We start from the raw sequence: 57671 nt of genomic DNA on the forward strand, positions 1-57671 counted from the left end.
CCCAATCAAAAACCTCAGATGCCCCCAGTCTCTCCCGAGCGTCTCCGCAGCTTCCACCGCGTCCCAGCACCTCAGCAGCGCCGGTGAAGGGGTATTTACGGATTAGGTCTGGGACCTGCAACCCCCAATTTGAAAAAACTTCACATTTCCGACCACCTTCCTCTTCATCTTAATAGAAACAACAGGTTAGCTTAACAAATCCTCCCGAAAACTCACAAAAAAGAGGTTTATAGAAAGAGAAAGAACAGTCTCTCGGCGGAATCGTACCCAATGCTTGGTACGCGCCCTGAGCCAGGCGCATGAAAACGCCGCCCGACTCTCCTCGGGCGGCGCAATTTACTGCGATGGTTATAGGGTTACTTCAGATCAAAACGATCCGCGTTCATCACCTTGTTCCAGGCCGAGACGAAATCGCAGACAAATTTGCCGCCTGCGTCGTCCTGACCATAGACCTCGGCCAGTGCCCGCAGCTGCGAGTTCGACCCAAAGACCAAATCCACGCGGGTACCTGTCCACTTCACGTCACCACTTGCGCGGTCGCGGCCTTCATAGACGCCGTCACCGGATGGTTTCCATTCGGTGCCCATATCCAGCAGGTTCACGAAGAAATCGGTGCTGAGCGTGCCGACCCGTTCGGTCAGCACACCATGAGAAGTTCCGTCAAAGTTTGTGCCCAGCACACGCATCCCACCTACAAGCGCGGTCATCTCCGGTGCCGACAGCGTCAGCAGTTGCGCTTTGTCCACCAGCAGGGCCTCGGCCGGAACCGAGTATTCCTTGTGCAGGTAGTTGCGGAAACCGTCCGCCATCGGTTCCATCACCGTGAAAGACTCGACATCCGTCTGCTCTTGCGAAGCATCGGTGCGGCCGGGGCTAAAGGGAACATCAACGTCATGACCTGCAGCCTTGGCTGCCTGTTCGATGGCAGCACCACCACCCAAGACAATGACATCTGCCAATGAGACCTTCTTGCCACCAGACTGTGCGTCATTGAACGCTTTCTGAACGCCTTCCAGCGCATCCAGCGACTTGGACAGTTTCAGCGGTTCGTTGACCTCCCAATCCTTCTGCGGGGCCAGACGAACGCGCGCACCGTTGGCACCGCCACGCATATCCGATCCCCGGAAGGTCGAGGCCGAAGCCCATGCGGTCGACACCAGATCTGAGATAGACAATCCCGTCGCGAGTATCTTGGCTTTCAGATCGGCTACATCAGCGTCGTCAATAAGCGCGTGATCGACGGCCGGGACGTTGTCTTGCCAAATAAGCTCTTCGCTGGGAGCCTCGGCTCCAAGATAACGCGCACGCGGACCCATGTCGCGGTGGGTTAGTTTGAACCACGCGCGAGCAAAGGCATCGGCAAATTCGTCCGGGTTTTCGTGAAAGCGCTTCGAGATCGGGCCATAGATCGGATCCATGCGCATCGCCATGTCGGCGGTGGTCATCATAGTCTTGACCTTTTTCGATGGATCACCCGCTGCCGGGGCCATGTCCTCTTCCTTGACCCCAACAGGTTCCCAGATCCACGCGCCCGCTGGGCTCTTGGTCAGGTTCCAGTCGTAGCCAAACAGCAGGTCGAAGTAACCGTTGTCCCACTTGGTCGGGTTTGCGGTCCAGGCACCCTCGATGCCGCTGGTGGTGGTATCATCACCCTTGCCGCTGCCAAAGTCGTTGATCCAGCCAAAGCCCATCGCCTCCATCGGGGCGGCCTCGGGTTCGGGACCGACAAGACCGGGATCACCGGCGCCGTGGGCCTTACCAAAGGTGTGGCCACCCGCAACCAAAGCAACGGTTTCTTCGTCATTCATCGCCATTCGGCCAAAGGTGTCGCGAATATCGCGACCTGAAGCCAAGGCATCTGGCTGACCATCTGGACCTTCGGGATTCACATAGATCAGACCCATTTGCACAGCGGCCAACGGGTTTTCCAGATCACGTTCGCCCGAATAGCGGCTGTGCGGGTTCTCGGTTGGAGCCAGCCATTCGGTCTCGGCACCCCAATAAATGTCTTCCTCAGGTGCCCAGATGTCTTCACGACCACCGGAGAATCCAAATGTTGTGCCGCCCATGGATTCGATCGCGCAGTTGCCCGCCAATATGTAAAGGTCAGCCCACGAGATCTGGTTGCCGTACTTCTGCTTGATCGGCCAAAGCAGACGGCGCGCTTTGTCCAGGTTGCCATTGTCCGGCCAGCTGTTCAGAGGCGCGAACCGCTGATTGCCGGTCGATGCGCCGCCGCGGCCATCTGCCGTGCGGTAGGTGCCCGCTGCGTGCCAGGCCATACGAATGAACAAACCGCCATAGTGACCATAATCTGCGGGCCACCAATCTTGCGAATCTGTCATCAGCGCATACAGGTCTTCCTTCAGTGCGTTCAGGTCGAGCTTCTTGAACTCTTCGGCATAGTCGAATGTCTCGCCCATCGGGTTCGATGCAGGGCTATGCTGATGCAGAATCGACAGGTTCAGTTGGTTCGGCCACCAATCCCGGTTGGACCGGGCCTCGGCGCCATGCATTACCGGGCATTTGCCCATGTTGGGGGTATCACTTCCGTCCATATCGATCTCCAGTCCTGGCTAGATGTGTGCGTCGCGCGGTTAACTTTGAAACGAGAAACAGGGGTCTTGAGTGTTTTTGCGCTCGTCCTTGGCATGGGCGTTACGCGGGATCGCGCAGATCGGCCCTGCCTTCATTGTAGGAAATAGCATTAACGACTCGTTCTTTCTGTTTGGATGTAGATTTAGCAAATCCAAGCCATTCATATAAGTTTTGTTTTTTGATGATATTGATAATCCAGAGCTATCACTTGAACATCTGCGCGCAGCCTGACCCTGAAGCGCGTGATTGCGATTGCACCACCAAGCTTCACCGTGCCTCGCAAGTCGGGCACAAGAGAGAGTGGACGCAAATAAACTTCCGATGATGGCCGCGCATGAAACGACTGAACTGAGTCTAGCGCAAAACGGATTGACCGGCCCAGACTCAGTGGCCACTGACCTTCTTATAAAGGGCCGATTTATAGCCGAAGGGAATTCCCAATACCCCGACAAGCCACCCAACCGTTCGGGCGATCTGGATCAATCGCCGATCTGGTTGGAACGGAAACAGAAGGATTGCCCCTAACAGCGCCAACAAGCGAAAGGGGGTGCTCAAAAACCCCAAGATCGCCTTTGTTGGCTTCTGATCAAGCTTACGGCGCATATGGGTGTTGGACTGGTCCCTTCCCCGGGCGGTCTGATACCAGAATGACAACCTTTCGGGAGGAATGGTCTCGTACACAAAAGCGTCGGGCACCCAGCCGACCGGTAAGCCTGCAGCAACGGTCTCGGCATAAAACTTTGCATCCGTCCCGCCGGTCATCCGCATGGTTTCATCGAACCAAAGGCCGGTTTCGCTGAACAGACGTGTCTCGCCCAGCCAGTTATTTGTCACGATGGTCACGCCACCGGTACCGTTCAAGTTGGCTTTCTTTGCAGCCGCGTTTTCCTTGTCGAGGTAACGATTGCTGATATTGCGCAACATCAGCCGCTGAATCGCGGTCTCCTGCCCCGATGGCCCCGCCGCACGAAGCGGAGCGCCCATTAGCACGGCAGAGCTGTTGCGATACCCGGCGACCAACCGTTCAAGCCAATCGACCGCCACCACTTCGTCATCATCGACAAAACAGAGCAGATCCGAGCCATTCTCCAACGCTTCGCGCGCGGCTCGGTTGCGTCCGAACGGGATGCCGAGTTCGGTCTCAAGGACATAGTTCAGACTTGCTCCATTAGGCAGCATCTCCCCTACTGCCTGCACGGTACCTTCGCTGAGCGCTGAGCTGTCGTTTTCCACCACCAAACATCGCACCGAGCAGTCGGGCGGCAGCTTCATCTCTCCCCAGCTTCGAATCAAAGCGGCCAGCATCTCGGGCCGCTGCCGGGTCAGGGTCGAAACGGTAATGTTCAGCGGGACAGAGCGGTCTTTCATCGAAATCCCATACAATCCGTGCCGGTTTCTTGGCAAGGCGCGGTGATCAAGTGGCATCCTTCTGATGCTGCATCAGTGCTTCCAACCCTACACGGTAGTTCGGATAGAGCAATGAGACGCCCAGTTCATCCTTGATCCTGTCATTCCGAACGCGCTTGTTCTCATTATAGAAACTGCGCGCCATCGGGGTCAGATCAGCCTCATCAAACGGTACAGCAGGTGGCATCGGCAGACCTTGCAATTCGGCGGCATAGCCGATCACATCCTGCGGCGGCACCGGTTCATCATCACAGACATTGTAGATCGCACCCGGATTGGGTTTGGCCATCGACGCGATCAAAACCTGTGCAATGTCGTCAACATGAATGCGCGAAAACACCTGGCCCGGCTTGATGATCCGCCGCAACCCACCGCGTTTCAGCTTTGAAAACGGCCCGCGACCCGGCCCGTAAATCCCTGCCAGTCGGAAGATATGCAAGGGCAGGCCCGGAATGCCGCCCCATTGCTCCTCGGCACGCACGCGCCAACGGCCACGTTCAGCCGTCGGTGTGGCGGGCGTCGTCTCATCCACCCAGCCTCCCTGGTGATCCCCGTAAACGGCTGTGGTCGACAGGTAGCCGACCCATTTGAACTGTCCGATCCGCGCGGCGATCTCATCCTTCAATTCCGCCAGCACCGGATCACCATCGGCTGTGGGTGCTGTAGAGACAAGCAGATGCGTCACCCCATCCAGATCAGGCCGATCCCCCGGCCAGACCCAAGGCTCGGCGCCCGAGTCGCGGATTGTCTCAAGTTGCTGGGAATCACGCGTGGTTCCGATGACCCGCCATGTGGTTGGATCCAGTTGCCTCGATATCGCTCGGGCAGAATAGCCGTGGCCGAAGGAGAATAGTGTCTGTGTCATGGTCCCTTTGATGATCTGCCCGGCACGTGGATGCAAGCGCCGGATGGACGCACTTGATTCGAATCCTCTGATGCGCATTCATTGAGAAATGACCAAAAAGACACCTGACTTGCACGCAGCCTACTCCCTGAAATCGCCCGAGGAGAACAAGCGCCTTTATGCGGAATGGGCAGGGGAATATGACGACAGTTTCGCAGCGCTTGAGGACTATCAACTCCACACCCACACGGCGCGCGCTTTTGTGGGTGCAGGCGGACAAGGCCCGGTATTGGATGTAGGCGCGGGCACGGGGTTATGCGGAGCTATTCTGGCCGGGTTGGGCGTGGGTCCGATCGACGCCACCGATATCAGCGCCGAAATGCTGGACGAGGCGATGCGCAAGGATATCTATCGCGACGCGATCGAAGCCGATCTCAATCAGGGCCTGCCGGTTCCGCGCGGCAGCTATGCCGGTGTCGTCTCGTCCGGAACGTTCACCCATGGCCATCTTGGGCCAGAAGTTTTGCCAGCGCTCTTGCGCGTCGCACGCCACGGTGCGCAGTTCGCCCTGTCGATCAACGCAAAACACTTTGAGGCGCTCGGGTTCGCCGATACCTTCCGCCGCCTCGAAGCGGATCAGATCAGAGACTTATCGTTAACGCAGGTCCGGATTTATGGCGATCTTGCTGCCGGCCCTAACAAAGATGACGTCGCTTTGATCGCGTTGTTTGAGAAAACCTGACCAAAGCTCTGCGTAGGTCATATACGGACCTATGCAGAACTCGGCGGGGCAGAACGCCCTCGTGATCTAAGTATACATCTGCTTCTTGAAAGCCCGTGTCCGCGTTGTCGCCTCGGCTGAACCATCGTGATAAGTGCCGAACCACTTGTCGAACGGAATCTCGGATGTGCCGTAGTTACACTCGAAATACCGGTGATGAAGCTGGTGGAAGAAGTCCCCTGCCCGCGCGGCATCCGTTTCACCAGCCTTCAGCTTTTCGAAACCCGAGTGAGACAGTACCGGGCTGATCTGCTGGAAGTAGGCGTGAAACAGCAGATGCAGCGGATGCGAGGGTACAATCAGATGGATGAAGTAGGTGGTGAAATAGAGAAGGTTTTCATACCAGTGGTTCGATATTCCCGACCATGGTCCGATATTGACGTTACGATGGTGCACAGCATGAACGTGCTTGTAGAGTTTCGGGTGATGTTCCAATCGGTGCACCCAGTAGAAATGAAGCCCTGACCACATCGGGATGAAAAGCATCCAGATCACGAACCAAACGGGGGCCGCGGCCCAGGTTATCACTGGCGCATAGCCATTCGCCATCGCCCAGTAGATCAGCCACTGATAGACCGTCGCCACAGTCATCGCACTTCCCAGCGTCCACCAGATGTTATCCAAAACCTGATTTCGAAAGGTAAACGACCCATTGTCACGTGTCAGATCACGCCGGTCGAATTTCTTGTACATGCCCTGCCCTTTGCGCATGTAAAGCCACCAATGCAGACCTCCTGCTATCATGATCTGAGGCACCATGTTCAGCAGCCAGATACGGAACATCCAGCCGGGCGCGAAACTCTGCATGGTCTCTAATGGAGGTAAAAACACGAAATAGGCGGCAAAAGCCATCACCATGCAAAGCGTCAGCGACGTAAGGGGAAGCCAAGCCCCTTTGTACCAGTTCAGGATAGCCGCAGGACGCGGCGGCCAGTTGAACAAAGGGTTCAAACCGACGGGCCCTTCGGGGCGGTAATTCCATCGGGCGGCTTCTGCATCATGTATATCGGTCATGGCTGAAACTCCTAACAGTGCGCTTCAGGTTGCGTAATCCGAGCCTTCGGCATCCAGAACAGATTTGATTTCGCGTAAATGTGCTTCGGCCTGACCGGGATATTCATCAAGCTCTTGCGCGGTTTTCTCAGCAATCTCATCGGACAGAACGCGCAAAGGTTGCCCGGTTTGAAGAGCACGAATGTACGTTTCTGCGGCGCGTTCAAAATAATAGAGTCTGTTAAAGGCATCTGCCGGACTGTCGCCGATCACCAAAACCCCGTGGTTGCCCATGATCATGACTTTCTTTTTCGGGTCCGACAGCATCGCGGCACAGCGCTCACCTTCGCTTTCAAAAGCCAGACCTCCGAATTCTTCATCGATTACGTAGCGATTGAAGAAAGTTGCGGTGTTCTGATCGATCGGCGGTAAGCTGCTGTCTGCCAGCGAGGCAAGAACCGTCGCAAAAATCGAATGCACGTGCATCACGCAGCGCGCATGCGGGCAATGGCGGTGGATCGATCCGTGGAGCCCCCAAGCCGTCGGATCCGGTGCGCCGGGCTGGTCCATGACATCTTTGTCATTGGCATCAAGCAGCAGCAGATTTGACGCCTTGATACGCGCGAAATGCATCTGATTGGCATTCATCAGGAACTGCGTGCCGTCTTCGTTCACCGCAAGGCTGAAATGGTTCGCCACCCCTTCATGCATGTTCAACCGTTCGGTCCAGCGGAATGCGGCGGCCATGTCCACGCGTTCGGACCAATGATCGATGTTGGGACGCAGGTTTGTAACGCTCATGCCGGGCTCCTTCGCGGGGTATTCGATTTCTGGAAATCGTGCCTTCGCCGCAAACGTTTGACCAACGAAAAAAACAAGCCTAGTTCATTAGTAAAACTACTGGCAGAGTTATAAGCATGCAGAAATCACTTCCTCCGCTCGGCTGGCTACGCACATTTGAAGCGGCGGCCCGTCATTTGTCATTCACGGGGGCGGCGCGGGATTTGAACATGACGCAAAGCGCAGTCAGCCAGCAAATCAAATCACTAGAGGGCTATTTGGGTCAGCCCTTATTCCTACGTCGTCCGCGTGCATTGGAGCTGACCGAAGCTGGTATCACCTATCTGCCGGTCGTGCGTGAAGCCTTTCGAACTCTGGTAAGGGGGACACAAGCCGTCACGGGCGCACAACAAAACGCAGTTCAGGTCCAGAGCAATATCACATTTGCCGTCAACTGGCTGGCTCCGCGCCTACCCAGGTTTCGGGAACTGCATCCGGATGTACATCTGAACATCTTCACCGAACTATGGGAGCCGCGCGAAATGGCCGAGGGCGCGGCGGTGGAAATCCGCTATTCGCTGCGCCCAGCCGATACGGTGCGAACGGAATTGCTACGGACAGATCACTATTATCCTGTCTGTGCCCCCGATTTCCCGGTGACGCTGGAAACCCTGCAGGAACAACCCCTATTCGACTGTTCAAATTTGTTGTCGAATTGGGAGAGTTGGATCACAGATCAGAGTCTAACTTGGCAAAAACCCAAGGTAACCTATTCGACGACCTATCTGGTCAGCCTGTCGGTTGCGATGGCCGGAGGAGGCCTATGTTTAGCCCACGACATGATCGCAAAACGGTTGATTGACGAGGGTCGTTTGATCGCGCCGTGCAACCATCGCGCTGCTATGCCCGAGGCCTATTATCTATTGCTATCGCCCCAAGCCGAGGAAACGCCGGGCGCGTTGGCATTTGTCGACTGGCTGCGCGCAGAGATCGAAGCCGATCGCCACAACTAATCGCGGGTCGCTCCCGCCCATCGTTGATGCCCTTTGGGCATCTCCTCTGGTTGGGCGTGGCAGCGCTGACGTGCTGCGGATGGCAGGTTTTGTGATGATTCCATGATACCTTAATAGTGGGGGTTGCACCTTGCGCCGCATTCGGGAAAGTTGGGCCATGGAATACACTCCCTTCCCAAGTTGGCCCGATACCGCCCCTCGTCTCATCGCTGTTGCTTCTGGCCGCGAGGCTGCCGATTTGGTGATCCGTGGCGGCGTCTGGGTCAATGTGCATAGCCGCGAAACCCTGCCTGACCATGACGTGGCGATCGCTGCGGGGCGCGTTGCTTTTGTGGGGCCGGACACCGCGCATTGTATCGGTCCTGAGACTCAGATCATCGAGGCGCACGGTCGCTATTTGGTGCCGGGGTTTTGCGACGCACATATGCATATCGAATCAGGTATGTTGACCCCGGCAGAATTTGCCCGCGCAGTCACTCCGCATGGGACGACTTCGATGTTCACCGACCCGCATGAGATCGCCAATGTGATGGGGTTGGAAGGCGTACGCCTGATGCATGACGAAGCGCTGATGCAGCCGGTGAACATCTTCACCCAGATGCCGTCCTGTGCACCCTCAGCACCGGGGCTTGAGACCACAGGGTATGAGATCACCGCCGAGGATGTGGTTGAGGCGATGTCTTGGCCCGGTATCATCGGACTGGGCGAGATGATGAACTTTCCCGGAGTCATTCATGGCGATCCGAAGATGTTGGCAGAGATCGCGGCCACACAGCGCGCCGGTAAAACAGTTGGCGGGCACTATGCTTCGCCAGATTTAGGGCCTGAATTTGCCGCTTACGTCGCTGGTGGCCCTGCGGATGATCATGAAGGCACCTGCGAGGCCGACGCCATCGCACGTGTCCGTCAGGGAATGCGGTCAATGATGCGGTTGGGGTCGGCTTGGTATGATGTCGAAAGCCAGATTACTGCGGTGACTGAAAAAGGGCTGGACCCGCGCAACTTCATCTTGTGCACCGACGACTGCCATTCGGGAACGCTGGTAAATGACGGACACATGAACCGCGTAGTGCGACATGCGATTGCCTGTGGTTGCGATCCTCTGGTTGCGCTGCAAATGGCGACGATCAACACGGCGACCCATTTTGGGTTGGAACGCGAGATCGGCTCGATCACACCCGGGCGGCGCGCCGACATTATCCTGAGTTCTGATCTGGTAGAGCTTCCGATTGAAACCGTGATCGCGCGAGGTCAGATTGTGGCTGAAAACGGGACGGTAACAGTTGATTGCCCGCATCTGAACTGGCCCGCTAAGGCGCGAAATACCGTACACCTAGGGCATGCGTTGACCTCGACAGACTTTGAAATCGCAGCCCCTGCCGGAGCGAACCGTGTCATGGCCAACGTGATCGGGGTGGTTGAAAATCAGGCCCCAACGCAAGCGTTGAAATCCGAGCTGCCGATTATCGAAGGGCGTGTTGAAGGCGAAGGCGATGTGTGCCAAATCGCATTGGTCGAACGGCATCGCGCCACGGGGGGTGTGACCAACGCCTTTGTCTCGGGCTTTGGATATCAGGGCAAAATGGCCATGGCCTCGACCGTTGCGCATGACAGCCACCATATGATTGTTGTCGGCACCGACCGTGAACAGATGGCACTGGCTGCGAACCGGCTGGCCGAAGTGAGTGGAGGCATCACAATCTTCCGCGATGGTGAAGAACTGGCCCTGGTGGAACTGCCTATCGCAGGTCTGATGTCTGACAGCCCAGCGACTGACGTTGCCGCCAAAGCTGAACGAATGGTCGAGGCGATGAAGACCTGCGGCTGTCAGCTTAACAACGCCTATATGCAGCACTCTCTGCTGGCCTTGGTTGTGATCCCTGAGCTGCGGATCTCGGATCTTGGGCTGGTGGACGTGCGCACATTTGAAAAGATCGATCTTCTGGAACCCCTTGCATGACTACTATCCGAACACCCGACGTTCCTAACCCTGAGAAATTTACCGACCCGCTGGCAGCCGTCGCACGTTTAGAAGAGCTTTATGAACAGGCGACAAAATTCCTGTGCGATAGGTTTGCAAATGCACTTAAGAACGGCGCTCCTACCGAGAGATTTCGAGCGTTCTACCCCGAAATCCGGATCAGGACCTCGTCTTACGCGCAGGTCGACAGTCGGTTGAGCTTCGGTCACGTGTCCGAGCCGGGCACGCACGCCACGACAGTGACGCGCCCCGATCTGTTCCGGTCCTACCTTACCCAGCAAATCGCGCTATTGATCAAGAACCACGATCAGCCGGTCACAATCGGAGCTTCGGAAACGCCGATCCCGGTCCATTTCGCTGTCGCCAATAACCCGGATCTGGTTGTCCCGCATCAGGGTGCAGCTGGGTTCACTCTGCGCGATGCGTTCGATGTACCGGACCTGAATACAACAAACGACGATATCGTGAATGGCGTGCACGAGCTGGAAAACGAAGCGGGACCCCTTGCGCTCTTCACAGCCCAGCGGGTGGACTATTCGCTTGCACGACTGTCGCATTATACGGCGACTGACCCCGGCCATTTCCAAAACCACGTGCTGTTCACCAACTATCAGTTCTATGTCTCGGAATTTGAGAGCTACGCACGGGCTCAACTGGCCGATCCCAACAGCGGCTATACCAGCTTCGTCTCGACCGGGAATGTCGAGATCACGGATGCCGAAGCCGTACTGGAACAGCCCCTTAAACTGCCGCAAATGCCAACCTACCACCTGAAACGCGCGGATGGGTCTGGGATCACGCTGGTCAATATCGGCGTCGGGCCATCGAATGCCAAAACAGCCACCGACCACATTGCGGTTCTGCGCCCGCACGCCTGGTTGATGGTCGGCCACTGCGCCGGTCTGCGCAACACGCAGGCGCTTGGGGATTTCGTTTTGGCACATGCCTACCTGCGCGAGGACAAAGTGCTGGACGACGACCTGCCCGTCTGGGTGCCGATCCCACCGCTGGCCGAAGTCCAGGTCGCGCTGGAACAGGCTGTGGCCGAGGTAACCGAGTTGGAAGGCTACGAGCTGAAACGTATCATGCGAACAGGTACAGTCGCCTCAGTCGATAACCGCAATTGGGAGCTTCGCGATCAGTCCGGCCCGGTGCAACGGCTCAGCCAGTCCCGTGCGATTGCGCTGGATATGGAAAGTGCGACAATCGCAGCCAACGGTTATCGGTTCCGGGTTCCTTACGGCACCTTGCTGTGCGTCTCGGATAAGCCCTTGCATGGTGAATTAAAGCTTCCCGGCATGGCTTCGGCGTTCTATACCACTCAGGTCAGTCGTCATCTGGCGATCGGAATCCGGGCGATGGAGCACTTGCGCGGCATGCCGTTGGAACGGTTACACAGCCGGAAATTGCGTTCGTTCGACGAAACGGCCTTTCTCTGAAGCAAAAAAGCAACGAATTTCCCCTATTTTTGGGGTTTTTAGTGCTACTATTCGTTGTGTTCAGCCACAATATCCCGTTACAGTTACGCGGTGAGGCCCTATAGATCGGGCACGTTAAGGAGACCAAGAAATGGCAAAGCCTATGACAAAGACTCAGCTGGTGGCTGCTCTCGCTGAGGAAATGGGAACTGACAAGAAATCCGCAAATGCCGCGCTGGAGGCCATGACCGGCCTGATCACTCGCGAAGTTTCGGCCGGTGGTGCCGTCACCCTGCCCGGCGTTGGCAAAATCTACTGCCGCGAGCGCCCCGAGCGCATGGTGCGCAACCCCGCCACCGGCGAGCAGTTCAAGAAAGAAGCCGACAAAGTGGTCAAAATGACCATCGCGAAAGCTCTGAAAGACAGCGTCAACGGCTAATTCGCCGAAGACAGATCACAAGATCGAAGGGGTCGCCACCTGGCGGCCCTTTTACTTTGCTTGAACAAGCCATTCAAACATCTGATTGATATTGAGTTTTCACTACTATCTCCATAGTTGTGTCATATTCCTCATCCACTCGCTCAATGGGAAGTATTATTGAGGAATCTCGACTTATGGCACGATATCAAACCACTGAATTTGATACAGAAAATCAATTCGACTGGGCGAGCATTCAATACACGATTGAAGACGATGTTGTCGTTGCAACGCGGACGACTTTTGATGCCGGATACGAGGTCTTCGGGACTTACGAAGACGGCGTTTTGCGTCAGGAATTTTATGTCGGAACAGAAGAGGCATTGGGCTTTGATAATCGGTTCATTGACTATGACGCCAATGGCATAATGACCGAACGCGGAACGGTTTATCCAGACAGTATCCGCGTGACCGAGACCTTTCAAAATGGTGTTCCGAATGAGATTGTCATCCAAGATGGGTTTTTCGGAGACGGTGCAAAACCCTGGGACCAGATCGTTCTACGCTATGATGCGTCGGGCAATATCATAGGCCGCACGATAACAAACGATAATGGTGCCCAGACGGTTGAAGCCTTCGCGCCCGGTCATTTCAGTACTGTTCAGGACTTTCTACAAACCAAATCCTGGGATCGGATCGACACGTTCTTCGATGTCAACGGAGAGACAACCGGACGGACGACCACCTATGACAATGGAATTGTCAAACAGGAAACGTGGACAGACGGACAGCGTAGCAACGTAACGCAGACAGACGGAAGCGACATAAAGTCGTGGGAAACCATCAGCACCTCATTTGATGGCAGTGGAAAGATATCTGAAAAGACAACGACATATGACAACGGTGTCGCGAAGCACGAGGTCTGGTCAAATGGCCAGCGCGTCAGCATCAGCCAGACTGATGAGCTGGATGCGAAATCCTGGGATTCGATCACGACCGCCTATCAGGACGGACAAATCTCGGAACGTCGGCTGGAGAAAGATAATGGGGACGTAACCGTTACACTTTATGCGGATGGAAAACGTTCTGACGTGCTGCAACTGGACGGGGACGACAGTGCTTCTTGGGCATTGAAAGTCACCAGCTATCCAGACGCAGCCGGGAAAGAGATTTCTTTGTATGAAAAGGTCGAGGACATCCCTGAATCCTTGTTCCAATACTTCCCGGAACTGACCCCGCCTGACCCGCTTGAAGAGTTCGTGCTGGATTTCAATGACGGAACCCGCATCAAAGACAATGATCAGGTGCTGAATGGTGTATTTATTGCAAGTGTTAGCAAAGGGCAGAGCAACACTGATGGCATTCTAACCCCATACGAATACGGTGGCTCAAACCCCGACCCCGACCTGGAGGCATTCAATTCCTGGGGGGCAACGGTTGGCTTCTCCAAAAGCGATGGCGAAGAATTCAACTTCAACAGCGTTTCCTTGGCCAATGCTTCCAGATCGGACACCACGTGTATTCCTGAATCGAACTGGGCAAACCAAGTCACAATCAATGCCTATAATGGCGATGAGCTGGTGCACTCCGCAGAGGTCGATCTGACATTCGATCACGTCACACACGAGTTTGACTGGCGCGATATTGATCACGTCGAGTTCGTTGCATCGGGAGGTGAAATTACCAATGACCATGTCGAGAACGCGGGTTGGTTCTCGATGGACGATCTTAGCTTTTTCGCCTGAATCAAGCGACAAGCTGAATCATAATGATGAGCAGCGCTTTTCTACAAAAAGCTCTGCTCATTCTCATTGCGCGCAAGCTCATTGATGCCAACTATCGGGCGACCCCGCTATTCGACGCAATGGGTCCTTGCAGCTCATGTTAAAATCAGGAACAGTCGCCCGAATTTCATCAGGAGGCCGTAATGGACCTGCGCGCCATCGCCATGGGGCTTGTTTTCGCCCTCATCTGGTCTTCGGCCTTCAGCTCGGCGCGAATCATCGTTGCCGATGCCTCGCCTTTGTTCTCGTTGGCGCTGCGATTTCTGATTTCGGGACTAATGGGCGTGGCGATCGCACGCGCCATGGGGCAAAGCTGGCGCCTGACTCGCAACCAATGGCGCGCCACTATTCTGTTCGGAATCTGCCAAAATGCCCTTTATTTGGGTCTAAACTTCTATGCGATGCAGACAGTCGAGGCTTCGGTCGCGGCGATTATCGCCTCGACTATGCCCCTGCTGGTAGCCCTAGCCGGCTGGCTGCTATTGGGTGAGCGGATGCGCCCGCTGGGCATCGTCGGCTTGCTGGCAGGTTTTGTCGGTGTCGCGCTAATCATGGGTAGCCGGATTAACGCTGGTGTCGATCTGTTCGGGGTTCTGCTCTGCGGAATCGGGGCGCTGGCGCTGACCTTTGCCACCTTGGCTGTTCGGGGGGCGACTTCGGGCGGTAACTTCATGATGGTGGTTGGGCTGCAGATGCTTATCGGATCGGCGGTGCTGTTTCTCGCCGCCCCGGTGTTCGAGTCTATTCATATCCACGCCACACTGCCTTTTATGCTGGCTTTTACCTACACCACGCTATTCCCGGGCCTTCTGGCTACTTTCATCTGGTTCCTGCTACTGGATCGCATCGGCCCGATCCGTGCAGCAACGTTCCATTTCCTCAACCCGGTATTCGGTGTGACCATCGCCGCCATTTTACTGGGTGAGAAGCTGGGCCCATTGGATGCGGTGGGAGTTCTGATCACAACGCTGGGAATTCTTGCTGTACAGCTGTCGCGCGAACCCGGTCAGCGCAGTAACGCCTCGACCTGATCTATCAATTTAGGCGCATTTGGCTTGGTGCTTGACCCATAGGTGGCAACGACCTCACCCTCGGGGCCAATAAGCACTTTGTTAAAGTTCCATTTCGGGACAAAGCCAGTCTGCGCAGCAACAGCTTGGTAAAACGGATGGGCATCCGAACCTTTCACTGGAGTGATATCCGTCATCGGAAGCGTAAGGTCATAATTTAGTTCGCAAAAATTCTTGACCTCTTTCGACGACGCCAGCTCTTGTTTGAACGAATTCGACGGGACCACCAGTACCACCAGCCCGCGTTCTTCATATGTTTCGTGCAGCTCCTGCAACGCTGCGTATTGTCCGGTAAAGCCGCAAAGCGACGCCGTGTTGACCACAAGCACGGGCTGTCCGCGCCAGTCTTCCAGTGATATTATCCCGCCATCGATTGATGAAAATTCGCCCGTCAGTGGTGCCGCCTGAAGGGCTTTGCCCAACAAGATCAGAGCAGTCAACAGAGCCATACGGAACATCACTTCACCTCCTGTTATGAATCATACGCGCTGTGCATTCGTTTGGATCAACTGCACAGACCCGCGAGCGCGCTGTAATATGGTTTTGATTCCTGCGCATCTATGCCCAAATAGGACATCATCATTCAAACACCGGAGGATCCATGTCCCGTTATACCAAAGACCCAGAGGTCATTGCGGCCCTCTCACCTGAAGAATTTCACGTCACCCAGCGCAGCGGCACCGAACGCCCGGGCACTGGCAAGCTGTTGAACAACAAGGAACCGGGCATCTACGTGGATATCGTCTCGGGCGAGCCGTTGTTCGCCTCGACCCACAAATACGAATCCGGCTGCGGCTGGCCCAGTTTCACCAAGCCGATCATACATGAACATGTCGAAGAGTTTCGCGACACCACTCATGGCATGATCCGGACCGAGGTCCGCTCGAAACACGGCGACAGCCACCTGGGCCACGTGTTTCCCGATGGGCCCCGCGAACATGGCGGGCTACGCTATTGCATCAATTCCGCCTCGCTGCGGTTCATTCATCGCGACGAGATGGAGGCCGGAGGTTATGGCGAATTTCTGATCCATGTGGAGGATATCTGATGACCGATGAACGCGCCGTTCTGGCCGGAGGCTGCTTTTGGGGCATGCAGGACCTGATCCGCAAACTGCCCGGCGTCTCGCGCACCCGCGTCGGGTACACCGGCGGCGATGTGCCAAACGCAACTTATCGCAACCACGGCACCCATGCTGAAGGGATCGAAATCTGGTTCGACCCGACCCAGATCACCTATCGCGATCTGCTAGAGTTCTTTTTCCAGATCCACGACCCGACCACCCTGAATCGTCAGGGCAATGACCGCGGAATGAGTTATCGCTCGGCGATCTACTATGTGGACGATGCCCAGAAACAGGTGGCCGAAGATACAATTGCCGATGTCAACGCTAGTGGCATTTGGCCCGGCAATGTGGTGACCGAGGTCGAACCCGTCGGCGATTTCTGGGAAGCCGAGCCCGAGCATCAAGATTACCTAGAGCGCATCCCCAACGGATACACCTGCCATTTCCCGCGCCCGGACTGGGTGCTGCCAAAACGCTCCAGTGCGGCAGAATGATATGCGCGGTAGCGCCTTGCGGGGCTATCCGACCGCCACCCGAGGTCGTCCGCTCGCTTCAACCGTGATCAACGCTTCGACGAATACCTCTTGCGCCTCAATCTTGGCGGTGCGGATATCGCGGTCGACTGTCACGCGTATATCCTCGGCACCTGCTTGGCGCACCGCGCCCTCAGCCTCGTTGCGCAGCACCTCTTCAAGCAGCTGCAGAGCGGAATTCGAGTCCGAGAAATCCTGCGGCCCCTCTTCCAGATGTACCCGATAGCGGCCTTCGGCCGGGGACGTAACTGAACCGGCCCGCCGAAGGGTCAGCCGCCCGACAACCGCACCGATGGCATTTGCAACACCGGCATGCTCTGGCAGGACCATCTTGCAATGCAACCGCTCTCCGACTGCCGGGTAATAGCTGGGGGCCGAAGCCCCAAGGCCCACTACATCCACATTCAGCGCGGTATCCAATGCCAACAACCCACGGTGTTTCGCCAACCCGCGCTGCGTCAGAACATGCCGGGCCAGATCTCTTGCAGGCTGGTCAAACCCATGGCTTTCCTCGGCAAAAGCAGTCTCTAATAAGGTCAATGAGGTTTGTTCCGTCAACTGATCGACAATGAGCTGAGCCAGCGCTTCAGGCGATACTGCCAGCCTGTCCCCTGATCCAACCCGCTTACGCGCCATCAGTTCCAGCGCCTTGAGCGCTGCCGAGCAGTCCCAATCCGCAAGCCGCCCCAGAGCATGGCTGGCATCCGAAGGGGTGACACCCGAGACCTGTACGATCCCGCGATCCACCAAACGACCCAGTGCCCCATGCTCCATCCGGGTTTGCAACAGACTGCTGAGCGGCACAACACGATCCTCCAACCGGTCCAGTAACACTGATTCACGCGGCCCGACCCCATCGGCGGGGATACCCGGCACACGACGGGCAAACCTCGTGTCATGTTCACCTACAGTCGTCGCCCGCAATTGCTCATCCAATGCCGCATGTACCACATCCGGGGCCTCAGCTGCGATCAGCGACACCGGCAGCACCCGACGCGGCCCAAGGAAGACACCGCCGCCTAGGCCTTCGGTCACCACATGCACCTGACTGTCACCGCCCAAACCATGAGTCCGCATCGCAACCGCTTCAACCATGGTCCTGAAACCGCCAACCTGCGCGCCTGCGGGGTCGATGGCAGGTTTGCCATCTCTGATCAGCGCGACGTCGGTCGTGGTCCCGCCGATATCGGACACCAGCGCGTTCTCAACATCGGTCAGCCAGCGCGCGCCAACGATAGAGGCCGCAGGGCCACTTAGGATCGTTTCAATCGGACGCTCCCGCGCCTGCTCGGCGCTCATCAAAGCGCCATCCCCGCGCACAACCATCATTGGGGCGGTGATGCCCTGCGCGCGCAACTGATCCTGCGCGCGCCCGATCAAGCGGTCGATCATCCCGATCAATCGTGCATTCAGCACGGCGGTCACCGCACGCTTTGGCCCATTCAGCTTGGCCGACAGGTGATGAGAGCACGTGACCGGCGCTCCCGTACGCTCGGAAATCACGCGCGCCACTTCCAGTTCATGCGCCGGATTCCTGGTCGCGAACTGTGCCGCAACCGCATAGCCGGAAATGCCTGAATGTGAGTCTAAAAAGGCCTCTAGCCCTGCAACATCCAATTCGGCGACCTGACCCCCGGCATGGTTGTGCCCCCCGGCCAGAACCAAAGCCGGATCGCCCTTCAACGCCTCTCTTAGACCGTGTTTCTCAAGGTCGCTTTCCCGAAACCCGACATAGATCAACGCCACGCGCCCGCCCTGGCCTTCGACCAACGCATTGGTGGCCAGCGTTGTCGATAACGATGCCATCCCAATCTGATCCGGAGACACATCAGCCGTCTCTAGCACAGCAGAAACCGCGCGGCCCAAACCAATCGCTAGATCCGCTCGTGTGGTCAGCGATTTGGCCGACGCGATCACCTCGCGCTCATCCCGGATCAGCACCGCATCCGTATAGGTTCCGCCCGTATCCACCCCCAAAGCCAACGCCATCGGGTCCTCCATCTGTTCGCCAGAACCGGGTGTAGCGTTTTCCTGCGGCGCGTCCAGCCTGTTTACGACAACCGGGATGCCGCCCAGCGCGCGGCATCAGCCACGGTCGGATCCGGATCATCGGTCAGCGTCTGTGCAACCTGCAGTAACGCCGGCACCGCTGAGTTCCCAATCGCATAAAGCACGTTCCGCACGAACCGATTCCGGCCGATCCGCTTTATCGGCGAGCCCGAGAACATCGCGCGGAATGCTGTATCATCCAGCTGCGCCAGTTCCGCCAACGGAGGCGCCTTTAGCTCCTCCCGCGCCGCATAGCGAAGGTCACTGGCCGCGACCGCAAACTTGTTCCACGGGCAGGCCGCAAGACAATCATCGCAGCCATAGATTCGGTTGCCCAACAGCGCGCGCAACTCTTCCTCCACCGGCCCCTTATGCTCGATGGTCAGATACGAAATACAGCGCCGCGCATCCAACTGATACGGTGCCGGAAACGCGTCGGTCGGACAGGCCGTCAAACACGCGCGGCATGAGCCACAATGGTCGACCTCAGCGCCATCCACAGGCAAATCTAAAGTTGTGAAAACAGACCCTAAAAAGGCCCAATTTCCCCAATCCTGACTGACAAGATTGGTATGCTTGCCCTGCCACCCCAGCCCAGCGGCCTGCCCCAGCGCCTTCTCTGGCACCGGAGCAGTATCGACAAACACCTTCACTTCACCCCCACCCTCGGCAATCAGCCAGCGCGCCAATCGTTTGAGGCGCTTCTTAACCAGATCGTGATAATCCTTGTTCTGCGCATAAACCGAAATGGCGCCCAAGTTGGAATGCGCCAGCACCGCAGTCGGATCATGCTCGGGCGTATAGCTCTCCGCAAGCATGATCACCGACCGCGCGTCAGGCCACAGCACAGACGGATCACCGCGCCAATGAGCCCGCTCAGCCATCCAGCCCATCTGGCCATGATATCCGGCTTGTAGAAAGGCATCCAACCGTTCGGGAACAAGGGGCACATCCCAAGGACGACAAACCCGACAGGCGACAAACCCCTCAGACAAGGCTTGCTCCACCAACCGCTGTTTCAACTCCGATCCGCTCTTCATCTGGCCAAAAATACCTTCGGGGGTGAATTGGCCCAATGGCCAAGAGGGGGCGGACAGCCCCCTACCCCTCAATCTATCAGAAATCCAGATCCGCGTAATGTGGCGGTGGCCGGAATCCCGGAACCTGATCCGCCAGAATCGAGCGGAACGCCGGGCGGGATTTGATCTTGGCGTACCAGTCCTTCACCGCAGAGCTTCGGTTCCAATCTACGTCCGAAATGTAATCCAGCGCCGACAGATGCGCCGCCGCGGCGAAATCGGCCAATGTCATCTGATCTCCGGCCAGCCAGCGACGGTGATCCAGCAGCCAGGCCATATAATCCAGATGATACTTGATCGCGCGCGCGCCTTCCTTGACGTTCTTGCTGTCCGGATAGCCTTGCCCTGTTACTTTCTTGTTCACCCGCTCATACAGTAGCTTTGAGGTCACCTCGTGGTGAAACTTGTCATCAAACCAGCCTACCAAACGCCGCACCTCATAACGTGCTTCGGCTTTTTTAGGCATCAAGGGTGGCTCGGGTCGGGTCTCTTCGATATATTCGCAGATCGCGGCGCTCTCGGCCATGATCTGACCATCCAGTCGCAGCACAGGAACCTTACCCGCCGGGTTGCGGCGCAAAAAATCCGGGTCCTGTTCCCAGTATCGTTCTTCGACCAGCTCAACCTCGATCTTCTTTTCGGCCAGAGACAGGCGAACCTTGCGGCAATAGGGCGAGAGGGGAACGTGAAACAGACGCGCCATGAACTTCCATTCGAACCAGTAGAGTACCCTTCAAGCTTTAGCCGCTGAGGGGTCTGGGTTTCAATCCTCGAAACACGCGGCGCGTCCATCTGCGCGGATGGTGGCCGCTCCATCCAGAATTGACGCGGCACGCCTGCGGGTCCGCACCGATGGATCCGTCACCGACCGGTTGCGCGGGGATGGCAGAATCGCCGCCACACGCGCCGCTTGTGTCGGAGACATTTTTGCCGCACTCACCCCATAATACTTCTGCGCCGCGGCCTCGACGCCAAAGATCCCTTGTCCGGTTTCCGCGACGTTCAGATACACTTCGAGAATGCGCTGCTTGCTCCAGACGATTTCAACAATCGGAGTCATCGAGGTTTCAAGCGCCTTGCGGACCCAGCTGCGCCCCTGCCAGAGAAATACATTCTTGACCACCTGCTGCGTGATGGTCGATGCACCCCGGCTGCCGCCATCTTCCAGCGCATCGCGGATCGCTTCGACATCAAAGCCCCAATGCAGGCAGAAGTTGGCATCCTCGGCTGCTACGACCGACCGCGCCATGATCGGTGCAATCTCTTCGATCGGCACCCACTCGCGATCAACCTTCCCAAGCCGACGCCACTCGGACCAGATCGTATGCGTGACCGGCGGGTTCACGACTGAATAGATCAGAACCAAAGACACAAAAGCCACGACCATCGCCAGAACAACACGAAGGGCCCAGCGCCGTATCCGAGCGATGGGGCCTGTTGTTTTGTTTGATCTGGACGCCTTCTTTTTCTTACCGCGCGGTTTGCGGACTGCTTTTTTTGCCATGCCTTGCTATACGCCGCGAAGGGCGTATTTGAAACGGATTATTTCGACAACATCTGTCCGTCGCGCGGTCGCACAACCGGGCGTGCAGTTCTGACTGAGGCTGCTCCGCGCGCCGCCAACTCCGGGAACAAGGCCAATACTTCTGCTTGCGTCCGACGCTCGGCCTGGGTCAGTGCATGTCCCGGGTAGTAGCTTTCACTTTTGGCGCCATTGGTGAACACGATCTCATGTCGCCGGAACAGAATGTGGATATAATCCACCTCGCCCCCTTCGACACGCGTGACTGTTGTTCCGTTCACAAGACAATGGGCAGCGATCAGAACTTCTTCATGGCCAAACAGGTAGGGTGCACGCCAATCATCGATCAGCATCCTGTGCTGCGGCGAAACAAGCAGAGGGCGCGTGAGCCCGAACATCCCTGTCTCGAACCGAATTGGGGCCAGTTTACCCTCGGCTGCTACCTTGGTCCGACCAATCCAGAGCACAGGTTTAGCGCCGCTATCCGCGGTCGTAACCAGATCTCCAAGTTTCAGGTCCTCGACCGGTCGGGGCCCATCGGGGGTATTAATCAATGTGCCGGGCGTAAAGCAGGGCGGACCGAGATCACCGTTGGCGATATCGACCGAACCAAACGAAGCCCCATCATCGCTAAAATCGGTGACTGAAGAAGAAACAAACGTGCCTTGCTGCAGAACCGATCCGTCTGTTGGGGTAAAAACCTCGCGCCCGTCAGCAAGGTAGAAGGTAACGCCGGTATATGTAACCTGCGCACCACCCGGCAACTCGATCGTCACCATATCATCGAAGTAAGACGCAGTGATGTCAGATCCGTCAACCGAGTCTCCATTCAGCCGGTTGACCAGATCATCGTCATTCTGATCGATGATATCAAAGAACTCGACGTTCAGCGTGGATCCAACAACGGTTCCGTTCGCACCCGGATTGGCCGGGTCGAGCACAAAAAACTGGTCTGTATACGTCGTGGGCACACCGATATTCCACTTCACTCACATCATTGGGATAGCAGCATGCCTGCATTTCCCGAATAAACTATGACTAAAGCTAGGCGTTATGCACGGCATTACACAAGAATTGGAAACAATATGGCCAGACAAAAGAATACCCGGCGTGTTGGGAACGACACGCCGGGCCAAAGATTTAGATCTCTCAAGACCTATTCTGCAGGAACCGCCGCCACCTCGGTGGTCAGAGGATGACTGAGCTTGTTCAACATCTCTTTCGGGCAAACCTGCAGGAAGTTGGTCTTTTCCACATCCCAATGCTGTAAGATATCAATGGCTTTGCGGCTATTGGTTTCCGCGACATGGCGCTCGATCATTGCTTTCAGCTGATCTTCCCAATGGTCCACTGTCACCGGACAGGTGACAAGCGTCTCCATGTTCATCAGCGCTTCGGCCTTGCCTTCGGGGTCGTACAGATAAGCCATACCACCCGTCATCCCCGCACCAAAGTTAGCACCGATATCGCCGAGAATAACCGCAATGCCGCCGGTCATGTATTCACACCCGTTCGAGCCGCAGCCTTCGATCACCACTCTGGCACCTGAATTTCGCACCGCGAACCGCTCACCTGCGCGGCCTGCTGCAAATAGGTGGCCATCGGTGGCACCGTATAGGACGGTGTTGCCAATGATGGTGTTATATTCCGCCTTGAGCGGGCTCACCTGCGGGGGTCGCACAACAATCATGCCGCCCGAAAGCCCCTTGCCGACATAGTCGTTGGCATCACCCGAGACCTCCAGCTTGAGACCTGGAGCGGCAAAAGCCCCCAGCGACTGGCCCGCCGAACCCTGCAGCTTCACATGCAAGTGATCGTCCTGGAACGTGTTCCGCATGCCGAAATTCTGGACGATGTGGCTTGAGACACGTGTACCCACGGTCCGATGCGTGTTCTGCACCGCGTAAGATAGTTGCATCTTCTCACCGTCTTTCAGGAACCGTGCTGCATCGCGCACAATCTCGGCATCCAGCGTATCCGGCACTGCATTACGATCCTTGTCGCGGTTGTAGACGATATCATGTGCGCCATCGACGGTGATCAACAGCGGGTTGAGGTCCAGATCATCCAGATGCGCCGATCCGCGGCTGACCTGTGCTAGCAGATCAGCACGACCGATGATTTCGTCAATCGAACGTGCGCCGAGGCTAGCCAGCAGTTCTCGCACTTCCTGTGCGTAGAAGGTGATCAGGTTCACCACCTTGTCCGCGTTGCCAGTAAACTTGGCACGCAACGATTCGTCCTGCGTACACACGCCCACCGGACAGGTGTTCGACTGGCACTGACGCACCATAATACAGCCCATTGCGATCAGGGCGGCGGTACCGATGCCGTATTCCTCAGCGCCCATCATCGCGGCCATGACGATGTCACGACCGGTGCGCAGGCCACCATCCGTCCGCAGAGTCACACGGTCGCGCAGGTTGTTCATCGCCAGAACCTGATGGGCTTCGGTCAGGCCCATTTCCCATGGCAGGCCGGCATATTTGATGCTGGTCGCAGGTGAGGCCCCAGTGCCGCCATTGTGACCCGAAATAAGGATAATATCCGCTTTCGCCTTGGCCACACCGGCAGCAATCGTGCCAACGCCCGAGGACGCCACCAGCTTAACCGTCACTTTGCAGCGCGGGTTGATCTGTTTCAGGTCATAGATCAGCTGCGCCAAATCCTCGATCGAGTAGATGTCGTGGTGCGGCGGCGGCGAGATCAGCGTAACGCCCTTGGTAGAATGCCTCAGACGCGCGATCAGGTCTGTGACTTTCATTCCCGGCAGCTGACCGCCCTCACCAGGCTTCGCGCCTTGGGCGACCTTGATCTCAAGCTCTTCGCACTGGTTCAGGTATTCGGCGGTCACGCCGAACCGGCCCGAGGCCACCTGTTTGATCTTGGCCGACGGGTTGTCACCGTTGGGTTCAGGCACAAAATGCGCCGGGTCTTCACCACCTTCGCCGGAATCCGACTTCGCGCCAATCCGGTTCATCGCCACGTTCAGTGTCTTGTGCGCCTCGGGGCTTAGGGCGCCCAGCGACATGCCTGGAGTGACAAAGCGTTTGCGGATTGAAGTGATCGATTCGACCTCTTCGATCGGCACCGGCTTGCCCAGCGGCTTGAAATCCATCAGATCGCGCAAGTGAATCGGAGGATTGGACTGCATCTTGGCCGAATACTGTTTCCACAGCTCATATGAGGCGCGGTTACAGGCCATTTGCATCATGTGCATTGAGGTTGCTTCCCACGCGTGGGTCTCACCCGATTTACGCGCTTTGTAGAAACCTCCGATGGGCAGAACATCCAGACCGCTGTCCCACGCCTTGGCATGAATTTCTTCGACTTTGGTCTGAATGCCGGTGACACCGATGCCGGAGATACGACTGGTCATACCCGGGAAATACTCGGCCACCATCGCGCGGCTGAGACCCACGGCTTCGAAATTCAGACCACCGCGATAGGACGAGATCACCGAAATACCCATCTTGGCCATGATCTTCAGCAGACCCTGGTCGATGGCTTCGCGATAGCGAGCAACGTTTTCGGTCAGGGTGCCGTCCAGCAGACCACGGTCAATGCGATCAGCCAGTGAATCTTCGGCCAGATAGGCGTTCACAACAGTCGCGCCACAGCCGATCAGAACCGCAAAGTAGTGAGGATCAACACATTCAGCAGACCGCACGTTCAGCGAACAAAAGGTCCGCAAACCCTGACGGGTCAAATGCGAATGCACAGCACTGGTGGCCAGGATCATCGGCATCGCCACACGACCTTGCCCTGAATTCATGTCAGACAGAACCAAGTGACCCGCGCCCGAGCGCACGGCTTCTTCTGCTTCGGCTCTAACACGTGCCAAGGCGGCGCTCAGAGCGCCTCGGCCGGGTTCAAAGCTACAATCGATCTCCGCAAGGGGTGAACCCAGTTGATTGACCAGGGTGTCCCATTGTGCATTGCCGACAAAGGGGCTTTCCAGAACGATGATCTCGGTCTGGCTGCTGTCTTCGTCCAGCACGTTCTTAAGGTTGCCGAACCGCGTCTTCAGCGACATCACACGGTATTCACGCAAACTGTCGATCGGAGGGTTCGTCACCTGGCTGAAGTTCTGCCGGAAAAAGTGGCTGAGCGGGCGGTATTGCTTGGACAGAACAGCCGAGGGCGTATCATCCCCCATCGAAGCCAGCGCCTCTTTGCCGTCCTCTGCCATCGGGGCAAGAATCTGTTCTAGGTCTTCTACAGAATACCCGGCCGCGATCTGACGCTTGCGCAGTTCTTCTCCGGTGAATTTCGGGTGTTCCGTCACGCCCGCAAGTGACTCGTCCAGATCGTTGATCTTGCCGACCCAGTCGCCAAACGGCAGTGCTCGGGCCAGTTTGTCCTTGATCTGCTTGTCGCGGAACAGCTTGCCCTTTTTCATATCGACAGCCAGCATCTGGCCCGGTCCCAGCGCGCCTTTTTCGGTCACGGTGGCCTCATCAATCGGCACCATACCCGCCTCGGACCCCGCGATGACCAGACCATCGCCGGTTACCACATAGCGCATCGGGCGCAGACCATTCCGATCCAAACCGGCACACACCCAGCGGCCATCCGTCATTGCCAGCGCAGCAGGGCCATCCCAAGGTTCCATCACTGAATTGCAGTAGGAATACATGTCGCGCCAGCTTTGCGGCAGCTCGATAGCTTGCTTGGACCAGCTTTCCGGAACCAGCATGGTTTTCGCCATCGGCGCCGAGCGCCCCGCACGCACCAAGACCTCGAATACCGAGTCTAATGCGGCGGAATCCGACGATCCGCCCGCTATGATCGGTTTGATATCCTCGGCATAGACGCCAAAGCTATCCGAGGTCATGCGGATCTCGTGGCTTTTCATCCAGTTGATGTTGCCTTTCAGCGTGTTGATCTCACCGTTGTGGGCCAACATACGGAAGGGCTGGGCCAGCCACCATTGCGGGAACGTGTTGGTCGAATAGCGCTGGTGGTAAATGGCAAAAGCGGACTCGAACCGCTCATCCATCAGGTCGGGGTAGAAAACAGCGACCTGCTCGGCCAGCATCATGCCTTTGTAGATGATCGACCGGCAAGACAGCGATGCCAGATACAGCCCCGAGATTCCTGCGGCCAGCGCCGCTTTTTCAATACGGCGACGAATGACATAGAGCTCACGCTCGAATGTCTCTTCATCCACGCCTTTGGAGTTCGAGATCAGAATTTGCTCGATCTCGGGCCGGGTCGCGTTGGCCTTTTCGCCCAGACAGGTCACATCAACCGGCACATGTCGCCAGCCATAAATATAGTAACCCATGCGTAAAACTTCGGTTTCCACGATGGTCCGGCACTGTTCCTGCGCGCCAAAATCCGTGCGGGGCAGGAAAACCTGACCGACAGCAACCAGTTCATCCAAGTTTGGTTCATGACCCGTGCGACGAATCTGATCATAGAAGAATGGGACAGGGATCTGCACATGGATACCTGCGCCATCCCCGGTTTTACCGTCCGCATCCACCGCGCCGCGATGCCAGATTGCCTTTAGCGCATCGATCCCGGCATCCACCACCTTGCGTGACGGCTTACCATCGACGGACACAACAAGGCCCACACCGCACGAGGAATGTTCTTCTTCCTCTGAATAGAGACCGTTTTCTGCCATCCATTTGCGCTTGGCTTCTTCGGCCCGCACCCAATCGGCATCATATTTGGTCATTGGCTGTCTCCTTCTTCCCAAGGGGGCACACAGGCTTTTGTTCATCTGTCGTCGTTCGCTTTCGAACGCATACCCGCTGGGATTTTTCGAATTGCTTTTGCGTTTTGTTTCACTCGGCTGCGATGGCGGATTTGGCGTTAAAACGCTCAATTATGGCATCTGCGCAATCGCGCCCGTCACGGATCGCCCAGACCACCAGCGAAGCACCGCGCACGATGTCGCCGATGGCATAAACGCCCTCCATCTCGGTTGCACCGGTCTGGAACGCAGCTTTGATTGTACCCCAGCGGGTCACAGGCAGATCAGGTTGGCCGAATAAGGTGGGCAGGTCTTCGGGTTCGAAGCCAAGCGCCTTGATCACCAGATCGGCCTCTTCGACATAGTCTGCGCCCTCAATCACTTCGGGAGCCTGACGGCCCGAGGCATCGGGCTGGCCCAGACGCATCTTCTGCACCATGACACCGTTTACTTGCTCATCGCCGGTAAAGCCTTTGGGTGCGCTAAGCCATTCGAAGATCACGCCTTCTTCCTCGGCATTCTGGGTTTCACGCTGCGAGCCCGGCATATTGGCGCGGTCGCGGCGATAGAGGCATTTGACCGACGTCGCACCCTGACGAATCGACGTGCGCACGCAATCCATCGCGGTATCACCCCCGCCGATGACGACCACTTTCTTACCTTCCGCGTTCAGGCGGCCATTGTCGAAGTCATCAACCGCATCGCCAAAACTTTTGCGATTCGAGGCTGTCAGAAAATCGATCGCCTTTTCAATCCCACCCAGACCGCTGCCGGGCATGGACAGATCACGGGATTTGTAGACGCCCGTTGCAATAATCACCGCATCATGTTTCGCGTGGATTTCCGCGAATTTCGCGGCGTCCACATCGCAGTTCAGCTCAAATGCAACACCACCATCTGCCAGCAGGTCATTTCGGCGTTGGACGATATCCTTTTCCAGCTTGAAACCGGGAATGCCGTACATCAGCAGCCCCCCCGCACGGTCATATCGATCATAGACCGTGACCTGAATACCCGCCCGGCGCAGCATATCCGCCGCTGCCAATCCTCCGGGACCACCGCCAATGATACCCACGCTTTCGTCGCGCTCGGCACGAGGCTGAACGGGTTTGACCCAGCCTTTGTCCCAGGCTGTATCGGTAATGTATTTCTCGATCGAGCCGATGGTGACCGTACCGTGGCCCGATTGCTCGATCACGCAATTGCCTTCGCACAGACGGTCCTGTGGGCAGATGCGGCCGCAGATTTCAGGGAAAGTGTTGGTAGCCTGGCTTGTTTGATACGCCTCTTCCAACCGCCCGGTTGCCGTCAGGTTCAGCCAATCAGGGATATTGTTGTGCAGCGGACAATGGGACTGGCAATAGGGCACTCCGCACTGGCTGCATCGGCTGGCCTGTTCGGCCGCCTTCTCCGCGGCGTACTCGGCATAGATTTCATCGAAGTCCTCTTTGCGGTCACTGGCGGCACGCTTTTCAGGCATGACACGATCGATCTGCACAAATTTCAGCATCGGTTGCTTGGCCACGGGTCAGACTCCATGAATTGGCTTGGTCAGGGTTCTTTAAGTGATGTCATTCTGGATGAAAAGTCAATAATACTGACCTATATTGAGAAAACTGCATCGCTCGATGTTTTTTCAGAGAAATTTGTCGTGTTTTTAGTTCCGATTCGGACCTATCTGAGCACTTCACTTTCCCGTTGCCCGCTTATACCCATTGTTCTCAACAAAACGAGCACGGTACCGGCAGAGCAGATGAGCCTTTTTCACTTGATTCTTGTGGCGATCATTCAGGGCGTCACCGAATTCTTGCCTGTATCTTCATCCGGGCACCTGATCCTGTTGCCCCGCCTGACTGGCGCGGTTGATCAAGGCCTGGTAATCGATGTCGCCGTCCATGTAGGAACACTTGGCGCGGTTATTCTTTATTTCTGGTCAGATGTGAAACAAGCCCTAGCCGGGATACCACAAATTATCCGAGGACGAATTGAGACGCCTCAGGCGCGGTTGGCACTGGGCTTGGTCATCGCCACGATTCCGACAGTCATTGCGGGCGGGATCGTGTACCTGACGGGGCTTGAGCAGGCTCTGCGTTCAGTCGCCGTCATCGGATGGGCGATGCTTGGCTTCGGGTTGGTGCTGTATTGGATGGATCAAAAGGGGGTACAAACCAAACGTAGTTCGGACTGGGGCTTAAAGGACGCAATGATCATGGGGCTGTGGCAGATGTTGGCCTTAATCCCGGGGACTTCACGCTCGGGGATTACGATCACAGGCGCTCGTCAGCTTGGCTATACACGCGAAGATGGTGCGCGGATTGCCATGCTGATGTCGATACCTACGATCATCGCTTCGGGCGTCCTGCTTTCGATCGATGTCGTCCGTGAGGCGGATACACAGCTGGCCAAGGACGGCGCGATTGCCGCAGCCTTCGCCTTTGTTTCGGCTCTGCTCGCGCTTAACCTGATGATGCGGCTTCTGCGCAGCGTCAGTTTCACACCCTATGTGATCTACCGGGTCATCCTCGGAGCAATACTGCTAATGATCGCCTATAGCTGATCAGATGCGCAGGTTCTTGGCCGAGTTCTGAATATCGTCATACTGACCCGCGGGGCGGAATTTCCACAGATATTCTGGCAGAACCGACTCCAACGTTGCGGGCTCGATCCCGAGGTCCGAAAAACCTTTAGCGTCATCCGCCACCACATTATCGCGCCGCAGATTCTTAAGTTGGTCACGAGTCAGGATATTGTTCGGAAACAACTGAAAACTGACGAACTTCGCGATATCCAACACACCCGCCATGATTTTCGCCGCCCAGAAAGGCATCCCGATGATGATCCGGCGGCGATGAATTACGTCGAGCATCTGCTGCATCAAGGCGCGGAAACTCTTTACCTCTGGCCCGCCCAGTTCATAAACACCGGCAGAAGCTTTGCCCAGAACGCCCTGAACTGCCGCTTGCGCAACATCATCGACATAGACAGGTTGAAATTTCGTTTCCGCCCCAACAAGCGGCAGGAACGGGCTCATCCGCGTCATTCCTGCGAAGCGGTTGAAAAACTGGTCTTCGGTGCCGAAAATGACTGATGGGCGCAGAATGACGGCACCCGGCATGTGTTGCAAAACGCCCGCCTCGCCCTGCGCTTTGGTGCGTGCATATTGGCTGTCGGATTCGGGATCCGCACCGATGGCCGAGATATGAACCATGCGGTCAATACCCTGAGCGGCCGCCAGCCGGGCGATCCGTTCGGCACCTTCGGCCTGCACTGCGTCGAACGCATTCTTGCCCAGCTCATTCAATACGCCGACGCAATTCACCACGGCGTCCACACCATGCATCGCTGCAGCGACCGAGGCGTCATCACGGATATTGCACAAGATAGGCTCGACCTGACCAACCGCGCCATAGGGTCTGACGAACATCGCTTCATTGGGCCGCCGCACAGCGACGCGGACACGCCAGCCTTCGGCAGCCATACGCCGCGCGATATATCGGCCAACAAAGCCCGATCCACCGTAAATCGTGACGAGTTTCGACATGATGGCGCTCCTGCTGTCTTGGTCTGAATTGATCTAGCGCCCACGAGCCCGTCGAACAAGGCGCAATAACGCCGCGCTTCTCTGAAAATCCGTCGCGTGAACCAGAAGTTGGGGCACGCATCAAAAAACTTTCAAAAACACCCCCGAATCTGGTTGACGCCCCCTGCCAGTCAGCTTAAACGCCCCTCCACGACACCTGCCCAGGTGGCGGAATTGGTAGACGCGCTAGCTTCAGGTGCTAGTGTCCGTATGGACGTGGAGGTTCGAGTCCTCTCCTGGGCACCAAAATTTCCATAAAATTTGAACCCCTGGCACTTCCGGTCACTTGACCGATGTACAATCAGGCTGGTTTGGCCTGTCTGAGTCAATTTCTTTGTTTGACCCCGAGAATCGACCCGCAGGTACCGGAATTAATAATCTCTGTTGCACTACCTTTTGCCAGTCGAAGAAGGACATGGTGCAAGGCTATGGCAATTTCCTGCAAATCAAACTCATCTTTTTTGAAGATACCTTCCCGTCGCGCTTGTTAGTTACAAAGTCAACTATTACCACACCCATTAAATTCGATCGTATCTGTCCGGAAGGAACGTGCAAAATGAATGAGCTGACCAAGAATGAACGCATGACAGTTGCCCCATCCTTGAAAGGGCCGCACGAAGGGTACATGCCGGGCTTTGGCAACGATTACGAAACCGAAGCGCTTCCTGATGCTCTGCCCCAGGGTATGAACAGCCCGCAGAAATGCAATTACGGCCTCTATGGAGAGCAGCTTTCAGGCACTGCGTTTACGGCACCCTCGCACCAGAACGAGCGCACCTGGTGCTATCGTATCCGCCCGTCAGTAAAGCATTCACATCGCTATGAAAAAATCGATGTTCCCTATTGGAAATCAGCGCCCAATGTCGATCCTGACGTTGTCAGCTTGGGACAGTACCGCTGGGACCCGGTGCCCCATACCGGTGAACAGACAACCTGGGTCACGGGCATGCACACCATGACCACTGCCGGGGATGTGAACACTCAGGTCGGGATGGCCAGCCATATCTATATGGTGAATACTTCAATGCAGGATGATTACTTCTTCTCGGCTGACTCCGAGCTGCTGGTGGTGCCGCAAGAGGGCGTTCTGAGATTCTACACCGAATTAGGGATCATCGACCTAGAACCCAAGGAAATCGCTATCATTCCACGCGGCCTTGTCTACCGGGTCGAAGTTGTGGAAGGCCCTGCGCGCGGGTTCGTGTGCGAAAACTACGGCCAGAAATTCGAACTGCCTGGCCGCGGCCCGATCGGCGCCAACTGCATGGCCAACCCGCGTGATTTCAAAGCACCGGTCGCGGCGTTTGAGGACCGCGAAGTGCCCTCAACCGTGACCGTCAAATGGTGCGGTCAGTTTCACCAGACCAAAATCGGTCACAGCCCGCTGGACGTGGTGGCGTGGCACGGCAACTATGCACCCGTCAAATACGACCTGCGTACATATTGCCCGGTCGGAGCCATCCTGTTCGATCATCCGGATCCGTCGATTTTCACCGTTCTAACCGCACCTTCAGGCCAGCCCGGCACCGCAAATATCGACTTTGTTCTGTTCCGCGAGCGCTGGATGGTCATGGAAGATACCTTCCGTCCGCCCTGGTACCACAAGAACATCATGTCCGAACTGATGGGCAATATTTACGGCCAATATGATGCGAAACCGCAGGGCTTTATTCCCGGCGGTATGAGCCTGCACAATATGATGCTGCCCCACGGCCCGGATCGCGAAGCCTTTGAAAAAGCATCGAATTCAAACCTGGGGCCAGACAAACTGGAGAACACCATGTCCTTCATGTTCGAAACCCGCTTTCCGCAGCATCTCACAGCGTTCGCCGCCAATGAGGCACCGCTGCAGGACGACTACATCGACTGTTGGAGCGACATCGAAAAGAAATTCGACGGCACACCCGGCAAGAAGTGACGAGGGTATAATTCCTTCGTCACCCAAAGGGCAGAGAATTAGAACGCTTGGTCTGTAACGCATTTAATCGCGTACGTTCAGAAAAGCTTGGCGACCCCGGCAGGATTGTTTACCGTTTAATGTGGGTGTGTTTTTATTTGTTTACAGCACCTTAAGTCAACGGCAAAACGGCTTGTGTCACTCTTTGTGTCACCATTCAGAGTTTTCAGGGCATATAGGTTTTTAATGCCGACATCTTCGATGAAAACGGAACGATTAAGGTCATGTCTCGCTTCAAATAACAAAGATTACATTCAGAATAGCGAATTTATCGGTATTGGTGATCCACAAGCCTATGGTGTACCGCCTGAGCCTGTGACGTATTCAAGCAACTGCCCCTTGTCCCCGATATTCCTTAGGTTGTAGTGGCGAACGATAGAAACAGTTAATAGTCTTGGGGGTCGGTGTGCAATTTGAGTACACAGATGAACAAACAGAACTCGAAAAACTGCTTGGTGGTTTTCGTCACCTAAACGCATTCGGTCCTATCGTTAGAGGTGATGCCGACCGACTGCTCAAACTTATCGAAGCTGTTAATGTCCCGCCAAGCACAACCGTATACATAAATTCGCCGGGTGGAGACGCTGAGGAAGGTATTAAACTTGGATGTGTAATTCGAGCCTATCAACTCGAAACCGCCATAGGCAGTTATGTTCTCGAACCAAATAATGGCGATGCACTTTTGGTGCCTAGAACGCTGACTGCTGGCGTATGCATGAGTGCCGCTACCCTTATGTATGCCGGGGGACGCTTAAGACACTTTACCCGTGGTTCAAAGTTCGGAGTACACCGCTTCGCATACAAAAACCCGGTACCGGAGAACGTAGAAAAATCTCAAGAACTCTCAGCCGGAATAGCAGAGTTTCTGGACAAAATGGGCGTTCCTCTTAGTTTCCTCAGCCTTTCAGCAGGTGTGGCAAGCGATACAATTCTTGAGTTGAATGAAGACCAACTCCGAGAACATGGTATGGTCACCGGAGGCGTGACAGATGTCGTGTGGGGGACAGAGATGCGGAGTAACATGCTCTATGTCCGTGGAACCAGAGATTCAATTTTTGGGCGTCATAAGGTTGCGCTAGCTCATACAAAAGACGCCGGTTTTATGTTTTTTGCCGTGATTGAAGCACAAGGACGGCAAAGCGAGCTTTGTGATTTTGGAGTTGTCGAAATTGTTGTGAACGGTGAAGATCACAGAATTGATGTTTCTCAGAAATGTTCACGCATTCCGAACGACGTCGATGTAATCTTCTTGGCAAAACTCACTGATGAAGAAGCGCGTCTGCTTGCTTACAGCGAAAGTTTTGGGGTGCAAGTTCGTACATCTAAGGAGGCCGAAGTCTTCCTTGGTGCGTCAGCTTTAGAGACCGAAGGGGGGCAAGACAGTCTACGGTCTTTGTACGAAAGCATGAGGGGCGACTAGAACTGGGTCCGCTAAGTATGAACTTAAGCTGGAACTAAGCCTTTCTTGCTCAGAAGGTGGTCAGCTTTACTATGGCAAGGAATCCACCATCTGTGGAATTATCAGTTTTACAAAATAGTCTAGTAATTGGTAGTAAGAGGTAGGGACCAGCGAACTAACCGCCAAGTTCTGTTTCGCTGATCCCCTTCTGTTAAGGCGACTGGTGTTACTGCCAGTCGTCTTCTGATTTTAGGACAAGGTAAATTACTTTGCCTGTCCAATAGATTGCATTGAGCGCCGCCCAAACAATCGTTACCATTTATTTTTCCTTCTGCTCGTGCCTACGGCTTGCACCGCCGCCAGTGCGACCCCGCGAATCGGTGTCTTGTCTTACCTATTCAACGTAGCGTGTCGGCATATGCGCCACAACACAGATGATGAGCGTATTCTGAAACAATCACCAATTTCAACACAATATCTGGTAATTACTGGTATCAAAAAACAATATATGGTATCTTCTCAACATCAGTTATCCCCATAATTCGCTTTTTAGCTGTGGATAAACTGAGGACAACTTTGGAGGCGCGAACATTTGGGGCCGATAGGTAGCTTTCCGCCGCAAACTTAGCGCATCATTTTGGCGTGTTTTGGTTCATAAGGAACAGCAGGTCAGGAAACCCTCAGACAGACGAAGCTGAGATTGAAGGCGGTAGCTCATTACAAACCACTAGAGACATCCAATCTATCAAGTGTCCTCTTGACCTGTGACGCTTGCCAGCTACCACCTCTAGCCGTAGGCACCCCAGAGGCGTTCAGAGCGTCCGCTATGGCCCTTAAGCTGAACCCTTGACTCCTTAGTGGCAAAATCACATTGGCGACTCTATCGGCCCTTTCCTTGGCCCTACGCTGAACCTCTTGGTTTCGCCTATTGGTCTTGTCCCGAAGCCCGCCAAGCTTAACCCCTTTAGCCTTTGCTTCGGCAAGTGCGGCCTTAGTACGAATTGAAATGAATTCTCGTTCCTGTTCCGCCAAAGCAGCATAGATATGCAGTTGGAACTTATCAGCGCTGGGCATGGAAGCGACCCGAAGCTTGATCTTTGGGTCGTCCATCAATGTCGCAATGAAAGAGACCTTTCGACTTAGGCGGTCTAGTTTAGCCACGAGTAATTCGGCACCTGTGATCCGTGCCAACTTCATAGCTTCCTGAAGCTCTGACCTATCATCGTTCTTACCCGACTGAATGTCTGTGAAGTTACCGATTACTTCAAAGGGTTCAGCTGAGTAGGTCTCAAGAAAAATCGCAATGTCCCTGTCCTGTGCAGCCAGACCTAAGCCAGAGCGGCCCTGATCTTCTGTGCTTACACGTTTGTAGATGACGTACTGCTTCACAAGGTTAGGCTCCATCCGATTTGCCTCCAGTACCCATTTATGCGTCGATGTTGCTAACGTCAACGTAGGTTGTGCATGTTACAAATAACTGAAACGTTGGCACATGATGCCTCGCTCTAGACATCAGGAGAATTTTCTGTGGGCAGACAAGGGGGCGGGGATTAGAAATTTGGCTTTAAAAAAATAGGGTGTTTAGTTGATGTTATTATTCCTTGTTGGATTGGGTCGTTTTGAGCAGATGGATCGTACTAACGCTAGTGCTCATATCGTGTGGTACAGAACGGTGAGGGGCGTCCATTTTGAAGGCTCGCCAGTAGGTCGGGCAATCCTCAATAACAGAATTATTTATTAAGATATGAAGTGACGGTTCGTCGATCGAAGCGAGTTGTCCTTGCCTATTTTGAATGGAAAAAATCTAACTAGCACAACACGACCCTTCAAAAAGAGAACGAGCTAACTCCAGCCTAAGGTAGAATACTACAGTTTGATGCCATGATTGGTTTCGGACAATCTCAGCTACAAAATCTCAATATCGCTCCGAACAATAAGAAAAATAGTTTTTTAATTTCATAAAATTGCCGGTCTCATAGCTTACAAGCTACCCTGACATCAAAAACCTCAAGGCATGCATGTTAGGGTTGACTTATACTGCTCGCCAAGCTTTTTGTGTGTCCGAAAACAAACGAGCGGCTAGGCAGCAAAATCTACAAGTAATGGCCAAAGATCAGAAGCACGTTGGCATCTTGCTGGCCTGCTTTGTGATGCATGTTTCGGATTTAGTCTCCGAAGCCCTTAAAAAGCCACTGACAGTACTTGTTGCGTTCCGGTCCACTATTGTGTCGAGGGATAAAACGTATGAATCTCACCCTTAAGGTAATGCGCAACACTCTGCTTGCTCTTTCGATCAGCTGCCTTCCGGTAGTGAGTAATGCTAATGGTGCGATATCCCTTGCTCCCGCCGACTCCGGTGCCATGCAATCAGCTGGTCCTGTTATCCTCGGAGAGGATTTTGCGGTTTTCAGCAACGGTGAAAAACTCGACCTCACTTTTGTGCCTGAGAACAAATTTGGTTCAGAAGATCTCGACTACTCCACCAAGATCTACCACTTCACAACGAGTAAGAGCGGCTTAGGATTGCCATTTGATGACTGTGGCAACTTGAACCAAGGCCATGTTGGTCTTGTACGTTCAAAAAATGCGGAAAATGAAAAGTTTCTTAGGCTAGTTTTTAGTTCTGCATCTGCTCCGCTAAATTTTTTTGAGAGCGTATGCGCAGACTTCCTGTTTCTTGAACCTGAATTGCCTGACGTTGGCCCTGCAGGCGAAGAAATCACAGGTAAATGGGAAGTACAGTCGAAAACCGATCAGAACGGAAAACCTTACTTTGCGATGGCCATTCCTGCAGACAAGGAGTGGGATCGAACCGGAGAGTATCCTTACCTGGGTGCAAGGTGTAGTGGCAACAAAACCGAAGCCTTTATCTACTTTGGCGAAAAGCCGGTGTTGAGTGGTGAGGCTGCTATGGTGGTCTGGGAAGTCGAAAACGGTGCGAAAAAGGTTGAGTTTTGGCCAATAGCGCAAAGCAAGTCAGCTGTCTTCGTTTCAGGTTGGGCCGGGAATTTTCTCAAGAATCTGGCAGGAAAGAAGCGGGTCGCCATCAACCTCGCTGAACAAGGAAAACGCGACTTTGATCTTAACTTCGATATTCGCGGCATAGACAAGGTTTTACCCAAACTCGCGTCAGCGTGTAATTGGAGCTACTAATGTTGCAGGCGGTAAAAGCCCTAGGCGGCAGAGTCCGAACACTTCCGAAAATTAAACTTAGCCGTAAGGTTACCCTACCTGCTCTAGTGACCGTGCTGATTACAACAACTGACTTGTTTGCGGTTTTTTCGGAGTATGTTGCGACTAGAAAGTTCTCTTTAGAAGGTACCACTCTTTTCCGAACGGAAGAGGAGTTTCAAAGCGGTGTTATGGGTGCTGCAGCTTACTTAAAAGCTGACTTACTTCTTACCAACTGGCCCTCAAGTGGAGCGAAGATTTCAGCCGTTTCTCGTGTTTCGACGGGCGACTACATCATGGTCCCCTCTCGAACAAATGAATTGAAAGTAGATCACGGTGGTATAGCTGGGGTAAAAAGCAAGTTCTTCTCACTACCTTCTATAACGACCGATGGAGAGGTGAGCTTGTTGTGTTTTGCGCAACAATTGAATGAGCTACTTTCTTTCTGGAGTGGAAGAGTTGTTGCGGTGCTGCCGCATGAAAACAGCTGGGAAGAACTATCTGGACAGGATTTAAATAGCTACTTTTTCACCTCAGAAGGAAAAGAGCTGATTTCTTCGACTAATCCGGGGAACAATATCGTAAAGCTTCAACGCAGTCCCGCTAAAGTTGTGACGCTCAATAGGTTTACTAGCTTCGGCTCAAACCCTTGCAATGAAGGAAGGTTTGAGACGTAAAGGGTTCAAGAGTACGGCTTTAACAAATCTATTAACTTTATCCGTGCCGAGTACGTGATTGTACGACGCTCAAGAGGTCTTTGTTTTAAGTTCAAAGATTTTTTGGGAAGTGACCGAGGTATGGAAACACAGCCGGAACCCCTTAGCGTTCATAGTAACCCTGTAGGTAGTCATAAGGTATATCTCTAGATAGAAAGTTACATATGCCCCCTTATGAACCCTAGGTATTGCATATGCCTTACCTGAGCAGTGATGGTTATATCACCACCACACCGAAGCTTTGCTCTATAACTAACCTAAGAGAAGCACTCTAGGTCTGCACTTCCGCTAGTGACCGACCGTTAACGTGGGCCTTAACCCAATGTGATCATAGAACGCTTCACTGAAGACTTCTTGAGCGGTATCAACGTCCCTAACTCGGACGATAAGACAGTCATGAACTGGTAGTGCTGGAATACAATACTGACGTTTCAGGATCAGTAGCGTCTGGTTCATGATGGCGGAGTCAATGGCCTGAAGGCGCGAAGAATTTAGTCCTCTTGTCTCTAAGTCATTCAGGAATGGGTATCGCTCCAGAATCTTGTCTACAACCGGGGTAGTTCGGCTCCCTACCCGACCCTTTCCGACGATAACGTTTATTGCCTGCTTAACGTCTTCCCTGTCCAATCCGTCGATCTGGTACAGGTCAACCCCAACTTCATATTCGAACCCCATCAGGCCGAGTAGCATGGTCAGCTGGCAAGCCTTAATGTCAATCTCAGCAGTTGGTTCACCACCTATCAGAATTCCCCTCCGCTCTTCTGACTTCCAGTTGATATAGGTCGATTCAGACCCGTAGAAGCGCCCACCAGAGTCCCATTGGTAGTTTTCCCTGTCCCCATCATTGAAAACACGGAACAACGCTGGCGGCGCTCCAAAGCTGTATTCCCACTTATTCAGGAAAGCATTTATTTCGTTCACATCCGCTTCAATCGCAACCGATGTAGCTGATCTTGTGTAGTCCGAAATAATTCGGGGCTTTGCCTCCCCACTGATTTTCGCCGCTTTCAACGTAATCGGTAGGGCTTTGTTCAGGTCGCTTCTGAAATGGAGTGTTAGGTTCTTTGGAGTAATGCCGTACTCAGCCAGATGTTCAAGCAGCAACGGGGTGGCCCGAAGCCGTGTCGCCCAGCGTTTGTTTGGGGTGTTTGGATGGTAAATCTCACCATCAAAATCGTCGCTACCTCGAAAACCGATGACGACATCCATCAATCCGATTTCGGGCCATACAGACTTCAGAGTTTCATAATGCCTGCTGGTTGCGTTTGTATTCTTGAACTTGTCTTTGTTACTTTCCCGCCAACAGTAGCCCCCAGAATCTATGTTGAGTACTGCTTCCAGCAAATCCCCGAGCAACGCCCCTATGGTTGCCTTTAGGGATTGTGCCGTTTCGGTTCTTAAACCCCTAACCCTTGATCCATGTTCTCGCTGAAAGGAAACCGTTTGATCCATTACAGCGTCAATTGCACTGTGTGCTTCTTCCGAGAAAGGACACATCACTAGAGTAGCCATTTTGGCCGCCCTTAACTCCTCCGGTTCAAAGTCTGCCTTAAACTGGTTCATAGCTTTCTGACCATCCATCATGTTTTTTTGGTTAACCGAACTTGTTACTCCGGTTTTCTGGGGATCAGAGATGGCATCGACTTGCCTGATGCGGCTTCACATTTGAGCATGTGGCTCATGTGATCGCCGAGAACTGAAACCTCATGTCCTATGCCGTACCCTTCGCCCACACCATCGCGTTTCCAACCGCCTATTCGGTCAATAACGTCAGGTGGACAGTTGGTGTTTCTTAGGCGATCTCGCAAAGAGTGACGAAGGCTGTGTAGAGTTTGTTTTTCACCTCTGAGGTTCTGGTCTTTGAGCCATTTGTTCAAAGTCGCGGACACAGAGTTGCTATTGAAGTCTCCGTTTTTGACAACTTTGGGAAAAACAAAGTTGCCGTCGGTCGCGGACACAGCTCGCTTTATTCCCCATAACGACACGCCGGTTAACGGAACCGCTCTTTTCGATGCCTTTGTCTTCAACCTCCTGACACTGTTGGGAGTGAGTTTTATATGCGGAGTTTCGGCTTCAAGGAAAACATCATCTCGCAGTAACCCTGCTATCTCCGCCAACCTAGCACCTGTGTCGCTGAGTGCAGCGATAACCCATCGTCGCTCGTCGTCCACTTCCATGCAACGTTGCTGAATTGCCCAAACTTCTTCCAGCGAAAAGGGCAACCTAGCTGGCCCAAAATCAGAGTCTTTTTCAGGGATAATCAGGTCTGATAGTGGATTCTCCATACGGACTTTGAGTTCCCTGATCGCCGTATTGAATATTGGCCTAATCTGGTTCAGGTACCGCTTCACTGTGGCCGGTTTGACCGTCTTCAGCAATTCCTCCACGAAAGCGTTACCGTGATCCCTGTCGTATCGGTTGATGGGGAGTTCACCATTTATCTCAGTGAACAGCGCTACAGACCTATCAAACTGGCTGTCTTCTGTGCGTTTTGGATGGAAATACAGGTGCCTATCTTTGACCTCAGAAAAGTAAGGAGCTGTTAAATCGCGTAGTTCCTCTGAGTCTGCATGATACAGTTCCGCTGCCATCCTTAGAGCCGGTGGAAGCCGTTCCGCTACGATCCCCGGTGCATATCCATCTTGATCGCGAGACTCGTGAATAAGCTCATCGATAAATCGGTCTGGCTCAAGGTCATACTTGGCATATTCGGCAGCTTGTCCTGGTTTCAGATCATGTTTTCGAAGGATTGCCATCGCTTCTTCACGAAGTGCAAGTTCCCCACCTTCGCCAGACTTCAAGAAGCCCCATTCACGGTCTAGCTTCTTCGTAATCTGTTGCGCCTTCCTAGCCGCCTCTGCTGGTTCCTTAGTTCCGAGGGACACGAAGTGAAATTCCTTCCCATTGTAGTGAGCCTGTAAGTCCTTTGGTATTCTGCGCCGGTAGTTCGCTCTACCTCCACGCCATTCAACATGTTTGATCGTCATTCTTATTGGACCGTATCTGAACCAGTTCTTCGACATGTGTCACCTAATGTGTCACCTATCGGGGCGCAAGAAGCATCTAAGGTATGGAAAGAACATACTTTTTTATATTAGTTTGGCGACCCCGGCAGGATTCGAACCTGCAACCTGCCCCTTAGGAGGGATGCGTTCATAGCGCTATTCCTTTTGTGATTTCTTACTGTTGGGTGCTTGTACAGTGTCATCCTGTACGTGGTTTGTACGAAAACGGGCCCTAATGTCGGCCTCATCGGTCTCTGCGTGGGCATAAATCCGCATGGGCAAATTGGGGTCTGACCAACGTCCAGCCTTGGCTGCTGTGACGGGATCGACGCCCTGACGGACAACAAGCTCCGTGAAGAACCCGTGCCGCCCTGCCGGGTGGGCTGAAAGGTACGAGATGCCCGCGCGTTTGCAGATCGTCTTCCAGCGCGTGTTGTAACCGGTGGAGCTCCCATAGCCGAAGATGCGCGCCTTCATGAGCTTGCCGGTCTTGCGGTTCTTGGGACGTTTGGGAGGCAGCGCGAGTAGCTCGTCCATCATCTGAGGCGAAACGGTGATCCAGCTTTCCGGATGCCCCTTCTGAGCTTTCACGCGGACTTTGTTTTCGTGCGGCCTTAGGTCATCGGGCTCCAAGGACACGGCTTGATCAATCCTTGCAGCCGTCTCAAACATAAAACGCACCAGTGCGGCATTGTATGGGTCGGCGGCACGACAAAATGCCTCGATCCATTCCTTATCAGCTGGTGTGCGCTCGACGCGGCTGAGCTTCCCTCGCCGCTTGTCCTGAGCGATCCGCTCGAACTTGTCGTAGGGTTTCACGCGGATCAGCGGCGTGCCTTCCAGCTCATGCGCGTTGTTGATCACCGCACTCGCGGGCGTCACGATCTCGCGCCACCAGGTATCCGTCGACGCTTTGGGTTTCAGCTTCGGCCCAAGGCTTTTCAGTAACGCGCCAGATATCGCACCTAACGACAGGTCGCCGATCACTTCGACAATCGGGATCAACTGCTTCGCCGCCTTCGGGGACGCGTTGTAGAGCATGATTGCATCAGAGAACGTCTTGCTCGGTTCGTCGCCCACGACATAGCGACGGATCTGACGTTCGGTCTCATGGTTTATCCAGTCCCGTGCGCCCTCTTCTGTAGATGCCTTAGTGCTTCGCCGGTATGGGCCGGCGATTGGCCTGCCGTTGTATTCGATCCACCCCTTGGCCCAGTAGACACGGCCCCTCTTGTAAATTTGGAGCGGCATGACTGGCCTCCTTCAAAAATCGTATCAATCTGCGCGGGCGTGATCAGCATGGTTCGCCCAAGGCGATAAAATGCACCCGTCTCATTGGCGCGTTCACGCAACGTGCGTTCTGAAATATCGATCCCCATCCCGGCCATAACTTCGACCCACTGCGCGGGTGTTTTCCCGAGCCCCAGGATCTGCGAGCTGTCTGAATAGTTGGTCTCTGCCATTTCACTCGTCCTTGTCCACTTAAGTTGAGTCAGCGACACGCATGGAATCGCTTGTTCTGCACCTTCTGACGTGGTCAGATGTGATTAACTGTAAATGTTCGTCATTTTTTGCAAAGTTCGCGAATTTCGACGAAGTAGTCAATTGGAAAATTCAGATGCCGCAGAAACATGCTGATCTTTTTGCTGCAATGGGTGCTCGTCTCACCATTGCTCGCAATGAAATCGGCTTCTCACAAGCGGCCATGGCGGAAGCTATCGGTGTCTCACCGCGCGCGTATCACAGCTACGAAAAGGGCCAGCGCGGAATGCCTGTAGAGGCCTTGGTCGCGATGGGTGAGCGGTTCGAGGTGGACGTGCCCTGGCTACTTCTGGGCACCAAATCCATTCGGGCGGGGCATGACTTCGAAGCCCTCAAACACATTGAAAGCTCGCTGGATCAGCACCTCACCGATGAGGGCATAAGAATCAAAAGTGAAAAGCGCGGGGCCATCGTCACCCGTTGGTATCAATCGCATGTCGAAGGTCGCGAAGTGACGGATGACGACGTGCACACATGGATCGAGCTGGTAAGGGAGTAATCTGGTGAACAAGGCAAGCAAACGCTGGAACATGTTGCGGCACTCAGTCTTGGAGCGTACCCGCCGAGAGGTGATCGAACCCTTTGGGCCGCTTTACATAATCTTGCTTGGAACCAGCGTCTTCTATTTGATTGGTTTGGGCCAACTATCGTTGGCGCAACAGCCTGCCGAATACTCGGTGTTTGCTGCCATCCTGATTTTTGCGATCGCCGCAGCTGGCTTGGCGCTTCCATTTTTGACAGGTGCGGTACTGACCCTACGCGCGGCCGATCGAAAACTGGAACGTCTTCAACGCGGGTGATGCGATGGCCTTCGGTATCTTCATCCATCGCAGCGACTCGGTCTACGAAGACATTCCCTCGGAGCGGTATCAATTTCCAAAGCAATACCTCTCGCGTGCCCAACAGTGCGAAGGGGACTGGATCGTCTACCTGGAGCCAAGCAAGGTCAAAGAGACCAAAGGCTATTTTGCTGTCGCTAAGGTCCAGGAGATCATTCCGGATCCTAGGAAACCGGAAATGTTCTTGGCGGTGATTAAGCCGGGGACCTATCTTGATTTCGGCGACCCTGTTTCATTCCGAGACGAGAATTCAGTCATCGAAAGCGGATTGCTGAACGATCAAGGCAAGATATCTGGACGCGCGCAAGCTGCGGTAAGAACCCTTTCAGCTGAAGACTTTGCCCGAATTGTCGAACGTGGTCTTGGACGGGACGAGGACATCCTGCCTCGCGTTGGTGACTCGATGCAGCTGCCAGGTTTTCAAGACGCGCAAACACCTTTCCGACACATGCCCGCACGGGAACGCGTCAACCAACTGACCAACCGGGCGGTTCGCGATCGTAATTTCAGAAAGAACGTCCTGCGCGCCTACGGCGAGCGCTGCGCCATCACTGGTTTACGTCTGATAAATGGCGGTGGCCGAGCTGAAGTGGAAGCCGCTCACATCAGACCTGTAGAGCATGACGGACCCGACATCGTCAGCAACGGGCTCGCCCTGTCCGGAACCGCGCACTGGATGTTTGATCGCGGTCTCGTTGGTTTAGCTGACGACGTGACAATTCTGGTTTCCCGTCAGAGCAACGACATCGAAGCCGTGACGTCGATGATTAACTCGTCCGGCAAGATCTTGGTGCCGGACCGCCTCGCCAACCGGCCAAGGGCAGAGTTTGTAACCTGGCACAGAGAGAACTGTTTCAAGCATTAACGATACTCAGTGCGGACCTTGGTGCAAAACGCAGCTAACGGCCGGAAAGAGCCCAAACTCACCAATGCTGCGGCCAGGATCAAGGGACGTGAACTGGTGTGAAGCTGCCATTCGAACTTGCTGGCCATGGGTGGGTGAGCGAGAGATTGCGGTCCGTTTAATCCCATAAAAGCTTCTCTCGGCGGCAATCAACTTGGGGCAGGAAAAGCCTGCCTTCGATACCATTCGCCCAAAATCGAAGCGAGATGGACGCAGAGCATAAGGGCGAAATACGACGTTTCGCTCGGCTCTGAGGCTCCGAAAGCGTGGGGTTTGACTCCTGCGCTGTCAAAAGAATCCTTGACCAGTTCCAGTATCAGCACTAGTTGAAATGAAATGACGTTTTGTCTAATGAAACGTTAAGGCAAAAGATGATGGGATCGCCCATGTCGCGGACCCGCAAGCCAACCAACAGTTAGGGAGGAGCCTGACATGACGAAAGATAACGGAAAATTGACGCTCACTGCGGGTCTCGTAGCCGGTAGTCTGGTCATTGCCACGTCTGCCTTCGCCGAAGGCGAGGTGGTGTTTTCGTCCTGGGGAGGTTCATTCCAAGATGCGCTTCGGGAGTCCATGCTGGACCCAGCGGCGAAAAAGCTGGGTCTTACCATCAAAGAAGACACGACAAACGGCATTCAAGACGTGCGTGCGCAGATCACTGCGGGTGCGGTTGCTTGGGACATTACCGAACAGGCGTTGTCCGACTGTGCCCGTTTGAAGCAGGAGGGGGCGCTGGAACCCATCGACTATGGCGTGGTCTCGACCGATGGCATGCCGTCCAGCCTTGTGGACAGCGAGTGGGTTGGCATGCTGACCTATTCACTGGTCATCGGCTGGCAAGCAGAGAAGTTTGGTGAGAACGGCCCACAGTCCTGGGCGGATTTCTGGAACACCGAAGCCTACCCTGGGACACGCGCGATGTTCAACTCGGTGTCGCATGCGCTGGAGGCGGCATTGATGGCGGATGGTGTCGACCCGGCGGATGTAAACACCGCTCTGCGGAGTGAAGGCGGCGTAGACCGGGCCTTTGCCAAGCTTGAGGAGATCGCGCCCGATATCACGGTCTGGTATCGGGGAGGCTCGCAAGCGGCGCAGTTGATGGCAGATGAAGAGATTGACTTCATTCATATCGGCAACGGCCGCGCAGAAGCGCTGAATGCCGATGCAATAACGGTTGGGTATACCTGGAACCAGGCCACGACCGACGCGGATTGCCTGTTGGTACCCAAGGGCGCGCCAAATCGCGAAAACGCCATGCGGGTTCTCAATGAGATGCTGTCGGCCGAAGCGCAGGCGCGCATGGCGGTGGCCATCTCCTACGGCCCTGTCAATGCGCATGCATTTGAAACCGGGCTGATCTCGCCCGAACTGGCAGCCAAAAACAATGCCGCCCCTGACAATATGAAGACCCAGGTGGTTATTGACGCAAGCTTCTACGTCGAAAACTTCGCAGAACTGCAAGAGCGGTTTGACACTCTGGTTCAGCAGTAGGCCCAAATTGATGCGCTCCAGTCCTTCATCCGATCCGGCAGAACCTTTGAACGTCCTTTTCGTTCATGGCTGGGCGTGCGGGTGGCAGGATTGGAGCGGTGTCTCCCCGCTCCTTCCAGACAGTGCCCACATTGGGCTTGCGAAGCTTCCGGGATGCCCCGATGCCGTGCCGCTGGGGGGAGCGATCAGTCTCAGCGACTGCGCGGCCCATGTGATTGCCCAGGCAAATGATCTGGGTTTTGATCGCTTTGCCCTTGTCGGGCACAGCATGGGTGCCCGGATTGCCATCGAACTGGCTGCGACTTGGCCAGGACGCGTCTCTCATCTTCTTTTGCTGGATGGCAGCAACGTTCCTGAAGACCCCGAAGAAGCCGTTGCGCGTCTGGCAGAGCAGCTTGCGCAGCTTGGTCAGAAAGGATGGGCGGAGGCGGCAGTCGGTGGGATGATGGTCAACAACCTCGATCCAGATCAAAAACGTGATATTGTGAACCGGGCTGCGCAATATCCGGCAGACGTTTTGAAGGCGTATTACCATGCGATGGCTGCATGGGATCGCGATAAATTTGTTCCGGCCATCGACCGGCTCACCTGCCCGGTCACAATCCTGCAATCAACGTCGCTGGACGAACACGAAGTTCGCCGATCGGCGACGACCCACCCCGCATCGCTTTGGCTGGATGCCTTGCGCGCGCGGGTTCCCGGGGCGGTGATCAAGTTGGTGCCGAATACCGGCCATTTCATCATGTACGAACGGCCGCAACTGATCGCCGACTGGGTGGAAGAGACATTGCAAGTCAACCACGGCGTTCACCACGAAAAACCCAACCAAATAACGAGAGAATATCAAGGGAGAAACTGACATGAAAAAAGTAGAGAGAAAACTGTCGCTTGCGACCAGCCTCGTTGCCGGCAGCCTGGCAATGGCTGCGCCAGCCTTCGCCGAGGGCGAGGTGGTGTTTGCATCCTGGGGCGGGTCCTTTCAGGACGCATTGCGCAGCGCCATGCTGGAACCTGCCGCCGGCGCGCTGAATGTCACGGTCAAGGAAGATACCACAAACGGTATTCAGGACGTGCGCGCACAGATCACAGCGGGTGCCGTCGCCTGGGATGTGACCGAGCAGGACTTGCCCTCGTGTGAAACACTCAGCCGTGAGGGCAGCCTTGAGCCGATTGATTACTCGATTGTCGACACAACGGGCATCCCCGAAGAGCTGATCCACGAAAACTATATCGGCTTCATCAACTTCACCAAGGTGATTGCGTATCGCAAGGATGCCTTTGGCGACAATGGTCCGTCCAACTGGGCAGAGTTTTGGGATCTGGAAAACTTCCCAGGCAAGCGCGGCATGCACGGCAAGGTGAACTACAACCTTGAGGCCGCCCTTATGGCCGACGGTGTGCCGATGGCCGATATCTACGACACATTGGCCACGGACGAAGGCAAAGCGCGCGCCTGGGCCAAACTGGGAGAGATCGCACCAGAGGTCACCGTTTGGTATCGTGGCGGGTCGCAGTCCGCGCAGCTGCTGCGTGATGGAGAGGTGGACGTGATCCACATGGGCCATAACCGCGTGGAAAGCGTGATCGCATCCGGCATTGAAGTCGCCTATGCCTTCGATGGAGGGACGATGGATGTCGACTGTCTGCTGGTGCCCAAAGGTGCCCCGAACAAAGACAACGCCATGCGCCTGATCAATGAGCTGCTGAGTGCCGAAGCGCAGGCACGGCTGGCGGTCACGATGCCGCTGGGCCCGGTGAACACCGGTGCGTTTGACACTGGTATTATCTCGGGAGAAATGGCGGTTAAGGTCAACACCCATCCCGACAACTACGGCAAGCAGCTTCTGGTCGATCCGAACTTCTACATCGGCCAGCTGGGTGAGTTGACTGAAGAGTTCGACACTCTGATCCAGCAATAATCCATCTGGGCGCAGCGCATTTGGCACTGCGCCCACTTTTCAAGTCAGGAGCTAGCATGTCCTCTGCCACCCAATCCCTTCCCATCGACATATCCAGCCTGTGCAAAGCCTACGGATCAGTCAAAGCGCTCGATGATGTATCGCTGAATATCGCTGCAGGCGAATTTCTGACACTGCTTGGGCCGTCGGGCTCCGGCAAAACGACGCTCCTGATGGCGCTGGCCGGATTTGTGCGTCCTGATGGCGGGTCGATTCGGTTTGGCGAACGCGAAATGATTGCAACGCCGCCGCACAAACGCGGCCTTGGCATGGTTTTTCAAAGCTATGCGTTGTTTCCATTCATGACGGTGGCTGAAAACGTAGCCTATCCGTTGAAAATCCGCGGAGTTTCCAAAAGCGATCAAAAGACCCGCGCCGAGCGTGCGCTGGATACCGTACAGCTGGGCGGCTATGGGGATCGGCGCATCACCCAATTGTCCGGCGGCCAAAGACAGCGTGTGGCTCTGGCCCGCGCCATGGTTTTCGAGCCGCAGATCATCCTGATGGATGAACCCCTGTCCGCGCTCGACAAAAAGCTGCGCGAGCACATGCAGATTGAATTGAAGGCGCTCCATCAAAAATTGGATGCAACCATTGTCTATGTAACCCATGACCAGCGCGAAGCCCTGACGATGTCGGATCGCATTGCGGTGGTCAATCATGGGCGGATCGAGCAGGTCGAGACCCCTGAGCGGCTGTATCGCCAGCCTCACAGCTTCTTTGTGGCGGATTTTATCGGTGAATCCATTTCGGCGCCGGTGAACGTGGCCAATAATACGGCGCATCTTGGCGAACGCGTGCTGAAATCCGATTTGCCTATTGCTCCGGGGAGCGGCGGCCATCGCCTGGTGATCCGGCCTGAGCTGCTGGAGGTCACCTCAGGTGCTGTGCCTGAAACAGCCAATGATTTGTCCGGCCGGGTCGACGCCATCATTTATCAAGGCGACAGCGTGCTGGTTATCGTTCAGCACGACAGCGCAGGCCAGATCAATGTGCGCGTCCCTGCCAATCGCGCGGGCCAGACGGGTCTGCCTTCCAAGGGAGAGAAAATTGGCCTGGCCCTGCATCCCGAAGACACGATCATCGTACCGGAGAATGTATCATGAGCATCGCCGAGTCCTTTGGGGCCGCTCAGACGCTTCGGAACGCAAGCACGCTCAAATCCGAAGAGCGCCGTGAACGCCTGACGTTTTTGGGGCTTTCGATGCCCGCGGTTCTCGCAATTCTGATTGTCGTGTTTCTGCCGATTTTCTGGCTGTCTTCGCTCTCATTTTACAATGCGGCGGGTGAGTTGAGCACGGAAAACTATGCGCGTATCTTTGAAAGTGCTTTGTATCGGCGGACCTTTGTTGTCACCTTTCAGATCAGCATCGCCGTGACGGTGATTTGTGTCCTGCTCGGATATCCGCTGTGTTACTGGCTGACCAGGATGCCGAACAGAACGGCTGCCATTTTAATGGTTTTCGTGCTGGTCCCGTTCTGGACGTCGGTTCTGGTGCGGACCTACGCCTGGCTGGTGCTGTTGCAGCGCAATGGCATCATCAATTCGTCGCTGATGTCGCTTGGCATCATCGAGGAACCGCTGCAACTGGCGCACAACCTCACGGGATCAATCATTGGCATGGTACATATCATGCTGCCGTTTCTGGTTTTGCCGCTTTACGCCACCATGCGCAACATCGACACCGACCTGGTTCGGGCCGCCGTTGGGCTTGGCTCCAGCCCGCGCGGCGCATTCTGGCGGGTGTTTTTCCCGATGTCCTTGCCGGGCCTTTTTGCCGGCATCGTGCTGGTCTTCATCCTGTCACTTGGGTTCTTCGTCACACCTGCTTTGCTGGGCGGTGGCCGGGTGCAGATGCTGGCGCAGCGGATCGAAAGCACGATCACAGTCTATTCCAATTGGGGGGCTGCATCCGCCCTGGGCGTTGTCCTGTTGCTGCTGGCACTGGCGATGATCTGGCTGATGAACCGTGTGTTCGGTCTCGACAAACTCTTCATGCGCTAAGGATCTGAGAATGGAACAAGTCGGACAACGTAAAATTGACGGTCTGTGGCTGACGGTGGTCGGTATCGCGGTGCTGTTCTTTCTGATCCTGCCCACGCTGATCGTGATCCCGATGTCGTTTTCGGGGGCCTCATTTCTGGAGTTCCCGCCGACGTCGTTCTCGTTCCGCTGGTACACGGCCTATTTCACCTCTGCGGAATGGATGAGCGCCACGAAGACCTCTCTGATCGCGGCAGTGTTGACCACGGCGATCGCGACGCCTTTAGGCTCTCTTTGTGCCTATGGGCTGCATTGCTCCACCCCACGGATCAGGAACACTGCGCAGATCCTCGTGATCATGCCCATTGTCGTGCCGGTGATCCTGATCGCCGTCGGCGTGTTCAGCCTTTATGCCAAGCTGGGGCTCAATTACACACTGACCGGTATTGTGATCGCCCATACCGCGCTGGCCCTGCCGTTTGTAATCGTGACCGTGATGTCGGGCTTGCAGAACTATGACTTCGATCAGGAACTGGCGGCGCGCAGCCTGGGTGCGTCCCGAGCTTACGCGCTGTGGACAATAACAGTACCCCAAGTCAAATTCTCGATCCAGACCGGGGCCTTTCTGGCCTTCATCACATCGCTGGATGAGGTGGTGATTTCGATGCTGGTCTCGGGCGGGGAAAATGCCACAATTACCCGCCGCATGTTCAATTCACTGCGCGATCAGCTTGATCCGACCATTGCCGCGATTTCCACCTGCCTGATTTTCGTATCAATCACGGCGCTCATCGGCGTTCAGTTGATTGGCCGCAACAAGAATGCTGACAAATGATGGGCTCTTTATATCACACCAATCTCGGCCCGGATCTGGCGGGCGGCATCAAGCACCGCAGCGCGATAGCCTTCGACAGCGGTTTCATTGAAGCGAACGCGCAGACCCGACAGGCTGACGGCACCCAGCAGCTCGCCCTCAGGCCCAAGAACCGGAACAGACAACCCGGCAACGTCCGGATCACGTTCACCAAGGCTGAGATAATACCCGGCCTTGCGGATGCTGCTGGCCTTTTTGCCATGCCCGATGGAATAGGCATCCAGCACCCGGCCCGACGAGCCAGTGCTCAGCGGAATTATCTCGCCCTCCTGGATATGATCCCGCGCAAGCCTGGGCGAATTGACACGGTAGAGGCAAACGCCGGAGTTGCCGCGTTGCACGTAAAACGACGCGCTTTCCCCCGTCGCATTCACCAGGTTCGCCAGCACCGGGCGCACAATAGGCCCCATGCGCAGATTCTGGCGAAATACGGATCCAAGACGCCACAAAGACGGCCCCAGATGAAACAGCCCTTCGGCGTCGCGCGTGATATGGCCAAATTTCTCAAGCGAGACGCTCAGACGCAGGATTGTCGCTTTGTTGACACCACTGCGGTCCGCGACCTCTTTCAGAGAAAGCCCCGCATCTCCGGGCTCAAAGCTGTCCAGAACACGCAATGCACGTTCAACCGCTTCGACACCACCATTCGTGTCGGGGGTTCGGGGCTTGTCGGGCATGGGCAGACCTTTCGACGCAAATCCGTCACTTTTTATAGCTGGTTTGAACGCAATTGGAAATCGCAAATAATGAAGGCATCTGGCAATGCATAGCGCGCAGAAACAAATGATAACAACTGGTTATGCTGGCCTGCCATTTGGCGAGATTTCGCAATGCGATGCAGGATCTGTCGGGCTTTTGGGTGTTCCAAGCGAAGTCGATAGCGGGCCACGTTCCGGCGCCTCCTTGGCACCGGATGCGCTGCGCAAGATGACCGGACAGCTTGGAACTAGCCTGCCTGTAAATGGTCGGGATCTGGGTAATCTGGACCTGTCGGGCGATTGGTCCGGCGTATTGAAACAGCTTGTGGCGCAAATGGTGGATCGCGGCATTGTGCCCGTCGTTCTGGGTGGCGCGTCTGATGTCGCCTCTGCTGTACTGGGGGCCTTGCCTGATCTGCCGGTTGTCGCGGCCATGCCACTGGCTCGGCGTGATCTTACAGAACGACCATCAAACACGATTTGGGTGGGTTTGAATGGCGGGCAACCTGCCGATGTTTGGGATCAGATCGCTCAGCGCACGATGGATTGGCGTACCGCCCGGTGGTTGGATGAAGGGCACGCAGACTTTTCTGACACGCCCGAGCGCGCTGTTCTCTGGATCGACATATCGGTCGTTGATCTGGGGCATGCAGCCGGTGCTATCGGCCTTAACCCAGGCGGAATGAAACCCGAAACCTTGGTTTCTGTCATTGGGGCAATGTCCTGCCGCTGGCAGGCGATTGTGATCACTGGCCTTGCGCCTGCCCGCGACACGCGTGGCATGTCGGAATTGGCGGCCATTGAAACCCTGAACGCGGCTTTGCGTCATGGGTGATGCGGCGCAAATACAGTTTGACGGGATCCCCAGTTTTCTGGGCATGCCTGTTGGCGATCTGGAAGACCTCGTGCCTGGGCAAGTCGCGGTAGCAGGATATTTTTGTGACAATCTCGACCGACCAGCAGCAGAGCAACGCTACCTCGCAAGGCAATTACGATACGCCTCCCAACCCGGAAAGGCCCCCGCGAATGCCATTGACCTAGGGGACGTGAATGTATTTCCGCTTGAGCCGGATAAGCATTTTTCTGCAGTTGTCTCGCAATGCGAGGCGGTTCTGAAAACCGGCGCGCGGATGGTGCTGGTTGGCGGAGATTCCAGCGGACTGAAGGCGCTTGGAATCGCGACACAAAAAGTCACAGGTGCTGATGTTCCTGTCATTCAGGTCACAGGGGGCGTTGCAGGCCAATTGTCTCACGCTCAACCGGTCATCCTTTCTGTGGATTTACAAGAGCTTGCGGGCAAATGGGTGTCGCACCCACGTCGCCTGACCGGGATGTCACCTGCACAGATGATCGCGCAAATTGACACTACCCCAGGCAATGTCACCGCCGCAGCAGTTTTCGGACTTGCCCCGGCATTAGACGATCGTGGCAGAACGGAATCCTGCGCCGCGCTGGCGATCTTGCAGGCAGTGACTGAGCGTCTAGAGAAAGGAGCTGGCTGATGCCTTTACGATCGGCCCCATTGCCGCGCATGGCAGGGCAACTGTCGTTTATGCGCGCACAAACCAAAGCAATTGAAGATGTCAGGCCCGGTGATCTGGCAGTGCTGGGCGTCCCGTTTGAAGACACCAGCGCGCCGCATGCCGGGCAGTCCCTGGCGCCGCGTGCGTTGCGCGAAACCTCGGTCTATTTCGGTTGGCACGCAAACCCACAATTCAGTCACCCGGTAGATGTCGATGCACGTCAGGACATCAGTACCGACGGTCTGCACGAGCGGCTCTGTGACCTCGGAGATATAGCGGCAGGATCTGAGGACGCGATCCACGCGGCATTGAAGGCCGCGACGCGTCAGATCAGCCGCAATGGTGCCTGCGCCATAATATTGGGTGGGTCAGATTGCCTGTCCAAGACAGTGCAGAGCGAGCTGCCTGAGTGTCAGACTGTGCAGCTTGGCGGTACGCCAGATGATGCGCGCGACTTTCATGTATCGCCCCTGCCAAACGGGGGTGGCACGACCTGCAGCCAAAACACTGCCGCGCAGCTTGCCGCGTTTTCCAGGTGGCGGGATGTATCAAAGCCGCTGTTTGTGCAGTTTGATCTGTCCGTGTTTGAAACATCGCTCAGCGCGCTTTGTGATCGGCCCCGTTTGGGAGGCTGCGACCTTGATACAGTGGTGCAATGGCTCAGCGCCCTGGGACAGCACGAGGTCAGTGCCATCATGTTGACCGGTCTGAACCCGAGCAGGCCCGGAATGGGTGTGGTGAAGGTTGGCCAACGACTGATGGTCACGGCTCTTTTGGCATTCATCTATGCGCGCCTCGGTTTTGGGATTGACCGACCGGTGCGCCCAATTCCCAAGGAAAATGTACTGACATGACTGCAGCTAATACCACATTTCACCCGCCTCTGTCACAACCGGGATATCGGCTGTTTGATGGGCCTTTGCGCGACGTGGCCGAGGTCGGTCCCGATAAGATCGGCGTGGTCGGCATGCCGAGCGACTGGACACATTCCAGCCGCCTTGGCACAAGGTTCGGCCCCGAAGCATTGCGCAGGGCGACAAGTCTTCTGCAATCTTTGCGTCCGCAGGGAGCCAGCTTTGATCCCGATACAAGCCGCCGTACTGTGCCTGCAACCGATTGGCTGATCGATTGCGGCGACGCAGAGATCACAGCGCAGGACGTTGACGCAACAACCGAAGCCATCGCTGCAATGACCGAAACGCTGACCGTTGCAGGGGCAATCCCACTGGCACTGGGTGGTGATCACTATAACAGCTTCCCGGCCTGTCTGGGCTATTCCCGTGGGCTGACCAAACGTTCGCCAAACGCGCGCTTCGGATATATCCAAATCGATGGTCATCTCGATTTCTCCGACCGGCTGGGGGCGTGGGGCAGCCACAACCATGCAACCAACGCGCGCCGGATTTCCGAACTGCCCAACATCGATGTCTCCAATATGGTCTGGATCGGCATCACGGGCTGGGTCGATGGCGGCGATCTCGCGCTCATTGAAGAGCAGGGCGGACGGGTATTTTCATCTGGCGAGGTGCAAAAACTCGGCGCGGCCGAGGTGATGCGTCAGGCCCTTGCGCATGCCATGCAGGGGTGCGACGAGCTATATCTGTCGATTGACATTGATGCGATGGACGCCGGCTACCTTCCCGGCACGGGTTCCATCGTGCACAGCGGCATTACACCGCGTCAGTACTACGACCTGCTGGATGGATTGGCCGAGGCCCCCTTGGGCGGGTTGGATATTGTCGAGGTCTCACCTCCGCTTGATCCTTCAGAACGCACGGAGTTCCTGGCGGCGGAAATGCTGTTCCGGGTCCTGCGGCGCTTCCGCACGCGACCGGTGTAAGAGCTATGATGAAATATATCGGAACCCGGCAATTGGGTGGGCTATCACATGCAGGACAGATCCTTGCCCCGGCAACCCGGCCCTGGATCACGGATCTTGCAGCGCTTTGCCCCTACGAGGGTCTGCAACCCGGTAACCTCCCGGAATTTGAACGTGACCCGGATTGGGACAACTGGGCGCTCACTGACAGCCCCAAAGACCCGACCAAACGCCTGAACTGGCATGTGTTTCAACAGGGAGGCACCCGGTATCTGGTGGCCGACCGGATGCTAATGAGCCGCGTTAGCTGGCAGGATCTGGACGATGCCGGGTATGTCTATGGCACAGAGGTGTCCATCGATGGCACTACGTTTCGATGCCGGTTGCTGACCGGTGGTGATACGCCCCGAAATGACCCCTATCAGGGTGCGACTGGGCCCAATGAATGGGATGCGTTGGTGGGCGGTGCCGCCGTGTCAAACGCGCCCCAACCGGACCCAGCCAATGGTGCAGCCCCGCTTCGCCCGGATCACCTGACCTCACCTCATAACCGTTTGTGGAATTGGTTCGGGGCGGTCAGCTGGACCGCCGAACCTGTCGCCAACCGTGCCGATGGGCGGGTATGCCGGGGCTATCACGGCCCGACCTATTTTTATGTGAACACTGTAGACCACCGGCATGAAGATATCGGGTGGCGACCAGTTCTTGAGGAAGTACTATGACCGCAGATCCCTTTTCCAACTATATCGCCGGAACATGGGCCGCTGGCAGTGGTGCAGTTCCAAACATCAACCCATCTGACCTGAACGACACAATCGGGGATTATGCGCAGGCCAGTGCCGCGCAGACTGCCGATGCGATCGAGGCCGCGGCTGCCGCTTTTCCGAAATGGCGCGCAACATCGCCACTGGTCCGGTTCGAAGTGCTGGACCGGATCGGGTCGGAAATCCTCGCCCGTGTGGACGAGCTGGGCGACATGCTGGCCCGCGAAGAGGGCAAAACCCTACCTGAGGCCAAGGCCGAAGCACATCGCGCCGGGCATTTGTTCAAATACTTCGCGGCCGAAGCCTATCGTGCCACCGGCGACGCTTACCAATCACTGCGCGAAGGTGTGTCGCTTAAGGTTCTGCGCGAACCCATTGGCGTCGTGGGCGTAATCACGCCCTGGAATTTCCCGCTGGCGATCCCGGCATGGAAAATTGCGCCCGCTCTGGCCTATGGCAATACGGTCGTGTTCAAACCTGCCGAACTGGTGCCCGGTTCTGCGTGGATGTTGTCCGACATCATTGCCCGTGCGGGGCTGCCCGAGGGTGTGTTCAACCTTGTGATGGGCAAAGGCCGTGAGGTCGGGGAGGCAATCGTGTTACACCCCAAGGTTTCCGGGGTCACGTTCACCGGCTCCACACCAGTCGGTCGCAATATGGGGGCTGCGCTGTTCGCCCGCGGGGCAAAAATGCAGCTTGAAATGGGGGGCAAGAACCCGCTGGTTGTGCTGGATGACGCGGATCTGGATCTGGCAGTTCACTGCGCCATACAGGGCAGTTTCTTCTCAACTGGCCAACGCTGCACAGCGTCTTCGCGGCTGATTGTTGAAGACGGAATTCATGATCAATTTGTCAGCGCGATGACCGCGGCGATGAAAAAGCTTCGGATCGGGGATGCGCGTGCGCCTGACACCGATATTGGCCCGGTTGCGAGCGCCGACCAATTGCGGATTGACCTTGATTATATTGCGAGAGGGCAGGCCGAAGGCGCGGAGCTCATCAGCGGTGACCAAATTACTCTGAACACGCCGGGGCACTATTTGGAGCCAGCCTTGTTCGTGGGGGCCGAGCCGCAAATGGATATCTCTCGGCATGAAATTTTCGGGCCAATCGCCGCTGTGTTGCGCGTGCCGGACTATGAGGCCGCCCTTGCCAGCGCCAACGACTGTGAGTTCGGCCTGTCAGCGGGCATCATCTCGCGGGATGCGGCCAAGATCGACCATTTCTCGCAGAACGCCGAGGCAGGCATGGTACAAGTCAATCTTCCCACGGCAGGCATGGATTTTCACGCGCCATTCACGGGCCGAAAAGGATCATCCTATGGCGCGCCGGAAAAAGGCAGCTATTGCCGCGAGTTTTTCACAGTAGCCAAGGTTGTACACGAGGGGCGCGGACAATGACGCAGGCACCTTTGAAGGGCATTCGCATTCTTGATCTGACCAATGTGCTGGCCGGTCCGTTCTGCTGTCATCAGCTGGCCCATATGGGGGCCGACGTGATCAAGGTCGAAACCCCGGGCACCGGTGATCTTGCGCGCCAGCTGGGGGCTGATCCCGCGCGCAACGCCGACCTTATGGGCGTTTCCTTTCTGGCGCAAAATCCGGGCAAACGGTCGATCACCTTGAACCTGAAATCGGCATCCGGAAAACGCATCCTGAAGGAGCTGGTGCAAAAGGCCGATGCCCTAGTCGAAAACTTCCGCCCCGGGGTGATGGCGCGCTTGAACCTTGACTATGAGACGCTCCGTCAGGAAAACCCGCGCCTTGTTTATTGTGCGATCTCCGGATTCGGCCAAGATGGCCCGCTGGCGAAACTGCCCGCTTATGACCAGATCGTGCAGGGGATGAGCGGCGTGATGTCGATCACCGGCGATGCCGACACCGCGCCCTACCGGGTGGGCTACCCGATGGCCGACACCATCGGAGGGATGACGGCCGCCTTCGCCGTCGCCGCTGCGCTTGCTAACAAGGCCGAAGACCGCGGCACGTTCATTGACGTCTCGATGCTCGAGGCCGTCATTGCGACAATGGGCTGGGTGGTGTCAAACCATCTGATCGCCGGGAAGGCACCCACTCCAAACGGCAACGATAATTTCACCGCCAGCCCATCCGGCACCTTCAGAACCGCCGATGGCGTGATGAATATCGCCGCCAACAAGCAAGAACAGTTCGAGGCCCTGTGCGGGATCCTCGACAACCCGGCCCTTGCGCAGGACCCACGCTTTGCCGACCGAAAGAACCGACTGGCCAATCGGCCCGCCCTGACCGCCGAACTGGAAGCGGCCTTTGCCACGGCCCCCACCCATGAGTGGGTCGACAAGCTGACAGCACAGGGCGTTCCCGCAGGGCCTGTCTGGTCGGTGCCTGAGGCGTTGACGCATCCGCAGCTTGCCGATCGGGGCCTG

At 55.6% G+C, this 57671-nt stretch carries 49 protein-coding genes and 1 tRNA gene (1 of these 50 running past the window's edge); 31 read left to right on the forward strand and 19 right to left on the reverse strand.

Annotated elements, in window-relative coordinates; translation table 11 throughout:
• Window positions 1–356: 356 nt before the first annotated feature.
• The 3 genes from katG to ACR0AH_RS19320 all read right to left on the reverse strand — a co-directional run bounded on the left by katG (window position 357) and on the right by ACR0AH_RS19320 (window position 4870).
• A complete protein-coding gene (gene katG / locus ACR0AH_RS19310; protein WP_480593302.1) occupies window positions 357–2558 on the reverse strand; it encodes a catalase/peroxidase HPI in 2202 nt (733 codons plus the stop codon).
• A 424-nt stretch (window positions 2559–2982) separates the two neighbouring features.
• A complete protein-coding gene (locus tag ACR0AH_RS19315) occupies window positions 2983–3966 on the reverse strand; it encodes a glycosyltransferase family 2 protein (protein ID WP_480593304.1) in 984 nt (327 codons plus the stop codon).
• 46 nt (window positions 3967–4012) lie between these two features.
• Complete coding sequence (locus tag ACR0AH_RS19320; protein WP_170408734.1) at window positions 4013–4870, reverse strand: SDR family oxidoreductase; 858 nt, start codon at window positions 4868–4870, stop codon at window positions 4013–4015.
• An 88-nt stretch (window positions 4871–4958) separates the two neighbouring features.
• On the opposite strand from ACR0AH_RS19320, the gene ACR0AH_RS19325 reads away from it, so the two are divergent.
• Window positions 4959–5591 carry a class I SAM-dependent DNA methyltransferase gene (locus tag ACR0AH_RS19325; RefSeq protein WP_480593306.1) on the forward strand — a complete coding sequence of 211 codons (633 nt, stop codon included), beginning with the start codon at window positions 4959–4961 and terminating at the stop codon, window positions 5589–5591.
• 66 nt (window positions 5592–5657) lie between these two features.
• On the opposite strand, the gene ACR0AH_RS19330 is transcribed toward ACR0AH_RS19325, so the two are convergent.
• Both ACR0AH_RS19330 and ACR0AH_RS19335 read right to left on the reverse strand, forming a co-directional pair.
• Window positions 5658–6644 (reverse strand): sterol desaturase family protein, encoded by a 987-nt coding sequence (locus ACR0AH_RS19330; RefSeq protein ID WP_170426230.1) that lies wholly within the window; start codon window positions 6642–6644, stop codon window positions 5658–5660.
• A 24-nt stretch (window positions 6645–6668) separates the two neighbouring features.
• Window positions 6669–7424, reverse strand: coding sequence for a class II aldolase and adducin N-terminal domain-containing protein (locus ACR0AH_RS19335; RefSeq protein ID WP_170426232.1), 756 nt, complete (start codon window positions 7422–7424; stop codon window positions 6669–6671).
• 116 nt (window positions 7425–7540) lie between these two features.
• On the opposite strand from ACR0AH_RS19335, the gene ACR0AH_RS19340 reads away from it, so the two are divergent.
• From ACR0AH_RS19340 to ACR0AH_RS19365, 6 genes are all read left to right on the forward strand, one after another.
• Window positions 7541–8416 (forward strand): LysR family transcriptional regulator, encoded by an 876-nt coding sequence (locus ACR0AH_RS19340; RefSeq protein WP_480593309.1) that lies wholly within the window; start codon window positions 7541–7543, stop codon window positions 8414–8416.
• A gap of 157 nt (window positions 8417–8573) precedes the next feature.
• Window positions 8574–10376 (forward strand): adenine deaminase, encoded by a 1803-nt coding sequence (gene ade, locus ACR0AH_RS19345; protein WP_480593311.1) that lies wholly within the window; start codon window positions 8574–8576, stop codon window positions 10374–10376.
• The gene (locus ACR0AH_RS19350; protein WP_480593313.1) at window positions 10373–11836 is read left to right on the forward strand and encodes an AMP nucleosidase; all 1464 of its coding nucleotides are present in this window, start codon (window positions 10373–10375) and stop codon (window positions 11834–11836) included. The genes ade and ACR0AH_RS19350 overlap by 4 nt, the downstream gene beginning before the upstream one ends.
• 130 nt (window positions 11837–11966) lie before the next feature.
• Window positions 11967–12254, forward strand: coding sequence for an HU family DNA-binding protein (locus ACR0AH_RS19355; RefSeq protein WP_010442901.1), 288 nt, complete (start codon window positions 11967–11969; stop codon window positions 12252–12254).
• A gap of 176 nt (window positions 12255–12430) precedes the next feature.
• Entirely contained in the window at window positions 12431–13978 is a 1548-nt protein-coding gene (locus ACR0AH_RS19360; RefSeq protein ID WP_170734099.1) for a hypothetical protein, read from the forward strand.
• Between the two features lie 182 nt (window positions 13979–14160).
• A complete protein-coding gene (locus ACR0AH_RS19365; protein WP_170598607.1) occupies window positions 14161–15048 on the forward strand; it encodes a DMT family transporter in 888 nt (295 codons plus the stop codon).
• Here the strand turns inward: ACR0AH_RS19365 and ACR0AH_RS19370 are convergent.
• Window positions 15024–15545: a glutathione peroxidase gene (locus ACR0AH_RS19370; protein WP_480593315.1), complete on the reverse strand. Its 522-nt coding sequence runs from the start codon at window positions 15543–15545 to the stop codon at window positions 15024–15026. The genes ACR0AH_RS19365 and ACR0AH_RS19370 overlap by 25 nt on opposite strands.
• 143 nt (window positions 15546–15688) lie before the next feature.
• Between ACR0AH_RS19370 and msrB the strand changes: the two genes are divergently transcribed.
• Complete coding sequence (gene msrB / locus ACR0AH_RS19375) at window positions 15689–16135, forward strand: peptide-methionine (R)-S-oxide reductase MsrB (protein ID WP_480593317.1); 447 nt, start codon at window positions 15689–15691, stop codon at window positions 16133–16135.
• The gene (gene msrA / locus ACR0AH_RS19380; RefSeq protein WP_170408742.1) at window positions 16135–16647 is read left to right on the forward strand and encodes a peptide-methionine (S)-S-oxide reductase MsrA; all 513 of its coding nucleotides are present in this window, start codon (window positions 16135–16137) and stop codon (window positions 16645–16647) included. The genes msrB and msrA overlap by 1 nt, the downstream gene beginning before the upstream one ends.
• 24 nt (window positions 16648–16671) lie before the next feature.
• On the opposite strand, the gene ACR0AH_RS19385 is transcribed toward msrA, so the two are convergent.
• From ACR0AH_RS19385 to ACR0AH_RS19415, 7 genes are all read right to left on the reverse strand, one after another.
• A complete protein-coding gene (locus ACR0AH_RS19385) occupies window positions 16672–18675 on the reverse strand; it encodes a hydantoinase/oxoprolinase family protein (protein ID WP_480593319.1) in 2004 nt (667 codons plus the stop codon).
• 62 nt (window positions 18676–18737) lie between these two features.
• Window positions 18738–19775 carry a tRNA epoxyqueuosine(34) reductase QueG gene (gene queG, locus ACR0AH_RS19390; protein ID WP_170426247.1) on the reverse strand — a complete coding sequence of 346 codons (1038 nt, stop codon included), beginning with the start codon at window positions 19773–19775 and terminating at the stop codon, window positions 18738–18740.
• A gap of 76 nt (window positions 19776–19851) precedes the next feature.
• Window positions 19852–20517: an FtsZ-binding protein FzlA gene (fzlA, locus tag ACR0AH_RS19395; RefSeq protein ID WP_170399162.1), complete on the reverse strand. Its 666-nt coding sequence runs from the start codon at window positions 20515–20517 to the stop codon at window positions 19852–19854.
• A 60-nt stretch (window positions 20518–20577) separates the two neighbouring features.
• Window positions 20578–21318: a monofunctional biosynthetic peptidoglycan transglycosylase gene (mtgA, locus tag ACR0AH_RS19400; RefSeq protein WP_170426249.1), complete on the reverse strand. Its 741-nt coding sequence runs from the start codon at window positions 21316–21318 to the stop codon at window positions 20578–20580.
• Between the two features lie 38 nt (window positions 21319–21356).
• Window positions 21357–22325 carry a Hint domain-containing protein gene (locus ACR0AH_RS19405; RefSeq protein ID WP_480593320.1) on the reverse strand — a complete coding sequence of 323 codons (969 nt, stop codon included), beginning with the start codon at window positions 22323–22325 and terminating at the stop codon, window positions 21357–21359.
• Between the two features lie 167 nt (window positions 22326–22492).
• Window positions 22493–27025 carry a glutamate synthase large subunit gene (gene gltB, locus ACR0AH_RS19410; protein ID WP_480593322.1) on the reverse strand — a complete coding sequence of 1511 codons (4533 nt, stop codon included), beginning with the start codon at window positions 27023–27025 and terminating at the stop codon, window positions 22493–22495.
• Window positions 27026–27134: 109 nt separating this feature from the next.
• A complete protein-coding gene (locus tag ACR0AH_RS19415; protein WP_170466699.1) occupies window positions 27135–28568 on the reverse strand; it encodes an NAD(P)-dependent oxidoreductase in 1434 nt (477 codons plus the stop codon).
• Window positions 28569–28796: 228 nt separating this feature from the next.
• Here ACR0AH_RS19415 and ACR0AH_RS19420 point away from each other — a divergent pair, with 228 nt between their 5' ends.
• Window positions 28797–29600, forward strand: a complete 804-nt coding sequence (locus ACR0AH_RS19420; protein WP_480593324.1) for an undecaprenyl-diphosphate phosphatase — start codon at window positions 28797–28799, stop codon at window positions 29598–29600.
• On the opposite strand, the gene ACR0AH_RS19425 is transcribed toward ACR0AH_RS19420, so the two are convergent.
• Window positions 29601–30584, reverse strand: coding sequence for a complex I NDUFA9 subunit family protein (locus ACR0AH_RS19425; protein WP_480593326.1), 984 nt, complete (start codon window positions 30582–30584; stop codon window positions 29601–29603).
• A 198-nt stretch (window positions 30585–30782) separates the two neighbouring features.
• Between ACR0AH_RS19425 and ACR0AH_RS19430 the strand changes: the two genes are divergently transcribed.
• The 3 genes from ACR0AH_RS19430 (at window position 30783) to ACR0AH_RS19440 (ending at window position 34000) form a co-directional block, all read left to right on the forward strand.
• Window positions 30783–30869: transfer RNA gene (locus ACR0AH_RS19430), tRNA-Leu, on the forward strand.
• 310 nt (window positions 30870–31179) lie between these two features.
• A complete protein-coding gene (hmgA, locus tag ACR0AH_RS19435; protein WP_370644329.1) occupies window positions 31180–32541 on the forward strand; it encodes a homogentisate 1,2-dioxygenase in 1362 nt (453 codons plus the stop codon).
• Window positions 32542–32986: 445 nt separating this feature from the next.
• On the forward strand, window positions 32987–34000 hold the full coding sequence (locus ACR0AH_RS19440) for a COG3904 family protein (RefSeq protein ID WP_480593328.1): 1014 nt from the start codon (window positions 32987–32989) through the stop codon (window positions 33998–34000).
• 696 nt (window positions 34001–34696) lie between these two features.
• On the opposite strand, the gene ACR0AH_RS19445 is transcribed toward ACR0AH_RS19440, so the two are convergent.
• A complete protein-coding gene (locus tag ACR0AH_RS19445) occupies window positions 34697–35383 on the reverse strand; it encodes a recombinase family protein (protein ID WP_480593330.1) in 687 nt (228 codons plus the stop codon).
• Window positions 35384–36223: 840 nt separating this feature from the next.
• Between ACR0AH_RS19445 and ACR0AH_RS19450 the strand changes: the two genes are divergently transcribed.
• Together ACR0AH_RS19450 and ACR0AH_RS19455 are read left to right on the forward strand one after the other, a co-directional pair.
• A complete protein-coding gene (locus tag ACR0AH_RS19450) occupies window positions 36224–37132 on the forward strand; it encodes a hypothetical protein (RefSeq protein ID WP_480593332.1) in 909 nt (302 codons plus the stop codon).
• On the forward strand, window positions 37132–37827 hold the full coding sequence (locus ACR0AH_RS19455) for a hypothetical protein (RefSeq protein ID WP_480593334.1): 696 nt from the start codon (window positions 37132–37134) through the stop codon (window positions 37825–37827). Before ACR0AH_RS19450 ends, ACR0AH_RS19455 begins: the two co-directional genes overlap by 1 nt.
• Window positions 37828–38154: 327 nt before the next feature.
• Here the strand turns inward: ACR0AH_RS19455 and ACR0AH_RS19460 are convergent, their stop codons facing one another.
• The 3 genes from ACR0AH_RS19460 to ACR0AH_RS19470 all read right to left on the reverse strand — a co-directional run bounded on the left by ACR0AH_RS19460 (window position 38155) and on the right by ACR0AH_RS19470 (window position 42122).
• Window positions 38155–39429: a hypothetical protein gene (locus ACR0AH_RS19460; protein ID WP_480593336.1), complete on the reverse strand. Its 1275-nt coding sequence runs from the start codon at window positions 39427–39429 to the stop codon at window positions 38155–38157.
• A gap of 44 nt (window positions 39430–39473) precedes the next feature.
• Window positions 39474–40889, reverse strand: coding sequence for a tyrosine-type recombinase/integrase (locus tag ACR0AH_RS19465; RefSeq protein ID WP_480593338.1), 1416 nt, complete (start codon window positions 40887–40889; stop codon window positions 39474–39476).
• Window positions 40890–41027: 138 nt separating this feature from the next.
• Window positions 41028–42122 (reverse strand): tyrosine-type recombinase/integrase, encoded by a 1095-nt coding sequence (locus tag ACR0AH_RS19470; RefSeq protein WP_170361263.1) that lies wholly within the window; start codon window positions 42120–42122, stop codon window positions 41028–41030.
• Window positions 42123–42489: 367 nt separating this feature from the next.
• Here ACR0AH_RS19470 and ACR0AH_RS19475 point away from each other — a divergent pair, with 367 nt between their 5' ends.
• The 9 genes from ACR0AH_RS19475 to ACR0AH_RS19515 all read left to right on the forward strand — a co-directional run bounded on the left by ACR0AH_RS19475 (window position 42490) and on the right by ACR0AH_RS19515 (window position 50424).
• Window positions 42490–42912 carry a helix-turn-helix domain-containing protein gene (locus ACR0AH_RS19475; RefSeq protein ID WP_170361359.1) on the forward strand — a complete coding sequence of 141 codons (423 nt, stop codon included), beginning with the start codon at window positions 42490–42492 and terminating at the stop codon, window positions 42910–42912.
• A 4-nt stretch (window positions 42913–42916) separates the two neighbouring features.
• A complete protein-coding gene (locus ACR0AH_RS19480) occupies window positions 42917–43213 on the forward strand; it encodes a hypothetical protein (RefSeq protein WP_170361261.1) in 297 nt (98 codons plus the stop codon).
• A 4-nt stretch (window positions 43214–43217) separates the two neighbouring features.
• Window positions 43218–44117: an HNH endonuclease gene (locus ACR0AH_RS19485; protein ID WP_170361259.1), complete on the forward strand. Its 900-nt coding sequence runs from the start codon at window positions 43218–43220 to the stop codon at window positions 44115–44117.
• Window positions 44118–44588: 471 nt separating this feature from the next.
• The gene (locus tag ACR0AH_RS19490) at window positions 44589–45647 is read left to right on the forward strand and encodes an ABC transporter substrate-binding protein (RefSeq protein WP_170361257.1); all 1059 of its coding nucleotides are present in this window, start codon (window positions 44589–44591) and stop codon (window positions 45645–45647) included.
• Window positions 45648–45657: 10 nt separating this feature from the next.
• On the forward strand, window positions 45658–46506 hold the full coding sequence (locus ACR0AH_RS19495) for an alpha/beta fold hydrolase (protein WP_170361255.1): 849 nt from the start codon (window positions 45658–45660) through the stop codon (window positions 46504–46506).
• A gap of 1 nt (window position 46507) precedes the next feature.
• Window positions 46508–47566, forward strand: coding sequence for an ABC transporter substrate-binding protein (locus ACR0AH_RS19500; protein ID WP_170361253.1), 1059 nt, complete (start codon window positions 46508–46510; stop codon window positions 47564–47566).
• Between the two features lie 56 nt (window positions 47567–47622).
• Window positions 47623–48711: an ABC transporter ATP-binding protein gene (locus ACR0AH_RS19505; protein WP_170361251.1), complete on the forward strand. Its 1089-nt coding sequence runs from the start codon at window positions 47623–47625 to the stop codon at window positions 48709–48711.
• Window positions 48708–49610, forward strand: a complete 903-nt coding sequence (locus ACR0AH_RS19510; RefSeq protein WP_170361249.1) for an ABC transporter permease — start codon at window positions 48708–48710, stop codon at window positions 49608–49610. Before ACR0AH_RS19505 ends, ACR0AH_RS19510 begins: the two co-directional genes overlap by 4 nt.
• Window positions 49611–49620: 10 nt before the next feature.
• The gene (locus ACR0AH_RS19515) at window positions 49621–50424 is read left to right on the forward strand and encodes an ABC transporter permease (RefSeq protein ID WP_170361248.1); all 804 of its coding nucleotides are present in this window, start codon (window positions 49621–49623) and stop codon (window positions 50422–50424) included.
• An 8-nt stretch (window positions 50425–50432) separates the two neighbouring features.
• On the opposite strand, the gene ACR0AH_RS19520 is transcribed toward ACR0AH_RS19515, so the two are convergent.
• Window positions 50433–51140, reverse strand: coding sequence for an IclR family transcriptional regulator (locus ACR0AH_RS19520; protein ID WP_170361245.1), 708 nt, complete (start codon window positions 51138–51140; stop codon window positions 50433–50435).
• A gap of 106 nt (window positions 51141–51246) precedes the next feature.
• Here ACR0AH_RS19520 and ACR0AH_RS19525 point away from each other — a divergent pair, with 106 nt between their 5' ends.
• From ACR0AH_RS19525 to ACR0AH_RS19555, 7 genes are all read left to right on the forward strand, one after another.
• Entirely contained in the window at window positions 51247–51996 is a 750-nt protein-coding gene (locus ACR0AH_RS19525) for an arginase family protein (protein WP_170361244.1), read from the forward strand.
• A gap of 211 nt (window positions 51997–52207) precedes the next feature.
• Window positions 52208–52663, forward strand: a complete 456-nt coding sequence (locus tag ACR0AH_RS19530) for a hypothetical protein (protein WP_171644542.1) — start codon at window positions 52208–52210, stop codon at window positions 52661–52663.
• Window positions 52663–53538, forward strand: a complete 876-nt coding sequence (locus ACR0AH_RS19535) for an arginase family protein (protein WP_170782105.1) — start codon at window positions 52663–52665, stop codon at window positions 53536–53538. The genes ACR0AH_RS19530 and ACR0AH_RS19535 overlap by 1 nt, the downstream gene beginning before the upstream one ends.
• Window positions 53535–54524, forward strand: a complete 990-nt coding sequence (locus ACR0AH_RS19540) for an agmatinase family protein (RefSeq protein ID WP_171186054.1) — start codon at window positions 53535–53537, stop codon at window positions 54522–54524. Before ACR0AH_RS19535 ends, ACR0AH_RS19540 begins: the two co-directional genes overlap by 4 nt.
• 8 nt (window positions 54525–54532) lie before the next feature.
• The gene (locus ACR0AH_RS19545; protein WP_170361236.1) at window positions 54533–55225 is read left to right on the forward strand and encodes a hypothetical protein; all 693 of its coding nucleotides are present in this window, start codon (window positions 54533–54535) and stop codon (window positions 55223–55225) included.
• Window positions 55222–56667: an aldehyde dehydrogenase family protein gene (locus ACR0AH_RS19550; RefSeq protein ID WP_170361234.1), complete on the forward strand. Its 1446-nt coding sequence runs from the start codon at window positions 55222–55224 to the stop codon at window positions 56665–56667. Before ACR0AH_RS19545 ends, ACR0AH_RS19550 begins: the two co-directional genes overlap by 4 nt.
• Window positions 56664–57671, forward strand: the 5' portion of a protein-coding gene (locus ACR0AH_RS19555; protein ID WP_170361232.1) for a CaiB/BaiF CoA transferase family protein. It continues 186 nt past the right edge of the window; 1008 of the gene's 1194 nt are visible here — the first part of the coding sequence; it begins with the start codon at window positions 56664–56666; its stop codon lies beyond the right edge, outside the window. Before ACR0AH_RS19550 ends, ACR0AH_RS19555 begins: the two co-directional genes overlap by 4 nt.

The organism is Ruegeria sp. AM5, assembly GCF_056540645.1.

Excerpts from the sequence above, each read along its gene's own strand:
- katG (WP_480593302.1), bottom strand. The coding sequence starts at position 2,558 with ATGGACGGAAGTGATACCCCCAACATGGGCAAATGCCCGGTAATGCAT.
- ACR0AH_RS19315 (WP_480593304.1), bottom strand. The coding sequence starts at position 3,966 with ATGAAAGACCGCTCTGTCCCGCTGAACATTACCGTTTCGACCCTGACC.
- ACR0AH_RS19320 (WP_170408734.1), bottom strand. The coding sequence starts at position 4,870 with ATGACACAGACACTATTCTCCTTCGGCCACGGCTATTCTGCCCGAGCG.
- ACR0AH_RS19325 (WP_480593306.1), top strand. The coding sequence starts at position 4,959 with ATGACCAAAAAGACACCTGACTTGCACGCAGCCTACTCCCTGAAATCG.
- ACR0AH_RS19330 (WP_170426230.1), bottom strand. The coding sequence starts at position 6,644 with ATGACCGATATACATGATGCAGAAGCCGCCCGATGGAATTACCGCCCC.
- ACR0AH_RS19335 (WP_170426232.1), bottom strand. The coding sequence starts at position 7,424 with ATGAGCGTTACAAACCTGCGTCCCAACATCGATCATTGGTCCGAACGC.
- ACR0AH_RS19340 (WP_480593309.1), top strand. The coding sequence starts at position 7,541 with ATGCAGAAATCACTTCCTCCGCTCGGCTGGCTACGCACATTTGAAGCG.
- ade (WP_480593311.1), top strand. The coding sequence starts at position 8,574 with ATGGAATACACTCCCTTCCCAAGTTGGCCCGATACCGCCCCTCGTCTC.
- ACR0AH_RS19350 (WP_480593313.1), top strand. The coding sequence starts at position 10,373 with ATGACTACTATCCGAACACCCGACGTTCCTAACCCTGAGAAATTTACC.
- ACR0AH_RS19355 (WP_010442901.1), top strand. The coding sequence starts at position 11,967 with ATGGCAAAGCCTATGACAAAGACTCAGCTGGTGGCTGCTCTCGCTGAG.
- ACR0AH_RS19360 (WP_170734099.1), top strand. The coding sequence starts at position 12,431 with ATGGCACGATATCAAACCACTGAATTTGATACAGAAAATCAATTCGAC.
- ACR0AH_RS19365 (WP_170598607.1), top strand. The coding sequence starts at position 14,161 with ATGGACCTGCGCGCCATCGCCATGGGGCTTGTTTTCGCCCTCATCTGG.
- ACR0AH_RS19370 (WP_480593315.1), bottom strand. The coding sequence starts at position 15,545 with ATGTTCCGTATGGCTCTGTTGACTGCTCTGATCTTGTTGGGCAAAGCC.
- msrB (WP_480593317.1), top strand. The coding sequence starts at position 15,689 with ATGTCCCGTTATACCAAAGACCCAGAGGTCATTGCGGCCCTCTCACCT.
- msrA (WP_170408742.1), top strand. The coding sequence starts at position 16,135 with ATGACCGATGAACGCGCCGTTCTGGCCGGAGGCTGCTTTTGGGGCATG.
- ACR0AH_RS19385 (WP_480593319.1), bottom strand. The coding sequence starts at position 18,675 with ATGGCGTTGGCTTTGGGGGTGGATACGGGCGGAACCTATACGGATGCG.
- queG (WP_170426247.1), bottom strand. The coding sequence starts at position 19,775 with ATGAAGAGCGGATCGGAGTTGAAACAGCGGTTGGTGGAGCAAGCCTTG.
- fzlA (WP_170399162.1), bottom strand. The coding sequence starts at position 20,517 with ATGGCGCGTCTGTTTCACGTTCCCCTCTCGCCCTATTGCCGCAAGGTT.
- mtgA (WP_170426249.1), bottom strand. The coding sequence starts at position 21,318 with ATGGCAAAAAAAGCAGTCCGCAAACCGCGCGGTAAGAAAAAGAAGGCG.
- gltB (WP_480593322.1), bottom strand. The coding sequence starts at position 27,025 with ATGACCAAATATGATGCCGATTGGGTGCGGGCCGAAGAAGCCAAGCGC.
- ACR0AH_RS19420 (WP_480593324.1), top strand. The coding sequence starts at position 28,797 with ATGAGCCTTTTTCACTTGATTCTTGTGGCGATCATTCAGGGCGTCACC.
- ACR0AH_RS19425 (WP_480593326.1), bottom strand. The coding sequence starts at position 30,584 with ATGTCGAAACTCGTCACGATTTACGGTGGATCGGGCTTTGTTGGCCGA.
- hmgA (WP_370644329.1), top strand. The coding sequence starts at position 31,180 with ATGAATGAGCTGACCAAGAATGAACGCATGACAGTTGCCCCATCCTTG.
- ACR0AH_RS19445 (WP_480593330.1), bottom strand. The coding sequence starts at position 35,383 with ATGGAGCCTAACCTTGTGAAGCAGTACGTCATCTACAAACGTGTAAGC.
- ACR0AH_RS19450 (WP_480593332.1), top strand. The coding sequence starts at position 36,224 with ATGAATCTCACCCTTAAGGTAATGCGCAACACTCTGCTTGCTCTTTCG.
- ACR0AH_RS19455 (WP_480593334.1), top strand. The coding sequence starts at position 37,132 with ATGTTGCAGGCGGTAAAAGCCCTAGGCGGCAGAGTCCGAACACTTCCG.
- ACR0AH_RS19460 (WP_480593336.1), bottom strand. The coding sequence starts at position 39,429 with ATGAACCAGTTTAAGGCAGACTTTGAACCGGAGGAGTTAAGGGCGGCC.
- ACR0AH_RS19465 (WP_480593338.1), bottom strand. The coding sequence starts at position 40,889 with ATGTCGAAGAACTGGTTCAGATACGGTCCAATAAGAATGACGATCAAA.
- ACR0AH_RS19470 (WP_170361263.1), bottom strand. The coding sequence starts at position 42,122 with ATGCCGCTCCAAATTTACAAGAGGGGCCGTGTCTACTGGGCCAAGGGG.
- ACR0AH_RS19475 (WP_170361359.1), top strand. The coding sequence starts at position 42,490 with ATGCCGCAGAAACATGCTGATCTTTTTGCTGCAATGGGTGCTCGTCTC.
- ACR0AH_RS19485 (WP_170361259.1), top strand. The coding sequence starts at position 43,218 with ATGGCCTTCGGTATCTTCATCCATCGCAGCGACTCGGTCTACGAAGAC.
- ACR0AH_RS19490 (WP_170361257.1), top strand. The coding sequence starts at position 44,589 with ATGACGAAAGATAACGGAAAATTGACGCTCACTGCGGGTCTCGTAGCC.
- ACR0AH_RS19495 (WP_170361255.1), top strand. The coding sequence starts at position 45,658 with ATGCGCTCCAGTCCTTCATCCGATCCGGCAGAACCTTTGAACGTCCTT.
- ACR0AH_RS19500 (WP_170361253.1), top strand. The coding sequence starts at position 46,508 with ATGAAAAAAGTAGAGAGAAAACTGTCGCTTGCGACCAGCCTCGTTGCC.
- ACR0AH_RS19505 (WP_170361251.1), top strand. The coding sequence starts at position 47,623 with ATGTCCTCTGCCACCCAATCCCTTCCCATCGACATATCCAGCCTGTGC.
- ACR0AH_RS19510 (WP_170361249.1), top strand. The coding sequence starts at position 48,708 with ATGAGCATCGCCGAGTCCTTTGGGGCCGCTCAGACGCTTCGGAACGCA.
- ACR0AH_RS19515 (WP_170361248.1), top strand. The coding sequence starts at position 49,621 with ATGGAACAAGTCGGACAACGTAAAATTGACGGTCTGTGGCTGACGGTG.
- ACR0AH_RS19520 (WP_170361245.1), bottom strand. The coding sequence starts at position 51,140 with ATGCCCGACAAGCCCCGAACCCCCGACACGAATGGTGGTGTCGAAGCG.
- ACR0AH_RS19525 (WP_170361244.1), top strand. The coding sequence starts at position 51,247 with ATGATAACAACTGGTTATGCTGGCCTGCCATTTGGCGAGATTTCGCAA.
- ACR0AH_RS19535 (WP_170782105.1), top strand. The coding sequence starts at position 52,663 with ATGCCTTTACGATCGGCCCCATTGCCGCGCATGGCAGGGCAACTGTCG.
- ACR0AH_RS19540 (WP_171186054.1), top strand. The coding sequence starts at position 53,535 with ATGACTGCAGCTAATACCACATTTCACCCGCCTCTGTCACAACCGGGA.
- ACR0AH_RS19545 (WP_170361236.1), top strand. The coding sequence starts at position 54,533 with ATGAAATATATCGGAACCCGGCAATTGGGTGGGCTATCACATGCAGGA.
- ACR0AH_RS19550 (WP_170361234.1), top strand. The coding sequence starts at position 55,222 with ATGACCGCAGATCCCTTTTCCAACTATATCGCCGGAACATGGGCCGCT.